The sequence below is a fragment of the Paractinoplanes rishiriensis genome, assembly GCF_016862375.1.
GTDB classification, from domain to species: Bacteria; Actinomycetota; Actinomycetes; order Mycobacteriales; family Micromonosporaceae; genus Actinoplanes; species Actinoplanes rishiriensis.
The window spans coordinates 1-47921 of sequence record NZ_BOMV01000113.1; the positions used below are offsets into that span (position 1 = coordinate 1).

Below are 47921 nucleotides of genomic sequence, written 5' to 3' on the forward strand. Positions count from 1 at the left end.
ATGGGGTGGGCCGATCTGCGCTCGGCGTGGCGGCTGCCTGGGCGGGCACTGGGCTGGGGTCTGCCGCTCACGCTGGTCGTGACCGCGTTAGCCGCGCACTACGTGGCCGGGTTGACCTGGCCGGAGTCGCTGCTGATCGGCGCGATCCTGGCACCGACCGACCCGGTGTTCGCGTCCGCGCTGGTCGGTAACGACAAGGTCCCGGCCCGGCTGCGGCACCTGCTCAACGTGGAGTCCGGTGTCAACGACGGACTGGCGCTGCCGTTTGTGATCGTCTTTCTCGCTATCGCGGCTGGTTCCGACGACCTGCACCTGGGTGAGCTTGCCGTGGAGGTGTCGCTGGGCCTGGTCATCGGGGTGGTCATTCCGGGTGCGGCGATTCTGCTGGAGCGGAGCCGGTTCTTCTCCGCGTCGGCGGCGTACGAGCCGCTCAACGGGCTGGCCATCGGCCTGCTGGTCTTGGCCGTGGGGCAGGCGACGCATGCGAACCTGTTCCTGGCGGCGTTCGCGGCAGGTATCACGGTGGCGACGTTCGGGCCGCGGCAGCGTGTCGCGTTCGAGCACTTCGGGGAGAACATCGCCGAGTTGTTGAAGCTGGCCGCGCTGCTGGTGTTCGGCGCGTTGATCTCGCCGGCGTTTCTCGGGGAGATCTCCTGGACGGGGTGGCTGTTCGCGGTCATGGCAATCTTCGTGGCCCGCCCGGTCGCCCTGTGGTTGTCGTTCCTGCGTTCCGGGCTCGGTATGCGGGAGCAGGCCGCAGCGATGTGGTTCGGCCCGAAGGGCTTCGCCTCGGTCGTCTACGGGCTGATCGTGCTGGAGTCCGGCATCCACGCCGCGGACGAGATCTTCCACCTTGTGGCGGTGACCATCGTGTTGTCGATCCTGCTGCACTCCTCGACCGATGTGGTGGTCGCGCGCGCGTTCGACGAGGAAGCGGAGACGCCCGCCTGGTTCGGTGTCGTCCGTCGCACCGTGCACGCCGTGCGCCGACGGTGAACGGGCAGGCTCAGCAGCGCGACCGGATTACCGCAGACGAGCCAGAACCCGACGCTGCCGAACACCTCGGCTGAACAGGTCGTCAGCTTGCGAGCCACGGCGGATTCGGTGGGCGCGATGCCTTCGGGGCGTAGGAACTCCGCGCCCAGCATCAGGAACGCCACGGTGATGATCGTGCGGCAGCCCTGCGCGGCACCGGAACCGGAACCGGAACCGGTCCGGTGCCGGAGCAAATAGCCGCTCTGCTGCGGTGCATGTTCACGCGGCATGGATCACCAGGAGGATCACCGTTGCGATGTAGACGACGGGGATGATGACGCCTTCGAAGCCGATGCCGCGCCGATCGCGCATGATCAACCCGGCGGTGAGGACGACGGTCATCAGGATCGTGGATCCGGCGAGCAGCAGCGCCGCTGAGGATGCATCCGTTTAGACCGAGCCCCGCAGATAGGTGGCACCGCCAGGAAGATCATCAGCGCGTCGAAAGCGTTGCCGCCGATGATGTTGCCGATACCGAGGCTCAGGGCGCCGATGCGTACCGCCGCGATGAGGGTGACGAGCTCGGGCAGGGAGGTGATGGCGGTGGTGAGGGTGAATCCGACTGGCCCGCTGGGAAGTCCGGTGGCCGCCACCACACCGAGACCGCCCTGCCCGATGAGGTATCCGGTGGCGGCCACCACTGCGGCAAGCGCGGCCAGCCGCCACCACAGCCGGGTGGTGCTGATTGCGTCGTCGGCGTCGTCGTCCGGCTCGTCCTGGCGGGTGTCGGAGGTCTGCGTCGCCTGCCACATCGGCTTGCGCCGCAACCGTTGTAGCAGGCGCAGGCCGTACAGGTAGAACAGTGGGATGGCGAGGCTGGCCGGATGGACCCAGCCGAGCCGCAGAGTCGGCGTGGCGTAGGTGACCACGGGGATGCAGAGCAGCGCGATGAGAACCAGCGACTGCAGAATATTCTCGAGCGACGCGGCGGCGTGCTCGATGTTCGACCGCCGGTAGAGCAGGTCGGCGATCGCCAGCCAGACCGTCTGCACCGCGATCCCGCCCAGCGGGTTCGCCAGGGCGAACTGGGCGTCACCGCCGAGCGCGCCGACCACGGTGGTGCCGATGCCCGGCAGCGAGGTGACGGCACCCAGCAGCAGTGCCCCGGCGGCGGCCTCGCCCATGCCGGTCCGGTCGGCCAGCACGTCCACCGTCGCCGCCAACCTGCGGCCCACGGACATGATCACGGCCAATGCGACGACCAGCGCGATCACGCTCGGCAGCAACGGCCACGGCGGACCGCCGATCATGCGAAACGCCTGGCTCGCCGGTCCGGGCCGGTCGGGCAACCGGTTTGCCCGCGGTTCGACTGCCATTCATGCCCGGCCCCTACCCGGGCGGGCCTCGATACATCCCCCGCAGCGCGGCGCCCCGGAGAAAGACGGGCTTGGCCCTGGGAGGGTCAGGCCGCTCCTCAGTTCCCTCGACAGTGCATCCTGCCGGCTCCGTGGACTCTCACCCCGTACGGGGCTCTGGTCCGGGCCGTACGGCGGCTGCTGGGGGATACGGTGTGATGCTCTCGGCTGGTATTGGTCGTGCCACCCGGGCTGCGGGCCGCCACTGTCCTGAACGAGACGGGTTTCGCCGCTTCGCCGCATCTCGGGTGGCTGCACGTTGGGCATTGCCAGCTCCCTTCGCGGGTCACCAGGTGACGCGGGCCAGCCCAGCCCACGGTTGGCTGATGTGCTGATGACGGCATGCCCGGTGAGCCGCCCAGGAAACAGCGGCGATCGTCCTGGCCGGCCGAGAAATCACCGCCCGCATTGTTGGACATCCCGGTTTCTCGGAACGGGCTTCGAACGGCCCGGCTGCGATGACAGTCGTTTTGATCTTGTACGTGAATCGTTTGTTCCCGCGACACCGTCAGTACACAGGGCTCCTCATGCACCGCGAGGTCCTATATGGCTATTCTGGTGAGGCGTGGCCTCTGGTCGCGTCGACTGCCCCAGACTCCGGCGCTCGGTGCTTATCGCTCGGAGGTGTTGCGGTCATGTGCAGAAGTCGACGTCGCGACCTCACGCGACTGCTCGTGCGGCCGTCGGTTCCGGGTCGGGTGGCGTAGGCCGGCATGGACCAGGACAGGGACGACGGTGCGTGGGCGTCGGCGGTGCCGTCACCGCCGGGTGGCGGTGCGGTGAGCCGGTTGCAGACGCTGTGCGCGGACGCGACCCGGGCGCTGTCGGCCGTGGGCGTCGGGGTGAGCGTGATGGCCGCCGACGGCGGGTACGGCATGGCCGCCGCGTCGGATCTGGCCACCGAGCGTATCGAAGAGTTGCAGTTCACCTTCGGGGAAGGTCCTTGCGTCGACGCGTTCGCGTCCCGCCGCCCGGTGCTGATCGCCGACCTGGACGACCAGGGGGCACGACGGTGGCCGGTCTACACCCCGGCCGTGTACAAGGCTGGGATCCGGGCGGTGTTCGCGTTTCCCCTGCAGGTCGGCGCGGCTCAGCTCGGCGTCCTCGACGTGTTCCGCACCCATGCCGGGACGCTGTCCAGGGCCGAGATCGGCCAGGCCGTCGCCTTCAGCGATCTCGCGGTGACGACGCTGCTGGACGGTCAGGACCAGGCCCACGGCGAGCACGATGTCGACGGGGCTATCGAACACGGGGCGGCGCTGTGGCAGGCCCAGGGCATGGTGATGGTGATGCTCGGCGTCACCCTCGCCGAGGCGCTGGTCCGGCTACGCGCTCACGCCTACACCACCGGCCGCCGGCTTTCCGAGGTCGCCGCGGACGTCGTCGCGGGCCGGCTGCACTTCGATCGTGATCACTCGTGAACGCACGTCACCAGACCAAGGAAGGCCGGGGGTAGCCATGACCACCGTATCCGCGCAGCGCCTCGCGAAGGTCTTCGTCGAGGTCGCCGACACCCTCGTCGACGAGTTCGACCTGATCGAGTTCCTGCAGATGCTCGCCGGACGCATCGCCGGGCTGACCGACAACAACACTGTAGGGATCCTGCTCGCCGACCCGAAGCGGCGGCTGCACTTCATGGCGGCTTCCGACGAGACCACCAAGTTCCTCGAGCTGTTCCAGCTCCAGCTCCAGGACGGGCCGTGTGTCGAGGCGTTCCACGACGGCGAACCGGTCATCAACACTGACCTCACCGCCGCCGAGGCCGCAGCCAGATGGCCGCGGTTCGCCCCGCACGCCGCCGAGGCCGGCTTCCGGTCGGTACACGCGTTCCCGCTGCGCCTGCGTCAGGAGATCATCGGCGTGTTGGGGCTGTTCGGCGACACCGTCGGTGACCTCGACGACAGTGACGTGCAGATCGTGCAGGCCCTTGCCGATGTCGCCGCGATCAGTCTGCTGCAGGAGCGCACCATTCGACGCTCCGAAGTCCTCACCGAACAGCTGCAGGGCGCGTTGAACAGCCGTATCGTCATCGAGCAGGCCAAGGGTGCCATCGCGCAAATCCACGGCGTCGATGTCGACGCGGCGTTCGAGCTGATCCGCGGCTACGCCCGCCGCACCAACCGCCGCCTCAGCGAGCTCGCGTACACCGTGGTGACCGACCTGGCCAGCCTGCCTGAACTCGCTCATCCCCGCTCACGCTGACCGGGCCCGTCCACGGCCCGAGGCGCTGCCCGCCGCGCCCCGGCCGCGGGAGCGGGGGTGAGCGCCGGGCACATGCCGGTGAGGTGCAGGACCTGTCGTACCAGGCCCTGAGCACGGATGACGCCAAACGACGCGTCGGCCCGCAGGGCGGCGTCCCGGCCCCGCAGCAGGGCGGTCAGGGCGGCCATGTCGAGAAACGGCATCCGGTCCAGATCAACGACGACCCGGGTCACCCGGTAGGCGGTGAGCGCCGCGGTGAGGTCATCGGCGGTGTCCATGACCAGTTCCCCGGCGACGGCGATGATGGCGACCCCGCACCGGTCCACGTCCGTGGTGATGCGCACAGATGTCACGGCGGCGTCGCCCGGTGAAGCGGTGGCGGCCAGGACCGGCGTCGCACGAGCCGTGTGACCCGCGGCGATCCGCTGGCCCGAAGCCGGCGCGTCAACAGCGTCCACGGCTGCCGTCCTCAAGATCCAATGCCAGCCCGGCCGGGTGAGAACTGATCATCAAGATCTGCGTCATGCCGGCCGCATCCAGGACCCACTGGTGCATGGGCCCAGGACGGCACACCGTCACCGGCATCGCCTGCGGCAGGACACCGACGAGTCGGGCGAGGAAGTGGGCAAGCGTGGACCCCGCGAAGGCAACCTCGCCAAGATCCACGAAGACGCGTTCGGGCGTGAGGGCCGCAACCCGGGCGACAACCTCGCTCAGCGCCGGCTCCGCGTCCGCGTCGAGATCACCAGCCACACGGACGTTCACAAGCCGTTGCTGCGGCGCTGCCGCGACTACGACGGCACAACCGGATGTTGAGTACTGGGTCATGGCCTACCCCTTTAGGCGCTGCGACGCACGCCGGGGTCTGAGGCGACGACCGATGCAGGCCGCATCGACGACAGTGCGCGTAGAACCCTGCCGGCGCACTCAGCGGCCGGAACTGGTGCGTCGACAACGAACGTGCGACCAGGAGCAAATTGATCTAGAAGCCGCGGCGGCGGTCACCCGGAATGCTCTTCCCGCGCGTGGTGGGCGGACGCGATGCGAAGCCGGACCGCGGGGATGAACTCGGCGACCGTGGCCATCCACCACGGCCGCGAAGCCGAACTGCCTGGCATCGACCGCGAGTGGCAAGAAATCTCCATCTTCTGCCCGCATCTGCTGCGCTCGCGCTGGCGCTTGTCGACGCCCGTCTGCTCGACCGGTTCTCGACGACAAGGACCTCGCCGGTCGGCTCACCGAGCACGACCTGCGCGGGCTGACGCCGCTGTCTGGTCCAGGGCGGCGCTGCACCGCACGTTCGAGCTCGCCCTGGAAAAGCGCATCGACTACTACCGCGGCACGGCCCCCGCGGTGTTCGCGGCGATGGCTGGATCAGCGAAGATCCGGTGCCGCCGACCGCGGCCGGTGCCCGGGGAATGTCCTTACCGGTCAGCGGCGGTTCGCCGAATCGAGGCGGGCGCCCCCACCAGGGGCGTGCACCCGGTGGCGTGCCCGGTCGGCTGGCGTATCCGGTCTCGGGCCGATGGCGTGTCTGGGGGCGGGAGCCGTTGAGGGGGCCTCGGATGGTTTGTAGGCTGTGGCGTATTCGTCCCCTTTTTGCTGCCCGGTTTGTTGGTGGGCGTTGGCGTGGAGGTGTCGCTGTGTCACATGGCGAGCAGGGTGGCCGCGCCGGTTCGGTGGGGCCTCGCCGTGCCGGCGGGGGCTGCAAGTGGGGTGGTCGTCGTGGATGATCGGGTCGGCAGGATCCGCAGCTTGATCGATGTTGAGTCGCGTGCGCCGGACGGCGGGGCCGGGTTGTTGTACCGGGTGTGTACCGCCGCCGCGCACACGTTGGCGGCTGCGGGTGCCGGGATCAGCGTGATGACCGAGCCGGGGACCCGGGGCGTTTATGCCGCGTCGGACCCGTTGACCGAATACATCGAGGAGCTGCAGTTCGTCCTCGGCGAGGGGCCCTGCTGGGAGGCGTTCTCGGCGCGGCGCCCGGTGCTGGTGCCGGACCTCGGCGAGGTGGCACCGTCGCGCTGGCCGATGTATGTCCCGGCTGTCCAGGACAAAGGGTTCCGGGCGGTCTTCTCGTTCCCGCTGCAGCTGGGAGCCGTGCGTCTCGGGGTCCTCGACGTTTTCCGCCGCCGGGCCGGGTCGCTGACCGGCGACGAGCTCGCCGACGGGTTCGCCTTCGCGACCGTGACCATGACGGCGTTACTCGACCAGCACGAGGACGCCACGTCGGCGGGCCTCGGTGACGGTCTCGCCGACACCGGTGAGCACCGGGCCGAGTTGTTCCAGGCCCAAGGCATGGTCATGGTCCAGTTGGGGGTTTCCATCGGTGAGGCGATGACCCGGATGAGGGCGTACGCGTTCGCGCATGGCCGCCGCCTGGACGAGGTGGCCCGCGACGTGGTCGCCCGCCGGCTGAGCTTCGACCAGGACCGTCCATGACCGCATACGTGAGCGCCGGCCAGGCCGGGAGGCAGCCATGATGACCGTATCCGCGCAGAAACTGGCGATGATCTTCGTCGAGGTCGCCGACACGCTGGTCGACGAGTTCGACGTGCTCGACTACATGCACATGATCGCTGAGCGGGTCGCCGAGTTGACCGGGGCTGCGGCTGTCGGGATGCTGCTGGCCGACCAGCACGGCCGGCTGGAGTTCGTCGCCGGGTCGAGCGAGAACGTCACTCTGGTGGAACTGTTCGTGGTGCAGAACGAGGAAGGGCCTTGTCTGGAGGCTTTCCGGACCGGCGAGCCGGTCGTCAATGTGGACCTGGCCGGCGCGGCCGGCCGGTGGCCCCGCTTCGCGCCGCTGGCCGTCGCGGCGGGTTTCCCGTCGGTGCATGCCTTCCCGCTGCGGCTGCGCCGGCAGGTGATCGGCACGTTGAACGTATTCGGTGACGTCGCCGGGCAGGGTTTCGACAGCGACGACGCCTCGATCGTTCAGGCTCTGGCCGACACGGCCACCATCGGTTTGCTGCAGGAACGCGCTGTCCGTCGCGGTGAGACGCTCACTGAACAGCTGCAGGGGGCGCTGAACAGCCGGATCGTCATCGAGCAGGCCAAAGGCGCGGTCGCGCAGGCCCGCGGTATCAGCGTCGACGACGCGTTCACCGTCATCCGCGGGTACGGCCGAAACAACAACCGCCGGCTGAGCGAGGTCGCCTACGCCGTCGTCACCGACCCGCGCAGCCTGCAGCAACTCCTCACCGCGTGACGCCCGGTCCAGGACGCCCGGTGTGGGTCAGTCGCCGGGGCGGGGGTGGATGACGGCCCAGACGATCTTGCCGCCGGGGGTGGGTAGGGCACCCCAGGTGTCGGCACCGGCGTGCACGATGCCCAGCCCCGTCTCCGGCGGGGCCGACAGTGGTGACCTGGCCGAACGGTGTGGCTGTCGTAGGTAGGGCAGGTGGGTGACGCCGTCGCGTACCGCGAGGTGCAGTCCGCTGCCGCGTGGCGACACACTGGCGTGGATGTCGGTGCCGGCGTGCTCGACGGCGTTGCCGACGAGTTCGGACATGACCAGCTTTGCCCGCATCAGCAGCGACGGCGGCAGCTGCCAGGTGTCGCCTGCCTGGGTGACGAGGTCGCGGGCCACGGCGGCAGACTGCGGGTGTGGGGGCAGGTCGGTGTGCAGCCGTGGCGCCGGCGGTAACCGGCGGATGACGCAGGTGCGGGCTTCGGCCATGGTGGCGAACAGCGGCAGGTGCCGTGCGGCGGCGACCTGACGCAGTCGGCGGTTCAGGGCGGTGGCGGTGGGCAGGCACACCGCGAACGGCATACAGGGGTGCAGCAGGCTCACGGCGCGCCGGGCTGCCAGCCACAGCGGCAGGCTGGCGGCGTCGGGGTCACCGAGGTCGTGCAGGTCGGTGATGACGGCGGCCGGTGGCTCGGCCAGACACTTCCCGATCGCCGCGGACACGTCGGCGCCGAGGCCGCGTGCCCAGCGGCCGTGCACGGCGATCTCCACCAGCGTGGTGTCGAAATCGGCGGTCACTGTGACCGGTGGCGCGCCGGCGCCCGGTTGTGGGGCGGTGAACAGGTACGGCGGCGGGGTGGGCGTGATGGTGAGGTTGCGGCTGACTGTACTCATCGGACGGCCGGTTCGCTGCGGGAACACCGGCGGCCGCCCTGGGCGCCGGTATCGGCGGGCCCGACGCTCTGGCGGCGGTCTCGCGGCAGGCGCTGGCCCACGCGGACGGGACAGGATTCGATGATCAAGGCTGCTCCCAGGAACGTGCCGGATGAGGCACCACCGGGGTCTGGGGCAGCGGACGGCGACGGGCACAGCGGTCACCGCCGCCGTTAAGGGTAGCGGCAGCGGCCCGCTTTCGCCGGAGGTGACCTCGTCCGGGGGATATCCGGGCGGCGCCGCTGGTCTGCACACCGACATGCCAGGTCAAGATCCCAGCCGCCACCGTGACCACGGCTGCGTCGGTGCAGTCCCCTCCAGGCAGCGCACACGGTCAGCGGGTGTCCCGGCCGAGCAACGAGAATCGCCGGTTTCCGTCGCCGCGTCGACCGTCGCCGGAGGGCGCCTCTTTCGTGGAGCTGGGGCGGGATGTCATATTTGCGGAGATTGCGGATTGCCGGCGGGGGTAGCGTGCAGACAATCCGCTGGGAGGCGGGGGACTCCCTGTCTCGGTGGGATGCCGGCGTCGGTGGTGCCGGGTCTGACCCGTCACGGCGGTGCCCAGGCGGATGCGAGGCCCCACCCATGAACAGCGGACGCTACTGTCCCCGGAGATCGTCAGCCGGCAGCTGCAAAGTCGACGGTGGACATCGGGACCGCCTTGGTGGGCCCCCGGGCCCGATGTCGCCGGGTTGGGTCGGGCGGGCAAGGACGCTGACCATCCATCATCAGATCCTCGCCCAGGACGGCACCACGGCACCCGGGCTGAAACGCTGCATCGACTACCTCACCGCGAAGCAGCCCTATCTGATCTACCGCATCGCGCTGGCCATGGGCTGGCCCATCGCCACCGGCGTGATCGAGGGGACATGCCGCTATCTGGTGAAGGATCGCCTGGCGATCACCGCGCTCGCTGGAGCCTGCCCAGCGCCGAAGCCGTGCTCCTACTCCGTGCCGTAATCACGAACGGCGATTTCCCCGCCTACTGGAAATTTCATGTCCAGCAGGAACACCAACGCACCCACAACAGCCGCTACCAGGACCAATACGACCTGGCCGCCTGACCGAGATCGAGAAAGTCACTCAGAGAGAAACGCACCCTCACGCCGCCCAGCCATCAGGCCAGACGGCGTGTCACCCAACACCGCGAACGTTCGTGGTCAGGGCACTAGCCACCGGTTGAGTGGAGGGTCGAAGCCCCGAACTCAGGCCGAACGAACCGCGTCCCCCTCGTCCGCGGCTGGTGACACGTTTTACCGACACCCCGACAGGCATGACGATGCTGCTGGATCGTGAAGGTGGTGTCCCGGTCATTGCCTGCACACCGGCGACACTTGTCAAGGGTCATCAGGGCGAAGCACTACGCGAAGAGGACGTCACCCGGGGCGCCAAGCGATGCATTTGGCGAGCCTGTCGACCGCCGGCGGGCAACGCGAACATGGCGCATGTATCGCAGGATCGATCGATACCCGTTACCCTGGATGGACGCCCCGAGTGTGGGGCAATGTTGCCCCGGTCCCCGGCGACGTCACTACGTCACCATGGGGCGCCGACATGAACGACAGAGGTCACGGCACTTTCTCCGTCACGGTGTTGTCACCGGACGGCGGGAACTGGGCGCAGGTGTGCGTTGCCGGCCAGATCGACCTGGCCGCAGCAACGGAACTGGCTGCCACGATCGATCTGCTGAGAAAGTCGCCTGCGAGATTCGTCTTCGTTGACGTGGCGGCGGTCACCTTCGCCGATGTGACGCTACCGGATTTCTGTCTGCTCCTGCGGGCCGCTCTCCCGGGATGGTCGGCGCCGTTCATCTGCCGTCCAGGACCGATGACCAGGCAAATCCTTGAAGACGCCGGAGTCTGCGACGTTCTCGCCGTCCGCGATGACCTGCCTTTGCTGGATGTCTCGGGCGCCGCACTGCGGACCGGCCGGTATCGCCGGGATAGCCGGCCGGCGCTGAGGATGCGCACTCGTTTTTCGGTCCGGTGAGACTTCCTCGCTCGCCGTGGATCCGGCGACAAACCACCCATCAGCCAGATTCGACGCCAGGGGTTCGCCATGGTCGACACCGTCCTGCCCTCGGAAGTTCTCACCAAGCTGCCGTGGGACGCCAGAAGTTCCCGCGAGCAGTACGCGCATGCCATGTGCTGTCACCACGCTCCCGCGCTGCTCACCATGGCAGCGATAATTCTCGACGACACCGATCGGGCCTGTGACGACGACACCGATCGGGCCTGTGACATCGTCGCCGCCGCGATTTGCGCAGCGTACGGCGAAGGGTCGGAGTTCGACCTCGGTCAGATGCGGGTGCGGCTGGCCCGTTCCGTCTACCGCCGGTGCCTAGGCCATCTGGCGTTCACCGAACGCTATCCACAACCTGACCGACCGCGCCGCGATCTTCGTCCCCGGACGCTCTTCGACGACCTCACGAGCAGTCAGCGGGCAATTTTGGCGTTGGTCATTTTCGGTTCCCACGACCTTGCCGAAACAGCGGCGACCGTGCAGAGGCCGGCGGACGATGTCGTCGACCAGATTCATCAGGTCGCCTGGCGCCGCGATGGTGATTAGCCACTCTCCGTGTGCCGACGTCCAGGCTGCCAGAGACCACACCCCGAGGCGGGCGGCGAGCTCGATCCTTGGGGGCAGGACGAGCCGCCGCCCGCCACCTACCGTCGTCTGGGCGTGGGCGGACGGGCATTACCCACACCCGCGTGCCGGGAAGGAGCCCTGCATGATCAGCTGGCCCGGTTGCGGCGGATGAGGTCCCATGGCTGGGTACGCATCGCCGCGGTGATGGGCGACGTCGCACGGCTGGCCGCCGCCGCGGCGGCCGTAGTGTGCGCCGTCATCGGGCAGTGGGATGATGTCGCGCGTTTTGTGGTGGTCCTCGGTGTGCTGGTGCTATCCCGCACCGCGAAGCTGCCTCGTCCGTTCGACGCCGCGATGGGCGTCACGCTGGTCATCGCGACGGTCGCCATGCCGGCGGGCTGGTACGAGACGGTGGCCTGGGCCGATTTGCCGATCCACGGGACCGCGACCGGCGCGATCGCGGCGGTCGTGGTGATGGCCTTGATCCGGGTTGACTACCTACCCCCTCTTCAGGGTTCGCTGCTGAGGAGGCGTCGTGCCGCGATAGTCATGTTGGTGGTCATGGTCGGCTTCACCGTCGGCGTGCTCTGGGAGTTCTGGGAATGGGTGGCTACCCACGTCGCCGGCATCGTGATGGTGGTGGGCTATACCGATACCGTGGCCGACCTGGCGATGGACGGTGCCGGCGCGCTGCTGGCCGGGCTCGGCGTAGCGGCGTGGGCCAGCCAAGGGCATTCCTCTCAGCAGCCGCCGAGCAGGCCATAGTGGTCCGGGCTGCACTCTTGATCACTCGCCGCCCGGCTGCGTACTCCCGGCGGCAGATCCGGCGACGTGGGCGTACGATTGCAGTGTCGCCCGAGCCCCCGGTGGCCGTTGAGCCTTTCGCCGCCGCCGACATCGACCACCACCTGTAGCCTCTCGGATGCTGACGCTGCCTCGATCGAGCGCAGAGCCCCGGATGTGAAACGCGCTGAGTAGTTGGCGTCGGCGTATCGTCGGCGGCCACTCCTTTCCGTGGCTGACGCGTTTGCAAATAGCGGCTAATACGCTTCTCTTGCGCGGGAACGCTGCGAAGTCATGTCGATTTGGTGACTTTTTATCAGCGACGTAACTCAATGCGATTAGCGGGAAAGATTCGGTGGTCGATGCGATGTCGCCGTGACAGTATCGGATTGTGGATGTGTTTTTGTGGATCCTTGTCGCTGCGGTGCTCGCCGTCGCGGAAATCTTCACGGCCACCCTTTTTCTCATCATGTTCTCGGCGGGTGCGCTGGCCGCAGCGGCCGTGGCGGCGCTCGGTGCGCCCGTGCCGTTGCAGGCTGGTGTGTTCGTTGCGGTGTCGGCGCTGACCATCGTCGCGATCCGGCCTGTCTTGCGTCGTCATCGGAGCAGGCCGGGTCCGGTCGGGATGGGCGCGGAAACGATGTACGGCGCTGCCGCTGTCGTGGTGGAGCGGGTGGATGCCGGGCATGGCATGGTGAAGATCGACGGCGAGCTGTGGCAGGCACGTTCTCTCGAGGATTCGGTCACCTATTCCCCCGGTGAGCGGGTCGCCATTGTGGAGATCCGCGGAGGTGTCGCGGTGGTCTGGCATGACGGCCTGCCGGAAGCGATAGATCCGTAATCCTGAACCGCGCCGTCAATCTACTAGGAAGGTGGCCCGCGCAGATGGATATCGTCGTTGGTGTCGTCGTTGCTGTTCTTGTCCTGTCCGCCGTCATCATCATTGTCAAAACTGTCCGGATCGTGCCGCAGCAGCGCATGGACCTGGTCGAGCGTCTGGGCCGCTACAGGCGATCCCTGAGTCCGGGCCTGAATCTGCTCGTGCCGTTTGTCGACGCCGTGCGCGCCAAGGTGGACATGCGTGAACAGGTGGTCAGTTTCCCGCCCCAGCCGGTGATCACCTCGGACAACCTGGTGGTCTCCATCGACACGGTGTTGTACTTCCGCGTGGTCGATCCGGTACGGGCCACCTACGAGATCGCCAACTTCCTGCAGGCCATCGAACAGCTCACGGTCACCACGCTGCGCAACGTGATCGGGTCGCTGGACCTGGAAGGGGCTCTGACCAGCCGCGAGCAGATCAACAGGCATCTGTCCGGGGTCCTTGACGACACCACCGGCCGATGGGGCATCAAGGTGACCCGCGTCGAGATCAAGGCCATCGAACCGCCGCCGAGCATCCGCGACTCGATGGAGAAGCAGATGCGCGCCGAGCGGGAGCGCCGAGCCACGATCCTCACGGCCGAGGGTCGCAAACAGGCCTCGATCCTGAACGCCGAGGGCGAGAAGCAGTCGCAAGTGCTGCGCGCCGACGGTGACCGGCAGGCCCGGATCCTCCAGGCCGAGGGTCAGGCCAAGGCAGTCCGGACGGTCTTCAACGCGATCCACGAGGCGAATCCAAGCCAGAAAGTGCTGGCGTACCAGTACCTGCAATCGCTGCCGGCGATCGCCAACGGCACCGCGAACAAGGTGTGGATCCTGCCGACAGAGCTGACCAAGGCACTGGAAGGCATCGGCGGTGCGCTCGGTGGGCTGGGCAACATGGTCGGCGACCAGCCGGTATCGGCTGTGGACTCGGCGGCTCTGGAACGCGAAGCCGTCGCGGTGGCCGAGGCAGCCGCCGCCGAGGCACAGAAGATCGATGCCGAGGTCCGGGCCGCCGAGGCGGAAGTCTCCGGGCCGGCAGACGGCCGGTCTGCCAGCCTGCCGGCACTGCAATCGGGAACCGAACTGCGTGTCGGGCCCCAGGGCGGCTGACCATCGACAAGCCCCCGATAGCCCACGGATCTTTGTCCGGCGCGGTCGTTACTCGCGGCGGTTCTGGTCACACGTCGTCGCCCGTGCTGCTGGAGCCGGGGAGTGCTGTGAGATCGCCGGCTTGAGCGGACGCGATGACGCTGAAGCTGCCGTCGGTCTCCAGCACGACCGCGGCGACCAGAGCGAGGTCGCCGATGCCCTGTGACCGAACGCTCTGCCGGATTTCGCCTTCGGTGACGCGTTGGGCGCGCATGGCATCGGTGAGCATCGAGCCGTCGCGTAGCAGCACGGTGGGTTCCGACTTGAGCAGCCGGCGCACCGCACCGAAGCGCACGGCCAGCCAGGTCATGACCAGTTGCAACACCACGAGCATGACCAGGGCGGCGGCGCCTTCGGCGAGGGAGACGTCCTTCGACAGGAGAATCGTCGCCAGGGTGGAGCCCAGCGCGACCGTGACGATCAGGTCGAACGCGTTCATCTTCGCCAGCGTGCGCTTACCCGAGACGCGCAGGAAGACGATCAGCAACGGATAGACCAGGACAGCGACGAGCAGCACCCGCCACAGGTCGGACCAGCTCTGGAACAGCATGTCGATGTCCTACCCGCCCCCTGCTCCTTCACGCCCTTACGCTTCGGGCGGTATCGGTGCGTCCACCTGTGCCACGGGCAACGGCAGCTGACCACCGGGCCGGCAAGGGCGATTGATGCGACGGGTACGGCAGCCGGAGTCGATCCGGCTGCCGGTACCGTGCCGCACCATGGACTGCTCCGTTACCGGTGCTCGTCGGACCGGGGGTCCGCCGGTGTCAGCGGTGTCGGTAGAACGCTGGGTGGGGGCGGTGGTGGTTGTCGGACGAAGTAAGCGCCCAGAGCCGCGGCCAGGGTCGCGAACACGGCGATGGAGTAGATCGCAAGAAGGATCTCCAGGATCCGGGCGAAGCCGTCGGGCCGTCCGAGGGGTTGTCCGCTGACGGTGGCCAGCACGGCATCGTGCAGCGCAGGACCGTACTGGTCGTAGGAACCGGCGACGTAGAGCAGCTGGCTGGAGGCCAGCACCACTACGGCTGTCACCGCTGCCAGCCAGGCGATTCGGTCGGACAGCAACCTGCCCGCCGACCGTGACCCGCGCACAGCGGCCGATACCACAGTGCCGGCACGAGCGAAACGGGCGAACCGTAACAGGCTGAACGCGCGGGCGAAGCGCAGAAACGGGACGGCGAGAAAGAGTAGCTGCCACCAGTGACGGGACCAGAAGCGGCGCTGGTCGCGGGCGATGTAGGCGCGCAGCACGAACTCGCCGGCGAAGATCGCCCACAGAATCCATCCGGCGACGGTCAGGACACCGGCCAACGCCGCCTCGTGTGCCAGCAGCTGCCCGAGCACCACGAACAGGAAGATGAGTCCGAGCACGCCCATGGGCCTGTCCAGGCGCCGGGCAAGTTCTTCGGCCCCGGCCGTGCCGCGGCGCACGGTAGGCGGATGTTTTTCGGTCATGCTCTCTGCTTCCCGTCGGCATCGGCGTCTCGCCGGCGGAGATTCCGCCGTACGGTCCATGCGGATCGGCGGCATGGCGCCGACCAGCAGCACGGCGACCAGCGAGCCAGCCGGCACCGCGATCGGTCCACTCCATTGTGGGGAAGGCCGCCGAGGACTTGGGCTGCTGCTGTCGGTCGTCGTCGGCAGCGTTGACGAATGATCGACGCTGGCTGCGGTGGGACGGTTTCCGGTCCCGCGTGCCGCCGAATGCGACGAATCTGCCCTGAGATTCGTGGTTCCCGGCGGACAGTCTTTCAATCTCGTTCGGGCCGGTGAACCGGTGTGCCCAGGACCTCGCTGTGTCGGAAGGTGTTCTTCGCACGTCCGTTTTCGCGGATGGGGATGTCGTCGTTTGGTCGGCGTTGAGCACGAGGCCAAACGTGACCATGGCGAATCGCAGTACATAGCGGGTTGGCGGCCGTTCGCGACCTTGGTCGCCCGGCGCTGTGGACGCATGGTCCGACGGCGCGGCGTGGTTGCTTGGTTTAGCGGTCCTGGTGGCGGGAATCCCGTTGTTAGGCGTGATCGCTCACGTCGTTCCATCGCCGGATCGGTACGTGCTTCGTATCGGCGGCGGCTGGCTGCCCGGACCTTGCGGCCTTCCACGACTCAGTCACGCGGTTCGTGGTTGCGCGTCCGGTGTACCGGACCAGGTGACCGTCGGACCGCCCCTGGAAGGTGTGGTCATGAGCGGCGATGTGTCCGCCGACGGTGCTTGTTCGACGCGGCCGGCGCCGAATCCGTTGATCGAGGCGGCCCAGTCGACGGGTTCACTGGTCGTACTGTGGATCTTCTTGCTGGTGCCGTTCGCGGCGCTGATCGCCGCGATACCGCTGGCCTGGGGCTGGGGCCTGTCCGCCTTGGACGCGGTCATGGCGGTTATCGGATATGCGCTGGCTATGGCCGGCGCGACGGTGGGGTTTCACCGTCATCTGACCCACGGCTCGTTCAAGGCGCGCCGTGGTCTGCATGTCGCGTTGGCCGTCGCGGGGAGCCTCGCGGTTGAGGGCACCCCGACCAAGTGGGTGGCCGATCACCGCCGCCACCATGCGTCCACCTACCGCGAGGGTGATCCTCATTCACCGTGGCGCTACGGCACCGGCGTCGCCGCGAACTTCTGGCCGCTGGCGATCCTGTCGTTCGGGGAGAGCTGGCACAACTCGCACCATGCCGATCCCACCCGCGCCTGCCACGGTGTGCTCCGCGGCCAGATCGATCCCGCGGCCCGGCTGATCTGGCTGTTCGAGAGGCTCGGCTGGGCGTCCGACGTGCGCTGGCCCGACCCGCAGCGCCTGGCCGCTCGACGCGCCGGGCACCGCACGCTACATCACCGCTGAGTAGCCGCCACTGACGCAAAGGGCTGCGCGAGCCGCAGCCCACAGCCACGGCTACCAGGGGTGCACGAGGTTTCTCTGGCATTCCCCACTAACCCAGATGACACGCCGCGACGGTTGTTAAGACCGGCCGGGGTGTTGCCGCCGGCCACGGTTGTTGCCGGCTCACCCCTTGAAGGAGATGTCATGACTGACACGAGCACCACCACAACTGCCCCTAAGCAGGGCGACCGCCCCAACGGCCTGTCGACCCGCGAGCAGGGACTGCAGAGCAAGCAGGGCAGCACGTCGATCGCCGACACCGTGGTGTCGAAGATCGCTGGTATCGCTGCGAAGGACGTCTCCGGGGTGTACGCCCTGGGCGGCAGCGCCTCGCGGGCGCTGGGCGCGGTCCGTGAGCGGATCCCGGGTGGGCGGGTCAACCACTCGCAGGGCGTCTCTGTCGAGGTCGGCGAGATGCAAGCGGCTGTCGACCTGGACATGATCGCCGAGTACGGTGTGGCGATCGCCGACCTGGCCGGCTCCGTTCGCCGCAACGTGATCACGTCGATCGAGCGGATGACCGGCCTGCAGGTCACCGAGGTCAACATCAGCGTCGCCGACGTCCATCTGCCCGAAGACGACCAGGACGACGACGCCGGCAGCGCGCCGCGGGTGCAGTGAGCGCAGGGATTTCCGGCTGGTCGGACCCGCCGGAACCTGACGATCAGGTCCTGTTCGCCGAACCGACGACGGATCTCGCCTTCACCGGCTCGCCGGTTCCCGCCAAGCAGGTCGAAGTGGCGGCAGCCGGCAGCCAGGTAGAAGTGTCCCCGCCCGCCGATAGTCCGGTTCCGGTCGAGGCGGGACAGCCGTGGGCGGGCACGATCATCGACGCGGCTCCGACGACGGCCGACGACATCGCCACCGTGGTGCTGGCCGTGCCGGACGTGACCCGGCTGCACGCCGGCCGGTTCGGCGAGGCCGCCACCTATCTGCCCGGTCGGCGAGTCACCGGCGTGCAGGTCCGTGACGAAGTGATCGAGGTGCACGTCGTGGTGGCCGGACAGATACCGGTGCGACGGACTGCACAGTCGATTCATGAGGCCGTCGCCGCCCTCGTGGCGACACCGGTGCACGTGGTCATCGAAGACATCGCCATCTGAGTTCGCGCCATCGGGTCGGCGGTAATCCGGCCGCCGACCCGAGCCACACCCATATCTGAAGACGTCGTATCGCTGGTGCCGTCACGCGCGTGCGCCGATCCCATGTCAGGAGTTGCCCTGTGTCTTCCTCCACGACCGGCCTGTTCGCCGGACTGATCCTCGTCCTGATCGCCGCGACCGCCGGGTTCGGCTGGCTGGTGATCGCTGTCGTGTTCGCCGCAGTCGGCTACGTCATCGGCGCGCACCTGGAAGGCCGGATCAACCTGGCCGGGCTGGTCCCAGGTCGCAGCCGTGGCTGACCACACAGCGGTCCTGGACACCGCGCCCGTGATCCACGGCCACCCCGACACCCGCCACGTCGGCGCCGACACCGACGAGCCGGGTCGGCGGGGCAGCCTGCTGATCAAAGACAAAGCGGTGCAGCGCATCGCCGAGGCCGCCGCGCTCAGCGTGACCGGGGTGGTCCCCGCCGACAAGAGCACCAATGCGCTCAACTCGGCGTTGGGGCGGGCGTATCCGCGGGTGGACTGTGACGTCGCCGGCGGTCGCGTGCGCGCCGAGGTGGAGATCGTCGGTGTGTGGCCGACGCCGGCGCCGTTGCTGGCCGGGCAGGTGCGTGACGCGGTCACCGAAGAGTTACGACAGCTCGCCGGGTTGATCGTCGACGCGGTCGACGTGACCATCGCGAAGATCATCCGGGTGCAGGCCACGCCGCCCAGGAGGGTGCAATGACCTCCGCCAGAACCGCTTTCGCCACCTCACCGTCACGGCCGGTGCATGACGGGCCGGCGATGACGGCCGCTGAGCAGAAGTCCGGCGCGGGCCGCGTCGGGTTCGTCGGCCCGCTGATGGCAGTGCTGCTGACCGCGATCGGGGTGGTGCTGCTGCACGATGCCATCGCCCGGATCGACGCGCGTCCGGGACGTACCTGGATAGCCGCGATCGTCGACGGCCTCGACGGACTGACCGCCGAATGGTGGATGATCCCCGCCGGGCTGGCCGTCGCGCTGATCGGCGTGTGGCTGATCGTCACCGCCCTACGCCCGCGATCCCGCAAGACTCTCGCGGTCACCTCGAAGACCGGAGTGTTCCTGCGCACCGGCGACATCGCCCGGCTCGCCTCCGCAGCGGCCGACGACGTCGACGGCGTGCTGGCAGCCAATTCGGTAGCCAGCCGTCGCGCGGTCACCGTCACCGTCGAGTCCGACCGCGACCAGGTCGCCGATCTGGTCCGCGACGCCGTCGAGCAGCGCCTGTCCGCCCTGCAGAAACCGCTGACCGTCAAGGTCCGAGTCCGATCCCACTACCACCTTCGGGAAGGCAACTGATGCGCCGCTCCGTCCTCGGCCTCGACCGGGTCCTCGCGGTCCTGCTCGGCCTGATCCTGCTGCTTGCGGGCATCGGCCTGGCCGCCTGGTACAACGGCACCCTGCGCCACCTGTTCCCGCAGTTCCCCAAGACGCTGTCCACCGACGGCGCCGGGGACGTCATCGACACCAGCTGGTGGCCCTGGGCCATCGGCGGCGCCGGCGCCCTGGCTACCCTGCTCGGTCTGTGGTGGCTCATCGCCCACCTGCCCCGCCGCGGTGTCGGCCTGCTGGTACTGCCCGGCTCCGGCAAAGCCGGACGGCTGCACGTCGACCCGTCCGGGCCCACGGCCACCGCCGCCGACGTCCTCGCCGACACCCCCGGCATCCGCACCGCCCACGGCAAAGTCCAGCGCGACCGCGGGCAACTCGTCGTCTCCCTCACCGCCACGATGGACCCCCGCGCCGACCTCACCGAGGTCATCGCCGCGACCGATGCCGTCGCCACCGACCTGAACGCCGTCCTCGGCCGCGACGACGCCCGCGCACGAGTCGTGCTCTCGGTCGCCCGGCGCACGAAAACGCAGCCGCGCGTGCGCTGACGCCGCGGCACGCGGCCGGTGCGCAAGGACAACAACAAACATCTACTGAGCACTCCGTACGGCGGTACATACGTGGCCCCGGTGTAGCCGTCGGCGCCAGCGTCCCAACAGAACCGCTCAGAGGGACCCGGCACAGATGACATCGCCACCGCGTCCCGCGTTCAGTTCCGATGTGAAGGGGATATCACCATGCAGATCCTGCTCAACACCGACAACAACGTGCAGCTCGATGGGGAGCTGTTGCAGCGCGTTGAGGCCGACATCGTCTCCGGGCTCTCCCGGTTCAGTGACCAGATCACCCGCGTGGAGATCCATGTCAGCGACCAGAACGCCGATAAAGTCGGGGGCGGCGATAAGCGCTGCATGCTGGAGGCACGCCCGGCCGGACAGCAGCCGGTCGCCGTCACCCACAACGCCGACTCGGTTGACGAAGCATGCGCCGGGGCCTTGGACAAACTCGAAGCTCTCCTCGATACGACGTACGGCCGTTCGCATCAACGCAAAGGCGGTCAGTCCATTCGCCACTTGCCAGTTAGCGAAGAACTGATCTGATCGGCTCACCCATCACACGGCCGGTCGGTTGAAGGTATGGTTTTCACCCATGGCGTCGATGACAAGAAGCTGGCGAACTCGTCGGCGAACAGCGCATGAGGGCGGGAAGGAGTCGAGATGCTCGACGATGTGGAACGTCGGCGGCTCGCCGAGATCGAGGCGTGGTTCGAGGCCGACGATCCGGACCTGAAGCGCCGACTGGCCCGAGGCCGGTCGTATCGCCAGACCCTCTTCCTGATGCTGGTGATCACCGTGGCCACGCTCGCCGTCACCGCGGGTGCAATGCTTGTGGGTCCGCCGGCGGGTATCGCCGCCGGCCTCACCGTGGCGGCGATCGTCGCCGGGTACCGCTTTGACCTGCGCAGCCGCTCAGGTGCGGCCAGACGCAACGCTGACGTCGATACCCGCGAACCTGGATCCGCACCTCGGAGATGACCGCGACACCTGCGGAATCCAGCCGGTGATCAGCGTGGTGATGGTAGGTCTGCGCGCGCCGCTATCCCGCTGACCCCGGCAAGCAGCACCACGATGGCGCCTACAATTACGTCGTTCCAGGTAGATGACGCGGCGTGGGGATCATGCCCGAACCCGAGCACGAACGGCGCGGCGATCAGCCACACCCCGGCCGCGACGTTAACCATGCTCAGCCAGCCCGTTGACGTCCGTGAAATGACCCGGATCAACGCGACCACAATCAGCACAACCCCCACGACTCGGTCGTTCGACCGCCCGTCAAAACCGGGCGAATAGCGATAGTCCGCAAAAATTGACGCACCGAGCAACCACAGTCCCGCGAAGACGACGAACACGCTGGGGTTGATCGTCGGCGGGCCTGCCGCATCGCGCTTGGCGGAGCCTTTGAACAGATACATCGTCAACTCCCGAGGGCTGCGGTGCCGTACTGCGATGTGGTCTTCCACCCGGCATCGCTGGCGGATAACCGGCAGTCACCGCCGCCAAACGCGCGTATGTCGGTCGGTCAGCTGTGTTTGACGATGACGGCGTAAGAGCCGCAGCCGATAAGCCGGTCGCCGTCAACGGCTCCGTCCCGGGTGCGCAGGGCGATGACGACGCCGCTGGCGGGGTCGAAGTCGATGTCGTCGACGGTGCCGATCTCGGTGCCCGCGTCGGTCAATAGCCGCTTGCCCAGCAGTTCGGTGCTCTTGGTGCCGAGATCGGCGGCGGTGCCGGTCGCCGTGGTGACGACGTCGGCGTTGGGGACGGTGACCCGGTCGGCACCGAACGAGGTCAGGTCGGGCCAGTGCAGGGTGTCGCCGTTGCCGGAGGTCTTCTTCAACTGCACGGCGACGATCCGAGCGGTAGCCGCGTCGATGAGGAGTCCGGCGACGGTTCCGACGGTCTCAGCGGTGCTGGTGCTGATCACGGTGCGGCCGGTGGCTTCACTGAACAGCATCGGCTCCGCCTTTCAGGTGGGTGCGGAAGGCGGCCACGGCGGCGCCGAACCCGGCAAGGTCGTGGGCGACGAATTCGGTGGCGCCGGCCGGCACGACCAGGGCTTCGCCGGAGACGGAGAGCGCGTCGGGCAGTGGCAGGAGCACCCGCTGGCCGCTCGTGCTCAGCGCCTCGCCGGCCTCGATCTCGTAACCGACGACGTCAGTGGAATTTCCGACCTGCAGGATGACGTCGACGACCGTGCCGAGATCGGTGCCGGTATCGGTCACCACCCGATTGCCGAGCACGTTACGGTCGCGCACGTCACCGGCCTCGGCCACCTCGTCGCGGCCGGTCAGCACATCGGTGCTGGAGATGATGACGGCGTCGCGGCCGATCGCCCTGATCCCGTTCAGCGGCAGGGCCTGCTTCAGCGGACTGGCGAAGATTCCCCGGCCGTTGAGGGTGAAGCCGCTGACCGCCCCGCCGGATGCGTCGTAGACCACGTCCTTGATCTGGGCCACGTCGTCGCCGGCGAGCGTGACCACTGGGCGTTTCACCAGTTCCGTTGCCCGCACCAGCAGACTCATGATCGGTCACCGTGCCGGGCTTCGTCATTGATCGAGATGACTCCGCCGCTGCGGCGGCGAGCCTGAACCAGTAGGAATCCACCGACGAGAACCGCGATGACGACTATTACGATGATCAACCACAGCCACCATGACATGGCGCTGTCCCCCTCAGGGTTACCCCGGCCCCGCGGCTCAGCTGAGCTGCCGAAAATGCCGTCACGGCCGGTGCTACAACGCTACGGCGCCCCGGCGCATGCGTCCACGACCGGACCAGACGCGAGCCCCATCTGCGAGAGCTGACATCCGAGCACGCGACACGGCAATCATCAGGCACTTGCGCACCGCGACGACTTTCCCCACTGCCCAGCGTCACTGGGTGCTTCCCCCGGGCCCCGGCACGACGCCCCCCTCGCAAGAAGCGATGACGCTCTGTGAGTGACGGTCGGTGAGCGGTGATTCGTTCGTGGCGCTCCGTCCCGCGGATGATGTCGTAGTGTTCGGGCGTCGTGAGTCTTCTGCTCGCGGTCTGTCGCCCCAGTCCCCGGCGGCGTATGTCTTCACGTCGCCCTCCGGGAGTTTCGGTGTCAGTGTCGGACCGTAATGTTGCGCTTCTTCGGGCAGCTTGTCGGCGCGAAGCTGTATTGCTTGGCCCGTGCGGCGGGCCGGAGCGCCTGCGATGGCTGGTCCGCCGGATCGCCGATGATGATCGCGAAGCGTTATGCGAGCTGTTCGATCGGTGCTCCGGCTTGGTGGCGCGCCGTTTACGCCGTCAGGTGTCGGACCCGCATCGCGCCGGGGGTGTTCTCGCGGGTGCCTTCGTCGAGGTGTGGAGGCTTGCCGCGCACCACGTCGATCCCGGCACTGACGTCGTGGCGTGGGTCGAGGAGATCGTCCAGCGGCGGGTCGCGGACAGTCGGCCCGCCGCATTGTGGGCAGCGGTCGCTGCCTGGCCCGGGGTGGGCTCACTCGGCGCGTTGTGGGCGCAGGACGTCGAGATCGAACTCGCCGAGTTGCTCAGACGACGTGTCCCGGCTTGTGCCTGAGGTCCTCGCGAGGCAGCCTCCGCTGAGGATCTTGAGAAGTCGGCCAGATAATTGTTCCGGGGGCGGCGGGTCATCCCGGTCGGGCTCCGAGCTGCAGCGTGGTCGGCACGGCGGTCGTGCATCCGATTCGCCTGAGCTCGCTGTCACGGTCCGGAGGAAACGTCACCGTAGCGGGTAGACACACGGCATGAGGCGTGAAGCTTTGTTGGTGGCCGGGGTCGACGTGGGTGGCACGAACATCGAGGTCGGTCTGGTCGACGCCGACCACCGGGTTCATCAGCGGGCGAAGGCGCCGACGCCGACGGCAGGTCCGGGTGCCGTATTGGAGACCATCACCGATCTGGTGACCTCGCTGGATACCGCGCCGATCGCGGTCGGTGTCGGGATTCCCGGGGTCGTGCACGAGGGCAGCGTGCTGACGGTGCCGAACCTGCAGGGCTGGCATCAGCCCGTCGACGTCGGGGCGGGGCTGACCGAGCGGCTCGGGTTGCAGGTGGCGTTGGGCAACGACGCGAATGTCGGGCTGCTCGGGGAATGGCTCGCCGGTGCGGCCACGGGCGGCTGCAACGTGCTCGGGGTGTGGATGGGCACCGGCATCGGCGGTGGCCTGACCTTGGACGGGCGCCCGTTCTCGGGGGCTCGGGGCGCGGCCTGGGAGATCGGACATGTCGTAGTGCAGGCCGGTGGGGCGTTGTGTTCGTGCGGGCGGCGCGGCTGCGCCGAGGCCTATGCCGCGCAGGTCGATGAGTGGTGTCGTGTCGGCCATGGTCGACGCCGGCCGACCGGCGAATCTCGACGAGATCCGCGAAGAGGAGGGCAAACCGAAACTCACCTCGAAGGTGTGGGCGCGCGCCTTGGACGAGGGTGACGAGGTGGCGGTGAAGGTCTTCGCCACGGGGGTAGACACGCTGGGTGTCGCGATCGGATCGGCGATTAACCTGCTGGACCTCGATCTGGTGGTCATCGGTGGCGGTCTGACGGAGAAACTCGGCCAGAGTCTCGCCGATCGACTCGCCGCCGCGGCCAGGCCGTGGATGCTGCAGCCCAGCCCTGACCTGCGGTTCGTGGCGGCCGCGCTGGGCGACGACTCCGGTGTAGTGGGCGCCGCGTCGCTGGGCCGGGCTGCGCTGCTGGCCGGATGACGCAAGACGGCCTGGTGCGCCGCCGTACCGGCCACGCACCAGGCGATCCGAGGAACGGTTGAGGGACTTCGGCTCTGCTGTGCAGGCGGGATCGGTCCCGTGTCAGACGCCGGACGGGCCTGCGTCCCCCGGCTTCTCGGCGTGGCCGCCGAACTGTTCACGCATCGCGGACAGGGTCTGGCTGGCGAACTGGTCGAGCCCACGGGAGCTGAACCGGGAGGTCAGAGCGGTCAGCAGCACCGGTGCGGGTACGCCTTCCTCGATCGCGGCGATAGCGGTCCAGCGGCCCTCACCGGAGTCCGACACCCGGCCTGAGTAGTCCTTCAGGTCCGGTGATTCGACCAGCGCGGCGGCGGTGAGGTCGAGCAGCCAGGACGAGATGACACTGCCGCGGCGCCACACCTCGGCGACCGCGGCGATGTCGAGGTCGTAGCGGTAGAACTCGGGGTGCACCAGCGGTGCGGTCTCGGCGTCGGCCTGCCGGTTGGTCGCGCCGATGCCGGCGTTGCGCAGGATGTTGAGGCCTTGGCGTAGGCGGCCATGATCCCGTACTCGATGCCGTTGTGCACCATCTTCGCGAAGTGCCCGGCCCGGCGGGGCCGCAATGCAGAAAGCCGTGTTCGGCCTCGACGGGATCCGGCCCGCGTCCGGGGGCGCGTGGCGCGGTGTCGAGACCAGGGGCGATGGCGGCGAACAACGGTGCCAGCCGAAGCACGGCCTGGTCGTCGAGTGAGCTGCTACCGATGGCGCCGTCAGCGACGAGCGCCTGAACCGCGGCGGGGTCGGTGTCGAACACGACACAGTCGTGACCGGCCTGCGTCAACCGGCGTACGAGATTGGCGCCCATCCGCCCGAGTCCGACCCTTCCCAATTGCATGTCACGGTCCCATCGACAGGTCGCGAGGCGTGCGGTCGCCAGCACGGTGCCCGCAGTGTCACGGCCGAAACCACCGCGGCGTGCAAGCCGGCCTCTGCGACGGTGCCCGCAGCCACGCCGAGATCTGGGTCCGATGCCGCTGAGCCCGGCGTGATTCGCCGTCGCCATACCGGGTAGGCGGGTAGAGGTTCGATTCACCCCGAAGCCGTCATCTGTCTGACTGGCCCGTTGCTGGAGATGATGCTGCGTATGCCCAAGCCGCAACTGCGCGGGCCAGCACTTTCGCCGCTGCCGTGTCGAGTGGCGTTCGCCGGGCACCGTCGTGACGACCACCAGCGCCCCTCGCGGTCGGAATGTGCACCAGGCCGTCACGCCTTTGGCGAAGTGCGTTGAGAGCGACCGTCCGGCAGTGGTGGCGTGCGGCGTCCGACGCCTGGCGAACGCAGCTGTGGCCGGTTCCGGCCCTGGCGGTGACAGCCGGTGTGGTGCTGGGCGTAGCAGTGCCGCAGTTCGACGCGCACGTCGACGACGAACTGTCGGCAAACGTGACGGCGTATCTGTTCAGCGGCGGCCCCGAGGCCGCGAGGACAGTGCTGTCGGTGATCGCCGGTTCGCTGATCACGGTGACATCGTTGACGTTCTCCTTGACGGTGGTCACCCTGCAGCTGGCGAGCAGCCAGTTCTCGCCGCGCCTGCTGCGTACCTTCACGCGTGACCGGCTGGTGCATGTCAGCCTCGGCCTGCTGCTGGGCACCTTCACCTACGCGGTGACGGTGCTGCGCACGGTCCGGGCGTCGCTGTCCGACCATGAAGCCTTCGTTCCCCAGTTGGCGGTGACCGGGACATACCTGCTCGCGCTGGTCAGCGTGATGACGCTGGTGCTGTTCCTGGCACACCTGGCCCGTCAGATCCGGGTGGAATGGATGCTCCGGGAGGTGCACGCCGACGCCACCGTCACCATGGGCAGGGTCCTGACCGACGCGCCGGGTCCCGGCACCACCGCACCGATCGCACCACATGCCCCACCGGAAGCTGTGCCTTTGTGCGCCACGGCCTCGGGATTCTTCACCTCGCTCGACGAATCGACCTTGCTGACCGCAGCGATCAAGGCCGGCGCTGTGGTACAGATCGACCGGTGCCCGGGCGACTCGCTGATCGCAGGCACCCCGATCGCCCACACGTGGCCGTTCACGGCGGCCGGCCCGATGACTGACACCGACCGAAATACCCTGCAGACCTGCATCGGCGTGGCGGTCGACATCGGCTTCGAACGTACCGCGGCGCAGGACATCGCCTTCGGCCTGCGGCAGATCGTGGACGTCACCATCAAGGCTCTCTCGCCCGGGGTGAACGATCCCACCACCGCGGTCCATGGTCTCGGTCACATCTCCGCCCTGCTGTGCACGGCGGCCCGCAAGGACCTCGGCCCCCGGCTACTGCGAGACCACGACGACCAGATCCGAGTCGTCCTGCGCCGACCAACCTTCACCGAACTGCTGGAACTGGCCATCGCGCAGCCCCGCCGCTACGGGAAAGCCGATCCACACGTGCTGGCGCGCATCGCGATGCTCCTACGGGAGGTCGCCTGGGTAGCCGTCACTCCCGAACAGCACCACGCGATCGCCGACCAGATCGAACGACTCGCGGCGGCCATCAGCCGACAGGACTTCGACGACATCGAGCACCGCAGGCTGCACGACCAGATCAAGGACGTCCGCCGCGCGTTGATCGGCCGGTGGCCATCCACAACCACCTCATGAGCGCCACCAGGAGCAACGCCACTACTTGACGACGAAGTCCCGCTGCCGCAGCCCCGGCCATATCCTCGGCGCCGGGCAGTTCACAGATCGTGATAGGTTGTGGTGTTGTCGAGAGCGGCCGGGCGACTGGAATCGCCCAGCTCTCCGCCTGCCTTGCTGCTGTTCGTCTGCTGGTTGCCGACGAGATCGGCCGTTCCTGTCCACGGGCTGCGGTCAAGGGTTTGCTGATACGCGTGCCGGTCCGCCGGCGTTGGCGGGCGGACCGGCACGGTTGGTGGTGGTCGGGTCAGGGCGTGGTGCAGGTGAGGGCTGGTGTGCTGCTGGTGCCGGAGCCGATGAAGCCGAAGGTGGTGCTGGTACCGGCGCCGAGTGAGCCGTTGTAGGCGGCGTTGCGGGCGCTGACCGTGGTTCCGGTTGTGGTGACGGTGGCGCCCCAGGCTGAGTTGACCCGTTCGCCGCTGGTGAGCGCCCAGCTCACTGTCCAGGTGGTGATCGCGGTGGATGTGGCGGTGACGCGTACCTCGGCTTGGAAGCCGCCGGACCATTGGGAGATGACCCGGTAGGTGGCCGAGCATCCGGCGTTTGGGTTGCCGGTCGGGGAGGTGGTCGGGGTGGGCTGGGTGGTCGGGGTGGCGGTGGGCGTGGGGGTGGGGCCGCCGCCGGTGAAGTTGACGTCGCTGCAGAAGTAGTAGGACTGGTCGAGGTGGCTTGCTTGCCACACGGTGTAGACGATGTGGTGTCCGGTGCGTCCGGGTGCGTTCACCTCGACGGGGGTCGTGGTGCCGGTTGGGACGTTGGTGACCTGGCCGGCCAGTTCCAGGTCGCTCCACCTCGGCCGTTGGGTGGTGGGGTCGAAGCCTTGTTTGGTGACGTAGACGTGGATGTAGTCGGCGCCGTGCGAGGACTGGTCGTACAGGTTCAGGGTGAACCGGTTGGGGCGGTCGACGGTTTTCCATTGGCCCGGTTCGTCGAAGGCGGCGTATCGGCCGTTGGCGGTCATGCCGCCGCTGCAGAGTTGCCCGTCGGGTACGGCGCTTTGGTGGTCGCCGCCGACTCCGTCGCGCAGCAGGCCGTTCCAGTTCCACATGGCGCCCGGGTTAGCCTGCCATGCCTGGTGGCACATCGGGTCTTCGGTGGCCGTTTGCGCCGACGGTCCGTTGGGCCACCGCTGGTAGCAGCCGTAGTGTCGGGCGATCGGGTCGCTGACGGCTCCGTGCGCCGAGGCCGGGGCGGCTAGCACGGTGCTGGCCAGCAGCCCGGCCGCCACCGCGAGGAGAATCCGCCGGATCCAGGCCCGGCGTGGGAACGCCTGGTGTGTCATCTTCTTCTCCAGGTAAGGGCAGCCGGGTGTCAGGAGTACGGATTCTGGGTGAGCAGGTGTGCCTTGTAGCCCTCGCCGATGCCCGGCTCCGGAGTCCCGCTCCAGTCGAGGATGAGCACGTGTCCGCCGCTGCAACCCCAGGGGTTCCAGGTCCAGGCGAGGTAGCTGACGCCACGGGCGTCGGCCCAGTCCACTAGGGTCTGCATGTAGTCGAAGCCGCAGTTGTCCGCACCGAACTCGCCCAGCACGATCGGCACCTGCTGCGCCAGCGGGGCGATCTGGGTATCCCAGCAGGACACGGTGGCGCAGGCGTTGAAACTGTACGCGTGCCACGAGGCGGCGATGTTGTTCAGCGGGTCCTTCGGCTTGTACTCCAACCACTGCCGCATGTCGTTGGTCCACTCCAGGCCGCCGACCATGAGCACGTTGGTGGCGCCGGTTGCCCGGACCGCGTCGACTAGGTCTTGCATGCCGGCTACCTCGTAGGGGATGCCGGTGCAGGTGCCGCCGTCGCGCAGGCATTGCCAGCCCAACGTCTTGTTCCATTCAGCGGACAGGTCGGGGTACGGCTCGTTGAACAGGTCGAACACAACCGCGTCGTTGCCCTTGAACGCGTTGGCGACGCCGGCCCAGAACTGCGGGGCGTACTGCGCGTCCGGCATCGGCTTCTGGCAGGTGGCGTGCTCGTCCTTGCAGTGCCAGTCCGGCCCGTTCGTATAGGCACCCCAGTTCCAGTGCAGGTCCAGGATGGGGTTGATGCCGTTGGCGACCAGCAGGTTGACGTAGTCCTTGACACCCTGCTGGTACGTGGCGCCGCTGGGCGAGCCGTTGAGGCCGAGCCAGCACTGCTCGTTGAGCGGGATCCGGACGGCGTGGATGTTCCACGTCTTCATCGCGTCGATCGACGCCTGGTCGACTGGGCCGTTGTCCCACTGGCCCTTGCCCTGCACGCAGGCATACTCACCGCTGGAGCGGTTGACGCCCAGCAGCCGGTAGGGTGTCCCGTCCGCGGTCATGATCTTGTTGCCGGAGACGCGTAACTCGGGGGCGGGGCCGGTGGGCGCGGGTGTGGTGGTGGCTGTGGGTGACGGGCTGGCACTGGTTGGACTGGCGGTCGGTGTGCTCACCGAACCGGTACACATGGTGCCGTTGAGCGAGAACGATGCCGGCACCGGGTTCGCGCCGCTCCACGCGCCGCCGAACCCGATCGAAGTGGACGCTCCAGTGCCCAGCGACCCGTTCCAGCGCATGCTGGCCGCGGAGACGCGGGCACCGGACTGCGTCCAGGTCGCACTCCAGCCCTGGGTGACGCGCTGGCTGGCGTTCGGGAAGTCGAACGCAAGGGTCCAGCTCGACATCGCGTCACCGAGGTTGGTGATAGCGACGTTGGCGGTGAACCCGCTTGTCCACTGGCTCTGCACGGTGTATGTGACGGAGCAGCCGGATGCGGCCGCTGAGGCGGGAAGGGTAGCGGTGGCCAAGCCGCCCAGTACGAGCACGCCGGCTGCGCCAGCGGCCAGCAGTGCATGACGATGCTTCATGGGATCTCCTCTTCATCGGGAGGGATCGATGGGAGCGCTCCCAGCAGCTTTATCAGTCTTGTTACGAAAGTCAATACCTGCCTAGTACGGCAGCCGCCATTAGCAGTCTGACCTGTTGGGATGTGGTGGGGGTGGTGTCCAACATAGACGCAGCCGCCTGTTGATCATGTGTTTGTGAGGACAACAAGATCGAAGGCGGCTGCTGCTGCCAGGATAGAGGCTGCCCGGACGGTGCGGACCGCGGGTGAGCTGCTGGAGCGGTTGCGGTCGTGTTTCGTGCGTACACAGACGTGGCAGCACGCCGGCCGGTATGTAGCGGCGCTGGTCAGCGAGATCCCGAAGCGCAACGGCTGGACGATCGCGCAGCAGGCCGGGGACCGGACACCGGATCGCACCCAGCGGTTGCTGAACCGGGCGGTGTGGGACGGGCAGGCCACGGCCAGTCAGGTGCGCCGGTTCGTGGTGACCGGTCTGGATGGCGTCGCCGGGCGCCGGACGCGGCGGGGGTTGCGGATCGCCGCGCTGGACGAGACCGGCCAGGCCAAGCAGGGCACCGCGACGTGCGGGGTGAAGCGGCAGTACCTGGGCTGCGCCGGCCGGCTCGCGAACGGGATCAACACGGTGCATCTGGCATTCGTGCGTGAACGAGTCGGGCACGCTTTGATCGCTGCCCGGCAGTGGATCCCGGCCGAGCACCTGGCGGATGCGGACACCGTGGCGGCGATGGGCATCGCGGGCGGGCTGGCCTTCCGGACCAAAGGGCAGCTGGCCATTGACCTGTGCACCGACGCCTATGCTGACGGTGTCGCCTTCGATTTCGTCTGCGGCGTCGAGGTCTACGGCAACTGCACCCAGCTACGCGAGTTCTTCGATGACCAGCAGCAGGCCTATGTACTGCGTGTCGCATCCAGCTTCATGCTCACCCTCAACGCCGAGATCCGGATGACCTGCGCGAAGGCCGTCGCCCTACTCGCCACGAACGAACGCCGGTGGCAGATCCGCTCGGCCGGTGCCGGTTCGAAGGGACAACGCTGGTACGCGTGGGCGTGGATCGCGACCGCCAGTCCCCGGCACTACCTGCTGGTCCGCCGTCACCTCAGAAGCGGTGAACTGGCCTATCACTACTGCTACGTGCCGCACGACCAACCGTTGACCCTGGCCAGGCTCGTGCGAGCCGCCGGGCTGCGCTGGCCGGTCGAGGAAACGTTCGAGTTCAGCAAAGACTGTTTCGGCCTCGACCAATGCCAAGCCCGGCTGCACACCGCCATCGCCCGGCACACCGTGCTGGTCATGACCGCCCTGGCCATCTGCGCAGTCGCCGCCGCCCGCCTCAAGATCCGTACCGACACCCAAGCCCTACCACCGAACACACCCGACCAACAGCCACCGTCCGAGCCCGGCATGATCCCGCTGACCATCCCCGAGACCGCACGCCTACTCGCCACCACCTGGCACCAGCCGAAACCCGCCGACCACGACACCCACTGGCGCAACTGGCGACGCCGCCACCAAGCCCGAGCCCGCTGGTTCCACCAACGCACCCGTCTCAACCGAGAGTATTCCCTGGCCAACTAGCAAATGGCGGCTGCCGTACTAGTTCGACCTCTCCGCGGCCGGTGGAAGCCGCACGGTAGGCGCACCACAGGAAGTGAAGTAGCCTGGCAAAGCGGCGGATGGAGGAGGAAACCGTGGCGACCAGCCCGATCTGGGCAAGCCGGCCGAGGACGCGGGGCCTGGTTCTTGACCTCATCAGGGCGGCACGCACGATCAGCCGGGTGGAGCTCGCGACGGCGACCGGTCTGACGGGCGCCACCATCTCCGAGGTCGTGCGCGAGCTCATGGGCGACGGCCTGGTCGTCGAGGCCGGCCGGGGCGCGTCGACCGGTGGCAAGCCCCGCACGCTGGTACAGCTCAACCGGCTGGCCCGCTACAGCGTCGGGGTGCAGCTTGAGCGCAACATTTGCGTGATCGTGGTCGTCGACCTGGCCGGCCGGCCGGTGGCCCGCACCTCGTTCCAGGGCGTCGCGGCGATGCCGCCGGAGCAGGCCCTGCCCCGGGTGGCGGCGCAGGTGGACGCGCTGCTGGCCACGGCGGCCGTCGACCGCGACAAGGTGTTGGGGGTCGGCCTTGTCAGCTACGGCCCGCAGGACCGGCGCGCGGGTGTGCTGTTGACGCCCCAGCCCACCGATCAGTGGCTACGCCATCCGGTCGCGGGACGGCTGGCGGAGACGCTTGGGCTGCCCGTCCTGCTCGACAACGACGCCGCGGCGGCGGCGATCGGCGAGTACTGGATGGGTGCGGTCGACCCGGGCTCCACCTATGGCTGCATCTATATGGCCACCGGAATCGGCGGTGGCGTCGTGGTCGCCGGTGAGGTGTACCGGGGCAGCTCCTCCAACAGCGTGGAGATCGGCCACATCTCCATCGACGTCAACGGCGACCAGTGCCCCTGTGGCAACATCGGCTGCCTGGAAAACTACGCCGGCCCGGCGGCCCTGGTCCGGCAGGCGATTGCCACACCGGGGCTCGCCCAGCGGCTGGCGCTCGACCCTGCCTCGGCCGACTTCCTCACCGAGTTCGCGCGGATCGCGGCCGCCGCGAACGCCGGCGACCCCGCGGCGCGGAGCCTCGTCGAGCAGTCGGCCCGCTATATCGGCTGTGCCGCCGTCACCATGGCGAGCCTGTTCGACGTGGACAGGATCGTGCTGGCCGGAACGAGCTTCGCGGTGGCGGGCTCGATCTACCAGACGGTGATCCAACAGGAAGTGGACCGCCGCACGTTCATCAAGCGGGCACATCCAGTGCGGGTAGTGCCGTCAGTCAACGGATCGGACGCGGCAGCGATCGGCGGAGCAGTCCTCGTCCTGCAAAGCGAGCTGACCCCCGCACATTCCCGCCCGGATGACGGGGTGCCGCCGGCGCCCGCCGGCACGGGCGAGGCACCCTGACTCTGCCTCTAGGCCGTGACTGGCGGATCGTGGATGTCGGTCGTTGAAACGGGTATGGCGCGTTTCGATCTGACGGATCGCGAGTGGGCGATCTTGGAGCCGTTGCTGCCCGGGTACGGCAAACGGGGTGGTCGGTGGCGTGATCACCGGCAGGTCATCAACGGGATCTGCTGGGTGAAACGGACCGGTGCCCCGTGGGCGGACATGCCCGCACGGTATGGGCCGTACCAGACCGCGTACGACCGGTTCCGGAAATGGGCGCAGGACGGTACCTGGGCTCGGATCAGGGCTCAGGTCATCGCGTTGGCCCAGGCCGAGGACGACATCGACTGGGACGCACAGGCTGACTCGACGATCGTGCGTGCTCACCAGCACGCTGCTGGGGCGCGTAAAGGGGGCTCAGCAGTAAGGATTCGCAGGCACGTCAAGGTCTGGGTCGCTCCCGCGGGGGACTGACCACGAAGGTGCACCGATCCCCATGATCCGTCAGTTAAGCCCTAGACGGCCGCAACCGCGTATTGACTTTCGTAACTAGCCTAACTAAGGATATTGGGCGGCACTTCCAGTGATGCCTATGGATGGCGCCGCTTCAGGGCCGTTCCATCGAGACGGACCCGCTCGTTCCGAGGAAGGACCCCGCCACATGCGCAAGAAGCTCGCGCTGTCCGTCGCGCTGGCTGCGGGCGCGGCGGCGGTCGCTCTGGTCACGGTGAACGTCCCGAGCGCCAGCGCCAGCGCCGCCCCGTCCGTGCCGTATTCCTGGAGGAACGTCCGCCTCGACGCGGGCGGATTCGTCTCCGGCATCGTCTTCAACCCGACCGAGCGGAACCTCATCTACGCGCGCACCGACGTCGGCGGCGCGTACCGGTGGAACCAGAGCACGAGTTCCTGGACGCCCATGCTGGACTGGGTGGGTTGGGACCGCTGGGGTTGGAACGGCGTGCTGAGCCTGGCCAGCGACCCGGTCAGTCCGGCCCGGGTGTACGCCGCTGTGGGGATGTACCTCAACAGCTGGGACCCCAACAACGGCGCGATATTGCGCTCCGCCGACCGGGGCAATACGTGGCAGGTCACCGAGCTGCCGTTCAAGGTGGGCGGCAACATGCCCGGCAGAGGCATGGGCGAACGCCTGGCGGTGGACCCGAACAACAACAATGTGCTGTACTTCGGCGCCGAGGCCGGTCAGGGCCTGTGGCGCAGCACCGACGCAGGCGTGACCTGGTCGCGGGTGACGAACTTCCCCAACGCGGGCAACTACGTGCAGGATCCGGCCGACCCCAACGAGTACCTGACGTTCAACCAGGGCGTGGTGTGGGTCGCGTTCGACAAGGCCAGCGGGACCTCGGGAAGCACGACGCCCGGCATCTACGTGGGCGTGGCGGACCTGCAGAACACCGTGTACCGCTCCATCGACGGCGGGTCCACATGGGAGCGGGTCGCCGGCCAGCCGACCGGCGCGTTCGCCCACCAGGGCGAGGTCGCCGCCGGCGCGCTGTACATCGCGACCAGCGACAAGGGCGGCCCATACGACGGCGGCACCGGTGCGGTCTCTAAGTACCAGATCTCCACCGGCACCTGGACGAACATCACCCCGCCCACGCCGGGTGGCGGCGACAACTGGTACGGCTTCTCCGGCCTGTCCATCGACAAGCAGGCCCCTGACACCGTCATGGTCACCGGCTACAGCTCATGGTGGCCGGACACGTTCATCTTCCGCAGCACCGACGCCGGCGCGACGTGGCGGCCCTTCTGGGACTACACGAACGGGAACCGCACCAACCACTACAACCTCGACATCAGCTCGGTGCCGTGGCTGACGTACGCCGCCCAACCCTCGCCGCCGGAGCAGGCGCCCAAGCTCGGCTGGATGACCGAGGCGCTGGAGATCGACCCGTTCAACTCCGACCGGATGATGTACGGCGGCGCCTCCGTCTACGGCACGACGAACCTGACAGCACTGGACACCGGCGGCACGGTCAACCTCACACCGATGGTGCGAGCCATGGAGTCCAGCGTCGTCACCGATCTGGTGAGCCACCCGAGCGGGCCGCTGTTCTCCGGCCTGCTCGACATCGGCGGGTTCCGGCACACGAACCTCGACGCCGTCCCGGCCCTGATGTACACGCCGTTCATGTCCGCGGTCACCAGCCTCGACTACGCCGAGAACAACCCGATGTGGATGGTCCGCGTCGGCCAGACCGACCGCACCAACTCGGCGAACATCGCATACTCCACCGACGCTGGAGCGAACTGGTTCACCGGCAGCGTGCCCGACGGCGCCCAGCGCGGCCACGTGGCCATCAACGCCAACGCCAGCCGCGTCGTGTGGAGCAGCGAGAACGCCGGCGTGTTCTTCTCCACCAGCGTCGGCGGCTCGTTCAGCCCATCCAGCGGCCTGCCCAACCAGGCCCGCATCGAGGCCGACCGGGTCAACCCCAACACGTTCTACGGGCTCTCGGGCGGCACGTTCTACGTCAGCACCGACCGCGGACAGAGCTTCACCGCAGCCGCGACCGACCTCGGCTCGACCGGCCAGTTCAAGACGATGCCCGGCGTCGAGGGCGACATCTGGCTCGCCAGCGACACAGGCCTTTACCACTCGACCAACTCCGGCTCGACGTTCAGCAAGATCGCGGCGAGCTCGAGCGCGGTGAGCGTCGGATTCGGCGCGCCCGCTCCCGGCCGCACCAACCAGGCGCTGTACACGATGGCCACGATCGACGGAGTCCGGGGCGTGCACCGGTCCGACGACGCGGGGATCAGCTGGGTGCGGATCAACGACGACCAGCACCAGTACGGCAACGCCGGCCAGGCCATCACCGGCGACCCGAGCGTCTACGGCCGGGTGTATCTCGGCACCGACGGGCGCGGCGTCCTCGTGGCCGATCCCACCGGTCCGCCGACGAGCACCCCAACGTCGCGTCCGCCGACGACCGCCACGTCTCAACCGCCTACCCCGCCGTCCGTACCGCCGCCGACGACCTCGCCGCCGCCGACGGGCGCCGATGGCTGCTCAGCCACGTTTCTGCGGATCGGCCAGTGGGGCACCGGTAGCGGCGGCTTCCAGGGCGAGGTCCGGGTCGCCAACGCCGCAACGACCGGCACCACGGGCTGGACGGTGACCATGACCTTCGCCAACGGCCAGATCCTGTCGCAGATCTGGGGCGGCCGGACCGCGATCCCCGGCAGCAGTCCGTACACCGTGGTCAACGAGGGCTGGAACGGCGCACTGTCACCCGGCCAGACAGCGACCTTCGGGTTCCTCGGCAACTGGAACGGAATCAACAACCCACCCACGGTCAGCTGCGCCCGCACGCCGTTGTGACGCCTGGGCTGGGACGCCGACCCAGCCCAGGCGGATAGCGAGGGCGCCCTCCCGGCGTGCGGGAGGGCGCCCTCGCTCCGCGTGACGGCCCCGCGAACGCGCGGGAGTTCGACATGGTCGAGACCTCGCTGCGGGCGCTGACGCCGGGCTGGGCCACCGCCCGCACATCCCAGTCGTGCAGGGCGAACTCCGACAACACTATCTGACCGGGCTGCTGGCGCCGCGGGACCGGAACAAGACGTTGACCGGGCTGGCCGGGTCCGAGCCGGTCATCGGGGCGCAACACGCTGCGGTGCAACGGTTGCAGTACTTCTTGTCGCAGTCCACGTGGGATCCCGACCAGGTCAACCGGCGGCGGCTCGAGTTGCTGGTTAACGATCCGGCGACCGCGCCGCACGCTCGTGGCGTGCTCGCGATCGACGATTCGGGCGACCGCAAGGACGGCACCGCGACAGCGCACGTCGGCCGGCAGTGGCTGGGCCGTTACGGCAAGACCGACAACGGCATCGTCACCGTGACCACGGTGTGGGCCGACGAGCGTGTCTACTATCCGCTGCACGCCGAGCCCTACACCCCGGCCTCGCACTTCGCGAAGAAGCAGGCCGATCCCGGGTTCCGGACCAAGCTGCAGATCGCCGCCGACCTGATCGGCAAGGCCCAGGCTGCCGGGGTGGTCTGCCGGGCGGTGGTGGCGGACAGCTTCTACGGCGACCACGACCCGCTACGGGGACTACTGAGCCGCAGCGGGCTGGGGTTCGTCATGGCTCTCAAGCCGTCGCGCGGCACGTGGCAGTACGGCGCCGACGCTTACACGCCGAAAGACGCCGCCCGGCTCGTGCCCTGGGGCGGCCCCGACGATCCGGGCGGCTGGCAGCCGGTCGTGCGCCGGTTCCGAGACGGGCACACCGAAACCTGGTGGGCCACCGACGCCCGGCTGGGCTGGTGGGGACCCGACGGACACACCCGTCTGGTCATCGCCACCACCGACCCGCACACATTGCCGGACAAGGGAACCTGGTACCTGGCCACCAACCTGCCTCGCCCCGGCGGCCCCTACGACGCCCCGGACGCAGCCCACGAGGCGGCGGATCTGACCGAGGTCGTGCGGCTCTACGGCATCCGGCATTGGATCGAGCAAAGCTACAAACAGGTCAAAGACGAACTGGGCTGGGCCGACTTCCAAGTGCGCTCCGCCATCGCGATCCGCCGCCACCAAACCCTCGTCAACTGCGCGTTCTCGTTCTGCTGGGACACCTGGTTCGACCCACCATCCACCGACGACGTGCACACCACGGCTGCGGATCCGTCAGGCGACGACTCCGCAGAGAGGGGGCCCATCCGAAGGACCATCAGCCGGATACCCCAGCTGGCCTAAAGCACTACGCGCCGTCCGGGCTTCGTGACGCCGATCAGGCGGAACACGTCCACGTCGGGGAACAGCCGGACGGTTTCCCGGGCGAGGGCTGGATTGGCTGGTTTTTCGGCGAAGGCGAGCGTGATCAGCGCCCCTCCGGCACCCAGCCGTAGGGGCGAGCAGCGCGCGGCGCAGCGCGAGATCATCTGGCTCGACCCGGCTGAATGTCGCTTCCGATGGCGGGACGAAGGCCAGGAAGACCGCGACACCTAGCAGATCCATTGCCGACAACAGGCCTACCGGTCCGGTCACCAGCAACGCAGATCGCCATGGCCACGGCCGCATCACCGGCGGTCAACACCCGAAAGCGCGCACGTCCAGCACGTGGGCCAAGGTCGCCAGCACGTCAGTACCGCATGGCTCGGTTGGGCGTTTACCGGGCTTGCGGTGGCTCAGCGCTGGTGAGCCATCCGTAGTCGACGGCTTTTGATCACGGCGGGTCGAGGACGGTTCGGATGCGGTCGAGGAGGGTTGTTTCGGAGAAGGGTTTCTCGACGAGGATGACGCCAGGGTCGAGGGTGCCTTGGGAGGCGAGGACGGGTTGGGCGTAGCCGGACATGTACAGCACTCGGGTGTGGGGGGAGAGGTCACGGATTTTGGTGGCGAGTTCTTTGCCGAGCATGTGGGGCATGATCACGTCGGTGAGCAGCAGGTGGATGTCGTGGGTGCATTGTTCGGCGATTTTGAGGGCTTCGGGTCCGTTGTGGGCGGTCAGGACGTGGTAGCCGTTGCGGCTGAGGATGCGGCGGGTGACTTCTCGTAGGGCTTCTTCGTCCTCGACGACGAGGACGGTTTCGCCGCTGTGGCTGCGCGGTGCGGGGGCGGTGGGTTGTTCGACCTGTTCGGGTTGTTGGTCGGTGGCGGGGAGGTAGGCGGTGAATGCCGTTCCGGCGTCGGGACAGGATCGGATGTCGGCGTGGCCGCCGGCTTGGGTGATGATGCCGTAGACGGTGGCCAGGCCGAGCCCGGTGCCTTCGCCTTTGGGTTTGGTGGTGAAGAAGGGTTCGAAGACGCGTTCGGCGACGTCGGGGGCGATGCCGGTGCCGGTGTCGGCGACGCGGAGCTTGACGTACCGCCCGGTGCGCAGGCCCGGCGGTGCGGTGGTGGTGTCGGCGATGGTGAGGTTGGTGGTGTCGATGCTTAGGGTGCCGCCGTCGGGCATCGCGTCGCGGGCGTTGACGGCGAGGTTGACCAGGACCTGTTCGAGCTGGCCCGGGTCGGCGAGCACGGGCCACAGGTGGGGGTCGGGGGTGGTGTGCAGTTGGATGTGTTCGCCGAGGGTGCGCTGGAGCAGGGCTTCGATTTCGGCGACGACGGTGTTGAGGTTGAGTACCTGTGGTCGGACGACTTCGCGGCGGCCGAACGCGAGCAGTTGGTGGGTCAGTTCGGTGGCGCGTTCGCCGGCTCGCTGGATTTGGCGGATGTCGTGGCTCACCTGTGGCCAACGTCCGCCTTCGCGGTCGGCGGCGTCGGCGATCTCCTCGGCGACGAAGGTGGTGTAGTTGAGCATGACGGCGAGCAGGTTGTTGAAGTCGTGGGCGACGCCGCCGGCGAGTTGGCCGAGGCTTTCCAGCCGTTGCGCCTGGTGCAGCTGGGCTTCGAGGCGTTCGCGTTCGGCGGCGGCCTTGAGTCGTTCCCGTTCGGCTTGGGCCTCGATGCGGTCGGTGACGTCGCGGATCGCGGCGGACACGATCGGACCGTCCTCGGTGTCGAGGGCGGACAGGCTGATCTCGGCGGGGAATTCGGTGCCGTCCTTGCGCCGGGCGGCCAGTTGCGTGCCGGCGCCCATGGGCCGCGGTTGTGGGTGACGGAAGTAGTCGGTGCGGTGGGCGGGGTGCACGCGTCGGACCCGGTCGGGGACGAGGATTTCGATCGGTTGGCCGAGCAGTTCGTCGCGGTGGTAGCCGAACAGGCGTTCGGCTTGGGCGTTGACAAGGGTGATCTGGCCGTCGGCGGCGACGCCGACGATCGCGTCGGGGGCGGCCTCGAGTAGGCCGCGGAATTTCGCCTCGGCCCGGGTGCGCTCGGTGACGTCGCGGATCGCGGCCGATACGAGGATCCCGTCGTCGGTCTGGATGGACGACAGGGAGATCTCGGCCGGGAAATGACTGCCGTCCCGGCGCCGCCCGGCCAGTTGCATGCCGGCGCCCATCGGGCGCGGCGCGGGGTCGGTCAGATACCCCCGGCGGTAGCCGGGGTGCCGGTCCCGGGCGTATTCCGGGACCAGGATCTCCACCGGCTGGCCGAGCAGCTGGTCACGCTGGTAGCCGAACAACTGTTCCACCTGTGCGTTGACCAGGGCGATGGTGCCGTCTGGGGCGACCCCGACGATCGCGTCCGGGGCGGCTTCGAGCAGGCTGAGGAACTTCGCCTCGGCGCGTTGCCGTTCGCTGATGTCGCGCGATACCGACGCCACGCCGATGATCGTCCCGGCGGCGTCGGTGATCGGGGACATGCTCAGCGACACCGTGACCGTGCTGCCGTCTTTGCGGACCCGTTCGGTCTGGTACTGCTCGACCCGCTCCCCGCGACCGATGCGGGCGAGGATGCCGGCTTCGCTGGCCCGCCGCGCGGCCGGGAAGAGTTCTTCGGCGTTGCGGCCGATCATCTCGTCCGCGGTGTAGCCGTACAGGCGTTCCGCACCCGGGTTCCAGCTGGTGATCACGCCGTCCAGGGTCTTGCCCATGATCGCGTCGTGCGAGGACTGCACGATCGTGGCGAGGCGGTTCTGGGCCTCGGCGGCCCGTCGCCGTTCGGTGATGTCGCGGACTGCGGCCGACACCAGCGTGCCTTCCTCGGTCTCGATCGAGGACAGCGAGATCTCGCACCAGAATTCGGTGCCGTCCTTGCGTCGGGCTGACAGTTCCAGCCCGGCGCCCATCGGCCGGGGCTGCGGCTGGGCGAAGTATTGCCGGCGATGCTCCGGATGCACCGAACGGACCCGGTCTGGGACGAGGATCTCGATCGGTTGGCCGATCAGCTCGTTCCGGCTGTACCCGAACAGCCGTTCGGTCTGAGCGTTGGCCAGGGCGATGGTGCCGTCCCGGGTGACCCCGATGATTGCGTCGGGGGCGGCCTCGAGCAGGCCGCGGAATTTCGCCTCGGCTCGGATCCGGTCGCTGACGTCGCGTACCGCTGCGGACACCAGCAACCCGTCTTCGGTGTCGATCGAGGACAGCGAGATCTCCGCCGGGAACCGGCTGCCGTCCTTGCGCCGGCCCGCCAGTTGCATCCCGGCGCCCATCGGCCGCGGCGCCGGATCATGCAGATACCCGTCGCGGTAGCCCGGATGGGCGTCGCGGGCGTACTCCGGGATCAGGATCTCCACCGGTCGGCCGATAAGCTCGTCCCGGCCGTACCCGAACAGCCGTTCGGTCTGCGCGTTGACCAGGGCGATGGTGCCGTCCGAGGTGGCCCCCACGATCGCGTCGGGTGCGGCCTCGAGCAGGCCACGGAATTTCGCCTCGGCCCGGATCCGGTCGCTGACGTCGCGGACTGCGGCGGCCACCAACGGTCCCTGCTCGGTGTCGATCGGTGACAGGGATATCTCCGCCGGGAACCGGCTGCCGTCCTTGCGCCGGCCCGCCAGGTGCATTCCGGCGCCCATCGGCCGTGGATGCGCATCCGCCGAGTACCGTCGCCGGTGGCTCGGATGTACGTCGCGGGCATCCTCAGGTACCAACAATTCGATCGGCTGGCCCAGCAACTCCGCACGGTCGTATCCGAACAGCCGTTCCGCCTGGGCGTTGACCAACCCGATCAACCCATCCGCGGTCACCGCCACGATCGCGTCCGGCGCCGCCTCCAGCAGCCCGCTGTCCCCGAATGAACGCTGCGTCACCATCTCGACCGCCTCACCCCCGGAAGAGGTCGCCCTCACCGGCGAGACCCCACGCCTACGGTAGACCGGGTTGGGAGCATTCATGCCGAATCCACCGCACCGTTGAACCCCGCTCTCGCGACCGAATCAGGGCGCTGCACCGCCGCGGCAGGTCATGCGGCAGATACGCCCACTGACAGCCGGTCCGGCCCTGATAGAGGATCGCGTTCACGACCTCGCGCAGATCCTGCTCACCCTGACGGCCCGCAACCGAGACACGCCTCGATCGCCACGCGTCCAGAAACGGCCCGATCAACGCCCACTGCGCGTCCGTCACGTCGCTCGGATACGGCTTCCGATCACCCATGACCAGCCAACGCCGCTGCTACACAGCCGGGCGTGACCGAGATTCGCCTTTCACGTCATCGAGTGATCACGATCTACAGCGAACCTCCGGAACGATCTCCAAACGGACACAAGAGACGGGTAGGACAATAAGCTGTCGTCCGTTTCGTAAATAGATACGCCCGGAATTCCGTCTGAGGTAGAGATACCCTGGAATCGCCGTTAGGGCCTGCTGCGAGCCGCTCGGCTTTGTCCAGAGTAGATCTTCGTGGTGACTGCTCGCCGCGCCTACCCCAGCGACATCTCCGACGCCCGCTGGGCCCTGATCGCACCGACCCTGCTCGCCTGGCAACAAGCCCGCATCGACCGGCGACCGACCGGCGAGCCGGCCCGCACCGACGTCCGGGAGGTACTCAACGCCATTTTCTACGTCAACCGGACCGGGATCGCCTGGAAATACCTTCCCCATGACTTTCCGCCACACACCACGGTCTACTACTACTATGCGGCCTGGCGCGACGAAGGCATCTTCGCCCAGCTCAACCTGGACCTGACCACTCTGGCCCGAGTGAAGGCCGGCCGCGACCCGCAGCCCACCGCCGCGGTCATTGATACACAGAGCGTTAAGACCTCCACGAACCCGCCAATCGCCACCCAGGGAACCGACGCAGCCAAGAAGATCGTCGGCCGTAAACGCAGCGTCGTCACAGACGCCTTGGGGCTCCTGCTGGCCGTCATCGTCATGGCCGCGTCCGTGACCGAGAACCGCGCCGGCATTCAAGCCCTGGACCAGGTCAAGGCATCACACCCATCCATCACCAAGACCTGGGTGGACGCAGGCTTCAAGAACCAGTTCGTCGAACACGCCGCTACCCTCGGTATCGACGCCGAGATCGTGCCACGAAACACCGAAACCCGAGGCTTCCACGTAGTCAAACGGCGCTGGGTCGTCGAAAGAACCCTGGGCTGGCTGATGCTGCACCGCCGACTGGTCCGCGACTACGAGACCCTGCCGACCAGCTCCGAGGCAATGATCCACATCGCGATGATCGACAACATCAGCCGCCGAATAACGGACGAATCCACCCCTACCTGGCGAGGAACATACTAGTAGATCAAGAACAAATCGAACGCCCTCTGAGTGCCGGCACAGAAGGAACGGCGCTGGTGACGCCTCCCGTCCTGGCGGTGGACGCTGCTCTTAGCTTCGGCCTTCCGGCATGATCGAATGCACTCCTCTCGCTGCATGTCCGGACGCCAGCTGAACGGTCGGCATGTTACTCGGAGTAAGCCTGTGGCACGTTCGATGCGCACGCTTGACGCGTCTGGCGCGCCTCGACGGACAGTGTTCACAGGCAGGAACCGACGTCACACGTCCTTCTTCGGCGCGGACAAACTTCTCTGGCAAAGCACAGACCCCCAACCGCGCAGATGACGAACTACGGGCCGGCGGGGCGGATCCATGGGTCGAGGATCAGGTGCTCGAGGCCGAACGCGGCGAACCTGCCGAACAGCGGCTGCGTCAGCTGGACCATCTTCACCCGCAGCTTGCCGTCGTCCGGGGTGATCAGGTAGATGCCTAGAGCTTCGTCATTCATGCGCGCCCCGACCGCTTTGCCGGTAGTGGCCTGCAGCTCATGGCCGAAAGACGGTAGTTTGACTCAATTGCTGCGGGCAAGGGCTCATGGTCATGGCTTTCGACGACCTGCGACGCAGGGCGGTGAACGAAATCCGGCTCGCCGTCTGGAGGGTCCGTCTCTGCGCCGCGACGGTCACTCATTGCCGCGGGGCTGGTCAGCGGAACCGTCAGGTAGATGCGCGGGTTGGCGTTACCGGCTGCCCGAGACTCGTGAATCGCGTCAAGGACCGCCTCGCGGGCGGCATCACCGCTGAGATCCGCGAGCGTTACTCGCGGGTGTTGCTCGATGCCGGTCTCCCTGATAGAGGCGATGACCCATTCGCCACCGATCAGCGCGACTTCGCAGGTGATCGATGCCGCAGGTTCGGTCGGGTCAGGTGCGGCGTCATTTGATCCACTGGCTCCTTGGATCTTTCCGGGTTCTTGGACGTCATGCCCACCAAGCGTGGCTGTTGGGTTCTTCGCCGCTGTTAGCCGAATTGCTTCGCCCAACAGGACCCCAACAGATTCGGGATAGCGCGCTGTCACACGCGCCGACCCGACGGGTTCCCATCCGAGGGATTCGGCGACGGCGCGTACGCGCTCGGCCTGCTCCTGCATCGACTGGTCGTCCGTTGTCTCGGGGAGACGCGGATGTAGGTGGCGACGCGTGGGCGCCCGGGATGGGGTGGCGGTGTCGCATGACGTTCTCCTTCGGGCGGGGCCGCCGGGCGGAGAACCCGGCGGCCTGTGGTGGCTGAGTCAGTCAGCTGACGGATCGGCGGGCGGGGCGCAGCGCCGCGGAGCTGGCGGAGATGGTCCAAGATCATTGCGGTGAGGAGAGAGACGGTGTCTTTGCGCTGTTCGGGAGTCATCGGTGTGGTGTCGGGCCGGGTCAGCGTGAGGTGCACGAGTTGGTTGCTGCCGGGCGTCCAGTCGGTGCGCTGCAGCGGCGCGGTCGCCGGCGGCGCGGCAGCGTAACTTGACTCATTTGCTGACGGGCTCGGCCTGTCGGCTCTGTCGTGAGGCGACAGGTCTTTGTCGCGGTGGCCTGGTGTGGTGTCGCGGGTGACACGGCGCCGCCGCTCGTTCTGACGCCGGGTGTCAGGATGGTTGTCGCGTCCGGTGGGGGGTGTCACGGTTTCCGGTCCGGATGGCCGAAGATCACCAATGTGGTGCTGGTGGTTTGACGCGGGGTGTCGGCGTGGTTGCCGTGGTTTGACACCGTTGAGTCGTCGCGGGCTGTCGTGTAGGTGAAGGTGTCGCGGCCGTCGGTTGCGGGCAGCGGCACGATGTCGTGCAGGTGGCGGAGGCCGGCGGCCTGCGCGGCAGGCAGCAGGACCTGCTCGTGCTCGGCGTACCTCATACCGGACTCGCTGTTGGCGGCGGCGGTGATGGCGACGATGACACTGCCGTCCGCCGCAAGGTGCCGCTGGCAGGCGCTGAGCAGGTTGTCGGCCTGCCTCGGGTTGCCGGTCGGCCGGGGCCAGCGCAGCACGACGAGCGTGGCTGCTGCGCGTGACGCGGGCGCCGCTGGTAGGTCGGCGAGGTCGGTGACGGCCAGGTAGCGGCGGCCGGTGGTTTCGGCGGCGTGCCGCAGGGCGTCGTCGGCGTCAAGGTCGACCACGGTGCTGTGGACATCGCTGTAGATCGCGACAAGGTTGTGCGCCAGTCGCGGCGTCAGCGGGCTGTCACCGGCGACGAGGTCACCTGTTGCGCCGGTGTCGTCCAGGGCGGTCCGCCAAACAATGACCGCCGCCGTGTCGCGGCCGTCGCGGATGTCACGGGTGACAGCACTTCGCCGCGGCGCGCTCGGGCCGGTTGAAGTGGTGGGCAGGTTGGGATCGTGGGCAGCCATAGGCGGGTTGCTCCCGTGCCGACGAGCCGTGTTCGCAATCAACTAAGGCGTCGTGAATGGCAAGTACGCGGCGCTGATGTACGTCGCACTACTCAACAGCCACCTAACAGGTCAGCGTTGCTGGCGTACCGTGCCCAACAGTCCGGGCCCTGTTGGGTGGACATCCACCCAACAGCGGCCCCGCGGGTCTAGCCCTCAACACGCCGAAACCCTGACGGCTGGTAGCAGCACCCGGGCGTCCGTACCGGTGCTGCGGGGCGGCGGGATCCGCGGATGGTCGGCGAGATCTTCGGCCAACGCGGCCCAACAGCGCGCTGACCTCGACTGTTGGCCGACGGCTGCCGGCAGCAGCTGACGCGGCCGGTCATGCCGGGGTGGCGTTGGGTGGCCGTGACCACGGCCAACAGCACCGCGGCCCGGTCGGCGTCCCCGGCCAGTGTTGGGCTGACCTGCCTGAATAGCGGTCCCCGCGCCGAACTTCCTCGGTGCACCACCCTATTCGGGAGCTCTGCAGTGGCTACCTCTTCCTGGCCGTCGACGCCGCTGGACGCGGCGGAGAAGGCATTCACCATGCTGTCCGAGGCGCCGACCCACGTGCCGTTCGACGCACGCGGCTTCGAGGGACTGCCCGACCGCATTCTGCCCCTCGACGAGCTGCGCACAGCGCTGCTCGCGACCGGTACCGGCCATCAGGTCCGCGACGCGGTCTGGCGCGAGCTCGTCGTCCGCGCCCGCCGCGACGGCCCGGCCTGGCGCGTCGCCGCGGTCGGGATGGCCATGCCGGGGCTGCGCCGGCAAGCCGGTCTGCTGGCCGCGGGCTGGCATGGCGACACACACGACCTGGACGCCGAACTGCTGGTCGGATTCATGGAGCGCTTGGCGACGGTCGACCTCGGCGAGCCGCGGGTCTGCGGCCGGCTCATCGACGCCGGTGTCCGCGCCGCACGGAAGATCCGCGACGCCGAGTCCGACACCATGTTGATCCGCAGCGGCGAGTCCGGCTCGCTGCTGCCGATCCGGCCGTGGGATCACCCCGATCTCGTGTTGGCGCGGGCCGTGGCAACCGCGGTCATCGACCGCGAGGAGGCCCGGCTCATCGCCGCCACCCGGCTGGACGACTACACCCTGGCCCGAGTCGCCGCCGAGCTCGGCATCTCGCCGCAGACCGCGTCGGACTGGCGGGCTCGGGCAGAAAAGCGTCTGCAGCGGGCGATCGGCGACGGTGAGCTGTCGTTCGTGCCGCGAAGACGTGTGGCATAACGCCACCCGAAACCGTCACCTTCACAGCCCAAGCCACGGGGCTCTCCGCCGGCGGCGGCACAACCACCATGTTCAAGCCGCCCCCAGGGGCACGACGAGGGCCGCGCAAGTACCTGCCAGTCCCGGCTGCCGGATGACGGCACCCACCGCCCCCAGAGGCGGTCCCAGGATCATGCTTGCGATCAGCCAATAGACTCGCACGCTGCTCAGCATGACGTCGCCACCGAACCATGCCTTCAGACTTTCGTAGGCCGTGGTGGCCACGAGAAGCACGACACACCCGGCCAGCGCCGCTGGGAAGAGTCGCCTCATCCGCCGCTGGTCATCGCTCGCGATCCACCCCGCACCGACTGCCGCCGCCGCCCAAGCCCAACCGGAGTCGAGGATCAGACTGACGAACTCTGCGGTCTGTGACCAAGCGCTGCGGTCCCCGCGGGCCTCACCCACCTCGCCGAGGAAGACGGGCACATTGTTGACCACAGCGGCGCACCCCCAACGCCACCCCGACGGCCAGAACAATCGCCATCCTCCGAGCCCGCCACATCCGGCAACAGTAGGCGATCTGCCACGATGAGCGTGCGTCTGTGCGTCGCCCCGTGGTGTGGGCCGCGCCGGTGGTGCGGAACGTGGACGGTCGCACCTGCTGGAACTGGTTGGTCTGTCCACGCCGAACCCGACCTGCGGGTCCGGCTGTCCGACCAGCCGGTGCTCGGCGGCCGGCAGGGGTGGCGCGTCTTCGACGACGGCCGGTGGCTCGAGCTGGGCCGGCTCAAAGGCAACCGGGGCGGTCAGATGTACGCCACCCGGCCGGCACCGACCTCGACCGGTTGACCAGCGTCTCCATCTGGTGCAAGCGGTTCGCGGTGTCGTTCGGCGCGGCCGGGCTCGGCCCGGTGGCCTGACGCCGGTTCAGGGACGGGCGGCCGGCAGGTGTAACTCGAAGCGGCATCCACCGACGATGTTGCGCACGCCGACCCGGCCGCCGTGGGCCTCGACCAGACCGCGCACGATGGCCAGGCCGAGTCCGCCGCCGGCCCCGGTGCGGCGGTCGTCGGGGGTGCGGGCCCGTTCGCCGCGGAAGGCCACGTCGAAGACGCGGGCCAGGTCGTCGTCCTGGATGCCGCCGCAGGTGTCGGAGACAG

Annotated in this window: 50 protein-coding genes and 4 pseudogenes; 32 read left to right on the forward strand and 22 right to left on the reverse strand. The window is 68.2% G+C overall.

The features are described from left to right. On the forward strand, positions 1–996 hold a 996-nt coding region (locus tag Ari01nite_RS46315; protein WP_203790754.1), incomplete at its 5' end, for a cation:proton antiporter domain-containing protein. Between the two features lie 258 nt (positions 997–1254). Here Ari01nite_RS46315 and Ari01nite_RS51175 read toward each other — a convergent pair. Together Ari01nite_RS51175 and Ari01nite_RS46320 are read right to left on the reverse strand one after the other, a co-directional pair. Then, positions 1255–1377, reverse strand: coding sequence for a hypothetical protein (locus tag Ari01nite_RS51175; protein ID WP_275410943.1), 123 nt, complete (start codon positions 1375–1377; stop codon positions 1255–1257). Further along, positions 1377–2285: a sodium:calcium antiporter gene (locus Ari01nite_RS46320; protein WP_203790757.1), complete on the reverse strand. Its 909-nt coding sequence runs from the start codon at positions 2283–2285 to the stop codon at positions 1377–1379. Before Ari01nite_RS46320 ends, Ari01nite_RS51175 begins: the two co-directional genes overlap by 1 nt. A gap of 818 nt (positions 2286–3103) precedes the next feature. Here Ari01nite_RS46320 and Ari01nite_RS46325 point away from each other — a divergent pair. Beyond that, on the forward strand, positions 3104–3811 hold the full coding sequence (locus Ari01nite_RS46325; protein WP_203790759.1) for a GAF and ANTAR domain-containing protein: 708 nt from the start codon (positions 3104–3106) through the stop codon (positions 3809–3811). 37 nt (positions 3812–3848) lie between these two features. Further along, on the forward strand, positions 3849–4592 hold the full coding sequence (locus tag Ari01nite_RS46330) for a GAF and ANTAR domain-containing protein (protein WP_203790761.1): 744 nt from the start codon (positions 3849–3851) through the stop codon (positions 4590–4592). Here Ari01nite_RS46330 and Ari01nite_RS46335 read toward each other — a convergent pair. Further along, positions 4574–5050, reverse strand: coding sequence for an STAS domain-containing protein (locus Ari01nite_RS46335; RefSeq protein WP_203790763.1), 477 nt, complete (start codon positions 5048–5050; stop codon positions 4574–4576). The two genes, Ari01nite_RS46330 and Ari01nite_RS46335, sit on opposite strands and share 19 nt — an antisense overlap. Then, positions 5037–5420, reverse strand: coding sequence for an STAS domain-containing protein (locus tag Ari01nite_RS46340; RefSeq protein WP_203790765.1), 384 nt, complete (start codon positions 5418–5420; stop codon positions 5037–5039). The genes Ari01nite_RS46335 and Ari01nite_RS46340 overlap by 14 nt, the downstream gene beginning before the upstream one ends. Positions 5421–6347: 927 nt before the next feature. On the opposite strand from Ari01nite_RS46340, the gene Ari01nite_RS46345 reads away from it, so the two are divergent. Together Ari01nite_RS46345 and Ari01nite_RS46350 are read left to right on the forward strand one after the other, a co-directional pair. Next, a complete protein-coding gene (locus Ari01nite_RS46345) occupies positions 6348–7034 on the forward strand; it encodes a GAF and ANTAR domain-containing protein (protein ID WP_239163614.1) in 687 nt (228 codons plus the stop codon). 37 nt (positions 7035–7071) lie between these two features. Beyond that, positions 7072–7803 carry a GAF and ANTAR domain-containing protein gene (locus Ari01nite_RS46350; protein WP_203790768.1) on the forward strand — a complete coding sequence of 244 codons (732 nt, stop codon included), beginning with the start codon at positions 7072–7074 and terminating at the stop codon, positions 7801–7803. Positions 7804–7830: 27 nt separating this feature from the next. Here Ari01nite_RS46350 and Ari01nite_RS46355 read toward each other — a convergent pair whose 3' ends face one another. After that, positions 7831–8679 carry an ATP-binding protein gene (locus tag Ari01nite_RS46355; protein ID WP_203790770.1) on the reverse strand — a complete coding sequence of 283 codons (849 nt, stop codon included), beginning with the start codon at positions 8677–8679 and terminating at the stop codon, positions 7831–7833. 852 nt (positions 8680–9531) lie between these two features. On the opposite strand from Ari01nite_RS46355, the pseudogene Ari01nite_RS50635 reads away from it, so the two are divergent. The 6 genes and pseudogenes from Ari01nite_RS50635 to Ari01nite_RS46385 all read left to right on the forward strand — a co-directional run. Continuing rightward, positions 9532–9782 (forward strand): annotated as a pseudogene (locus Ari01nite_RS50635) (ISKra4 family transposase); the annotation flags it as partial. 490 nt (positions 9783–10272) lie between these two features. Further along, complete coding sequence (locus tag Ari01nite_RS46365; protein WP_203790774.1) at positions 10273–10707, forward strand: hypothetical protein; 435 nt, start codon at positions 10273–10275, stop codon at positions 10705–10707. A 69-nt stretch (positions 10708–10776) separates the two neighbouring features. Then, entirely contained in the window at positions 10777–11286 is a 510-nt protein-coding gene (locus Ari01nite_RS46370) for a hypothetical protein (RefSeq protein ID WP_203790776.1), read from the forward strand. A 225-nt stretch (positions 11287–11511) separates the two neighbouring features. Continuing rightward, on the forward strand, positions 11512–12072 hold the full coding sequence (locus Ari01nite_RS46375; RefSeq protein WP_203790778.1) for a DUF2238 domain-containing protein: 561 nt from the start codon (positions 11512–11514) through the stop codon (positions 12070–12072). 409 nt (positions 12073–12481) lie between these two features. Beyond that, on the forward strand, positions 12482–12931 hold the full coding sequence (locus tag Ari01nite_RS46380; protein WP_203790780.1) for an NfeD family protein: 450 nt from the start codon (positions 12482–12484) through the stop codon (positions 12929–12931). 44 nt (positions 12932–12975) lie between these two features. Next, entirely contained in the window at positions 12976–14067 is a 1092-nt protein-coding gene (locus tag Ari01nite_RS46385) for an SPFH domain-containing protein (protein WP_203790781.1), read from the forward strand. A 67-nt stretch (positions 14068–14134) separates the two neighbouring features. On the opposite strand, the gene Ari01nite_RS46390 is transcribed toward Ari01nite_RS46385, so the two are convergent. Further along, entirely contained in the window at positions 14135–14623 is a 489-nt protein-coding gene (locus Ari01nite_RS46390) for a DUF421 domain-containing protein (protein WP_239163615.1), read from the reverse strand. A 215-nt stretch (positions 14624–14838) separates the two neighbouring features. Next, positions 14839–15654, reverse strand: coding sequence for a hypothetical protein (locus Ari01nite_RS46395; protein WP_203790783.1), 816 nt, complete (start codon positions 15652–15654; stop codon positions 14839–14841). 635 nt (positions 15655–16289) lie between these two features. Between Ari01nite_RS46395 and Ari01nite_RS46400 the strand changes: the two genes are divergently transcribed. The 9 genes from Ari01nite_RS46400 to Ari01nite_RS46440 all read left to right on the forward strand — a co-directional run bounded on the left by Ari01nite_RS46400 (position 16290) and on the right by Ari01nite_RS46440 (position 20978). After that, a complete protein-coding gene (locus tag Ari01nite_RS46400; protein ID WP_203790784.1) occupies positions 16290–16940 on the forward strand; it encodes an acyl-CoA desaturase in 651 nt (216 codons plus the stop codon). 183 nt (positions 16941–17123) lie between these two features. Further along, a complete protein-coding gene (locus Ari01nite_RS46405) occupies positions 17124–17600 on the forward strand; it encodes an Asp23/Gls24 family envelope stress response protein (protein ID WP_203790785.1) in 477 nt (158 codons plus the stop codon). After that, on the forward strand, positions 17597–18082 hold the full coding sequence (locus Ari01nite_RS46410) for a hypothetical protein (RefSeq protein ID WP_203790786.1): 486 nt from the start codon (positions 17597–17599) through the stop codon (positions 18080–18082). Before Ari01nite_RS46405 ends, Ari01nite_RS46410 begins: the two co-directional genes overlap by 4 nt. Before the next feature lie 119 nt (positions 18083–18201). Next, the gene (locus Ari01nite_RS46415; protein WP_203790788.1) at positions 18202–18381 is read left to right on the forward strand and encodes a DUF2273 domain-containing protein; all 180 of its coding nucleotides are present in this window, start codon (positions 18202–18204) and stop codon (positions 18379–18381) included. Next, on the forward strand, positions 18374–18814 hold the full coding sequence (locus tag Ari01nite_RS46420; protein WP_203790789.1) for an Asp23/Gls24 family envelope stress response protein: 441 nt from the start codon (positions 18374–18376) through the stop codon (positions 18812–18814). The genes Ari01nite_RS46415 and Ari01nite_RS46420 overlap by 8 nt, the downstream gene beginning before the upstream one ends. Further along, positions 18811–19410: a DUF6286 domain-containing protein gene (locus tag Ari01nite_RS46425; protein ID WP_203790791.1), complete on the forward strand. Its 600-nt coding sequence runs from the start codon at positions 18811–18813 to the stop codon at positions 19408–19410. The genes Ari01nite_RS46420 and Ari01nite_RS46425 overlap by 4 nt, the downstream gene beginning before the upstream one ends. Further along, entirely contained in the window at positions 19410–19991 is a 582-nt protein-coding gene (locus Ari01nite_RS46430) for an Asp23/Gls24 family envelope stress response protein (RefSeq protein ID WP_203790793.1), read from the forward strand. The genes Ari01nite_RS46425 and Ari01nite_RS46430 overlap by 1 nt, the downstream gene beginning before the upstream one ends. 189 nt (positions 19992–20180) lie before the next feature. After that, on the forward strand, positions 20181–20543 hold the full coding sequence (locus Ari01nite_RS46435) for an HPF/RaiA family ribosome-associated protein (protein WP_203790795.1): 363 nt from the start codon (positions 20181–20183) through the stop codon (positions 20541–20543). 117 nt (positions 20544–20660) lie between these two features. Continuing rightward, positions 20661–20978: a DUF3040 domain-containing protein gene (locus tag Ari01nite_RS46440; RefSeq protein WP_203790797.1), complete on the forward strand. Its 318-nt coding sequence runs from the start codon at positions 20661–20663 to the stop codon at positions 20976–20978. A gap of 29 nt (positions 20979–21007) precedes the next feature. Here the strand turns inward: Ari01nite_RS46440 and Ari01nite_RS46445 are convergent, their stop codons facing one another. From Ari01nite_RS46445 to Ari01nite_RS46455, 3 genes are all read right to left on the reverse strand, one after another. Then, on the reverse strand, positions 21008–21415 hold the full coding sequence (locus tag Ari01nite_RS46445) for an SPW repeat protein (protein ID WP_203790799.1): 408 nt from the start codon (positions 21413–21415) through the stop codon (positions 21008–21010). A 107-nt stretch (positions 21416–21522) separates the two neighbouring features. Then, positions 21523–21957, reverse strand: coding sequence for a PRC-barrel domain-containing protein (locus Ari01nite_RS46450; protein WP_203790800.1), 435 nt, complete (start codon positions 21955–21957; stop codon positions 21523–21525). Next, a complete protein-coding gene (locus tag Ari01nite_RS46455) occupies positions 21944–22525 on the reverse strand; it encodes a PRC-barrel domain-containing protein (RefSeq protein WP_203790801.1) in 582 nt (193 codons plus the stop codon). The genes Ari01nite_RS46450 and Ari01nite_RS46455 overlap by 14 nt, the downstream gene beginning before the upstream one ends. A gap of 563 nt (positions 22526–23088) precedes the next feature. On the opposite strand from Ari01nite_RS46455, the gene Ari01nite_RS46460 reads away from it, so the two are divergent. The 3 genes from Ari01nite_RS46460 to Ari01nite_RS51180 all read left to right on the forward strand — a co-directional run bounded on the left by Ari01nite_RS46460 (position 23089) and on the right by Ari01nite_RS51180 (position 24692). Beyond that, complete coding sequence (locus tag Ari01nite_RS46460) at positions 23089–23550, forward strand: sigma-70 family RNA polymerase sigma factor (protein WP_203790802.1); 462 nt, start codon at positions 23089–23091, stop codon at positions 23548–23550. A gap of 187 nt (positions 23551–23737) precedes the next feature. Next, positions 23738–24418 carry an ROK family protein gene (locus Ari01nite_RS46465; protein ID WP_203790803.1) on the forward strand — a complete coding sequence of 227 codons (681 nt, stop codon included), beginning with the start codon at positions 23738–23740 and terminating at the stop codon, positions 24416–24418. 4 nt (positions 24419–24422) lie between these two features. Continuing rightward, positions 24423–24692: an ROK family protein gene (locus Ari01nite_RS51180; protein WP_203790804.1), complete on the forward strand. Its 270-nt coding sequence runs from the start codon at positions 24423–24425 to the stop codon at positions 24690–24692. Positions 24693–24794: 102 nt separating this feature from the next. Here Ari01nite_RS51180 and Ari01nite_RS46475 read toward each other — a convergent pair whose 3' ends face one another. Beyond that, the gene (locus tag Ari01nite_RS46475) at positions 24795–25145 is read right to left on the reverse strand and encodes a hypothetical protein (protein ID WP_203790805.1); all 351 of its coding nucleotides are present in this window, start codon (positions 25143–25145) and stop codon (positions 24795–24797) included. A gap of 328 nt (positions 25146–25473) precedes the next feature. Next, a pseudogene (locus Ari01nite_RS51345) lies at positions 25474–25737 on the reverse strand (NAD(P)-binding domain-containing protein); the annotation flags it as partial. A gap of 221 nt (positions 25738–25958) precedes the next feature. Between Ari01nite_RS51345 and Ari01nite_RS46485 the strand changes: the two are divergent. Next, positions 25959–27329, forward strand: a complete 1371-nt coding sequence (locus Ari01nite_RS46485) for a DUF2254 domain-containing protein (protein ID WP_203790806.1) — start codon at positions 25959–25961, stop codon at positions 27327–27329. A 286-nt stretch (positions 27330–27615) separates the two neighbouring features. Here the strand turns inward: Ari01nite_RS46485 and Ari01nite_RS46490 are convergent, their stop codons facing one another. Both Ari01nite_RS46490 and Ari01nite_RS46495 read right to left on the reverse strand, forming a co-directional pair. Beyond that, a complete protein-coding gene (locus Ari01nite_RS46490) occupies positions 27616–28650 on the reverse strand; it encodes a lytic polysaccharide monooxygenase (protein ID WP_203790808.1) in 1035 nt (344 codons plus the stop codon). Between the two features lie 29 nt (positions 28651–28679). Continuing rightward, the gene (locus tag Ari01nite_RS46495) at positions 28680–30191 is read right to left on the reverse strand and encodes a cellulase family glycosylhydrolase (RefSeq protein WP_203790810.1); all 1512 of its coding nucleotides are present in this window, start codon (positions 30189–30191) and stop codon (positions 28680–28682) included. 231 nt (positions 30192–30422) lie between these two features. Here Ari01nite_RS46495 and Ari01nite_RS46500 point away from each other — a divergent pair, with 231 nt between their 5' ends. The 5 genes and pseudogenes from Ari01nite_RS46500 (at position 30423) to Ari01nite_RS46520 (ending at position 37839) form a co-directional block, all read left to right on the forward strand. Then, entirely contained in the window at positions 30423–31766 is a 1344-nt protein-coding gene (locus Ari01nite_RS46500; RefSeq protein WP_275410944.1) for an IS701 family transposase, read from the forward strand. A 113-nt stretch (positions 31767–31879) separates the two neighbouring features. Beyond that, positions 31880–33139, forward strand: a complete 1260-nt coding sequence (locus tag Ari01nite_RS46505) for an ROK family transcriptional regulator (RefSeq protein ID WP_203790814.1) — start codon at positions 31880–31882, stop codon at positions 33137–33139. A 54-nt stretch (positions 33140–33193) separates the two neighbouring features. Then, positions 33194–33609: pseudogene (locus Ari01nite_RS46510) on the forward strand (IS5 family transposase); the annotation flags it as partial. Between the two features lie 173 nt (positions 33610–33782). Continuing rightward, complete coding sequence (locus Ari01nite_RS46515; RefSeq protein WP_203790817.1) at positions 33783–36464, forward strand: cellulose binding domain-containing protein; 2682 nt, start codon at positions 33783–33785, stop codon at positions 36462–36464. 175 nt (positions 36465–36639) lie between these two features. Beyond that, positions 36640–37839, forward strand: coding sequence for an IS701 family transposase (locus Ari01nite_RS46520; RefSeq protein ID WP_203790818.1), 1200 nt, complete (start codon positions 36640–36642; stop codon positions 37837–37839). Here Ari01nite_RS46520 and Ari01nite_RS46525 read toward each other — a convergent pair. From Ari01nite_RS46525 to Ari01nite_RS46535, 3 genes and pseudogenes are all read right to left on the reverse strand, one after another. Then, a complete protein-coding gene (locus Ari01nite_RS46525) occupies positions 37836–38024 on the reverse strand; it encodes a hypothetical protein (protein ID WP_203790819.1) in 189 nt (62 codons plus the stop codon). The two genes, Ari01nite_RS46520 and Ari01nite_RS46525, sit on opposite strands and share 4 nt — an antisense overlap. 284 nt (positions 38025–38308) lie before the next feature. Next, complete coding sequence (locus tag Ari01nite_RS46530) at positions 38309–41719, reverse strand: PAS domain-containing hybrid sensor histidine kinase/response regulator (protein WP_203790820.1); 3411 nt, start codon at positions 41717–41719, stop codon at positions 38309–38311. 145 nt (positions 41720–41864) lie between these two features. Further along, positions 41865–42065 (reverse strand): annotated as a pseudogene (locus Ari01nite_RS46535) (transposase); the annotation flags it as partial. A 249-nt stretch (positions 42066–42314) separates the two neighbouring features. On the opposite strand from Ari01nite_RS46535, the gene Ari01nite_RS46540 reads away from it, so the two are divergent. Beyond that, positions 42315–43154 (forward strand): IS5 family transposase, encoded by an 840-nt coding sequence (locus Ari01nite_RS46540; RefSeq protein ID WP_203790832.1) that lies wholly within the window; start codon positions 42315–42317, stop codon positions 43152–43154. 328 nt (positions 43155–43482) lie between these two features. On the opposite strand, the gene Ari01nite_RS46545 is transcribed toward Ari01nite_RS46540, so the two are convergent. The 3 genes from Ari01nite_RS46545 to Ari01nite_RS46555 form a co-directional block, all read right to left on the reverse strand. Beyond that, on the reverse strand, positions 43483–43641 hold the full coding sequence (locus tag Ari01nite_RS46545) for a hypothetical protein (protein WP_203790821.1): 159 nt from the start codon (positions 43639–43641) through the stop codon (positions 43483–43485). After that, positions 43638–44282 (reverse strand): hypothetical protein, encoded by a 645-nt coding sequence (locus tag Ari01nite_RS46550; protein WP_203790822.1) that lies wholly within the window; start codon positions 44280–44282, stop codon positions 43638–43640. The genes Ari01nite_RS46545 and Ari01nite_RS46550 overlap by 4 nt, the downstream gene beginning before the upstream one ends. Before the next feature lie 514 nt (positions 44283–44796). After that, positions 44797–45519 (reverse strand): hypothetical protein, encoded by a 723-nt coding sequence (locus tag Ari01nite_RS46555; RefSeq protein WP_203790823.1) that lies wholly within the window; start codon positions 45517–45519, stop codon positions 44797–44799. 513 nt (positions 45520–46032) lie between these two features. Between Ari01nite_RS46555 and Ari01nite_RS46560 the strand changes: the two genes are divergently transcribed. Then, positions 46033–46779 (forward strand): helix-turn-helix domain-containing protein, encoded by a 747-nt coding sequence (locus tag Ari01nite_RS46560; RefSeq protein ID WP_203790824.1) that lies wholly within the window; start codon positions 46033–46035, stop codon positions 46777–46779. 72 nt (positions 46780–46851) lie between these two features. Here Ari01nite_RS46560 and Ari01nite_RS46565 read toward each other — a convergent pair whose 3' ends face one another. Next, positions 46852–47259 carry a DUF6518 family protein gene (locus tag Ari01nite_RS46565; RefSeq protein WP_203790826.1) on the reverse strand — a complete coding sequence of 136 codons (408 nt, stop codon included), beginning with the start codon at positions 47257–47259 and terminating at the stop codon, positions 46852–46854. Positions 47260–47528: 269 nt separating this feature from the next. On the opposite strand from Ari01nite_RS46565, the gene Ari01nite_RS51570 reads away from it, so the two are divergent. Next, entirely contained in the window at positions 47529–47681 is a 153-nt protein-coding gene (locus Ari01nite_RS51570; protein ID WP_203790828.1) for a DM13 domain-containing protein, read from the forward strand. A 7-nt stretch (positions 47682–47688) separates the two neighbouring features. Here the strand turns inward: Ari01nite_RS51570 and Ari01nite_RS46575 are convergent. Then, positions 47689–47921: ATP-binding protein (locus Ari01nite_RS46575; protein WP_203790830.1), on the reverse strand; the 233-nt coding region annotated here is incomplete at its 5' end.

Excerpts from the sequence above, each read along its gene's own strand:
- Ari01nite_RS51175 (WP_275410943.1), bottom strand. The coding sequence starts at position 1,377 with ATGACCGTCGTCCTCACCGCCGGGTTGATCATGCGCGATCGGCGCGGC.
- Ari01nite_RS46320 (WP_203790757.1), bottom strand. The coding sequence starts at position 2,285 with ATGATCGGCGGTCCGCCGTGGCCGTTGCTGCCGAGCGTGATCGCGCTG.
- Ari01nite_RS46325 (WP_203790759.1), top strand. The coding sequence starts at position 3,104 with ATGGACCAGGACAGGGACGACGGTGCGTGGGCGTCGGCGGTGCCGTCA.
- Ari01nite_RS46330 (WP_203790761.1), top strand. The coding sequence starts at position 3,849 with ATGACCACCGTATCCGCGCAGCGCCTCGCGAAGGTCTTCGTCGAGGTC.
- Ari01nite_RS46340 (WP_203790765.1), bottom strand. The coding sequence starts at position 5,420 with ATGACCCAGTACTCAACATCCGGTTGTGCCGTCGTAGTCGCGGCAGCG.
- Ari01nite_RS46350 (WP_203790768.1), top strand. The coding sequence starts at position 7,072 with ATGATGACCGTATCCGCGCAGAAACTGGCGATGATCTTCGTCGAGGTC.
- Ari01nite_RS46355 (WP_203790770.1), bottom strand. The coding sequence starts at position 8,679 with ATGAGTACAGTCAGCCGCAACCTCACCATCACGCCCACCCCGCCGCCG.
- Ari01nite_RS46365 (WP_203790774.1), top strand. The coding sequence starts at position 10,273 with ATGAACGACAGAGGTCACGGCACTTTCTCCGTCACGGTGTTGTCACCG.
- Ari01nite_RS46370 (WP_203790776.1), top strand. The coding sequence starts at position 10,777 with ATGGTCGACACCGTCCTGCCCTCGGAAGTTCTCACCAAGCTGCCGTGG.
- Ari01nite_RS46375 (WP_203790778.1), top strand. The coding sequence starts at position 11,512 with ATGGGCGACGTCGCACGGCTGGCCGCCGCCGCGGCGGCCGTAGTGTGC.
- Ari01nite_RS46385 (WP_203790781.1), top strand. The coding sequence starts at position 12,976 with ATGGATATCGTCGTTGGTGTCGTCGTTGCTGTTCTTGTCCTGTCCGCC.
- Ari01nite_RS46400 (WP_203790784.1), top strand. The coding sequence starts at position 16,290 with ATGAGCGGCGATGTGTCCGCCGACGGTGCTTGTTCGACGCGGCCGGCG.
- Ari01nite_RS46405 (WP_203790785.1), top strand. The coding sequence starts at position 17,124 with ATGACTGACACGAGCACCACCACAACTGCCCCTAAGCAGGGCGACCGC.
- Ari01nite_RS46425 (WP_203790791.1), top strand. The coding sequence starts at position 18,811 with ATGACCTCCGCCAGAACCGCTTTCGCCACCTCACCGTCACGGCCGGTG.
- Ari01nite_RS46430 (WP_203790793.1), top strand. The coding sequence starts at position 19,410 with ATGCGCCGCTCCGTCCTCGGCCTCGACCGGGTCCTCGCGGTCCTGCTC.
- Ari01nite_RS46435 (WP_203790795.1), top strand. The coding sequence starts at position 20,181 with ATGCAGATCCTGCTCAACACCGACAACAACGTGCAGCTCGATGGGGAG.
- Ari01nite_RS46440 (WP_203790797.1), top strand. The coding sequence starts at position 20,661 with ATGCTCGACGATGTGGAACGTCGGCGGCTCGCCGAGATCGAGGCGTGG.
- Ari01nite_RS46445 (WP_203790799.1), bottom strand. The coding sequence starts at position 21,415 with ATGTATCTGTTCAAAGGCTCCGCCAAGCGCGATGCGGCAGGCCCGCCG.
- Ari01nite_RS46450 (WP_203790800.1), bottom strand. The coding sequence starts at position 21,957 with ATGCTGTTCAGTGAAGCCACCGGCCGCACCGTGATCAGCACCAGCACC.
- Ari01nite_RS46455 (WP_203790801.1), bottom strand. The coding sequence starts at position 22,525 with ATGAGTCTGCTGGTGCGGGCAACGGAACTGGTGAAACGCCCAGTGGTC.
- Ari01nite_RS46465 (WP_203790803.1), top strand. The coding sequence starts at position 23,738 with ATGAGGCGTGAAGCTTTGTTGGTGGCCGGGGTCGACGTGGGTGGCACG.
- Ari01nite_RS46490 (WP_203790808.1), bottom strand. The coding sequence starts at position 28,650 with ATGACACACCAGGCGTTCCCACGCCGGGCCTGGATCCGGCGGATTCTC.
- Ari01nite_RS46495 (WP_203790810.1), bottom strand. The coding sequence starts at position 30,191 with ATGAAGCATCGTCATGCACTGCTGGCCGCTGGCGCAGCCGGCGTGCTC.
- Ari01nite_RS46515 (WP_203790817.1), top strand. The coding sequence starts at position 33,783 with ATGCGCAAGAAGCTCGCGCTGTCCGTCGCGCTGGCTGCGGGCGCGGCG.
- Ari01nite_RS46525 (WP_203790819.1), bottom strand. The coding sequence starts at position 38,024 with ATGATCTCGCGCTGCGCCGCGCGCTGCTCGCCCCTACGGCTGGGTGCC.
- Ari01nite_RS46545 (WP_203790821.1), bottom strand. The coding sequence starts at position 43,641 with ATGAATGACGAAGCTCTAGGCATCTACCTGATCACCCCGGACGACGGC.
- Ari01nite_RS46550 (WP_203790822.1), bottom strand. The coding sequence starts at position 44,282 with ATGCAGGAGCAGGCCGAGCGCGTACGCGCCGTCGCCGAATCCCTCGGA.
- Ari01nite_RS46555 (WP_203790823.1), bottom strand. The coding sequence starts at position 45,519 with ATGGCTGCCCACGATCCCAACCTGCCCACCACTTCAACCGGCCCGAGC.